The organism is Klebsiella sp. 64, from assembly GCF_018223915.1.
Lineage (GTDB): Bacteria > Pseudomonadota > Gammaproteobacteria > Enterobacterales > Enterobacteriaceae > Klebsiella > Klebsiella pneumoniae.
On the sequence record NZ_JAGRQZ010000018.1, the window covers coordinates 114,829 to 171,200 of the forward strand.

Annotated in this window: 56 protein-coding genes and 1 pseudogene (2 of these 57 only partly in view); 41 read left to right on the plus strand and 16 right to left on the minus strand. The window is 59.6% G+C overall.

The annotated features are described in order from the left end of the window. The 6 genes from dapA to ypfH all read left to right on the plus strand — a co-directional run. A protein-coding gene (dapA, locus tag KHQ23_RS13895; protein ID WP_002913803.1) for a 4-hydroxy-tetrahydrodipicolinate synthase crosses the window boundary here: on the plus strand, positions 1–392 show its 3' portion. The gene continues 487 nt to the left of window position 1, outside the view; only the last 392 of its 879 coding nucleotides appear in the window; its start codon lies off the left edge, out of view; its stop codon occupies positions 390–392. 16 nt (positions 393–408) lie between these two features. Beyond that, complete coding sequence (bamC, locus tag KHQ23_RS13900) at positions 409–1,443, plus strand: outer membrane protein assembly factor BamC (protein WP_004149279.1); 1,035 nt, start codon at positions 409–411, stop codon at positions 1,441–1,443. Positions 1,444–1,659: 216 nt separating this feature from the next. Then, positions 1,660–2,373, plus strand: coding sequence for a phosphoribosylaminoimidazolesuccinocarboxamide synthase (gene purC / locus KHQ23_RS13905; protein WP_002913801.1), 714 nt, complete (start codon positions 1,660–1,662; stop codon positions 2,371–2,373). 119 nt (positions 2,374–2,492) lie between these two features. Then, entirely contained in the window at positions 2,493–3,368 is an 876-nt protein-coding gene (locus tag KHQ23_RS13910) for a neutral zinc metallopeptidase (RefSeq protein ID WP_002913800.1), read from the plus strand. 9 nt (positions 3,369–3,377) lie between these two features. After that, positions 3,378–5,381 carry a tRNA(Met) cytidine acetyltransferase TmcA gene (locus tag KHQ23_RS13915; protein WP_047693809.1) on the plus strand — a complete coding sequence of 668 codons (2,004 nt, stop codon included), beginning with the start codon at positions 3,378–3,380 and terminating at the stop codon, positions 5,379–5,381. A 76-nt stretch (positions 5,382–5,457) separates the two neighbouring features. Continuing rightward, entirely contained in the window at positions 5,458–6,153 is a 696-nt protein-coding gene (gene ypfH, locus KHQ23_RS13920) for an esterase (RefSeq protein ID WP_002913770.1), read from the plus strand. Between the two features lie 48 nt (positions 6,154–6,201). Here ypfH and KHQ23_RS13925 read toward each other — a convergent pair whose 3' ends face one another. From KHQ23_RS13925 to KHQ23_RS13935, 3 genes are read right to left on the minus strand one after another with little or no spacing between them, the layout of a single operon-like run. Beyond that, positions 6,202–6,405 (minus strand): YpfN family protein, encoded by a 204-nt coding sequence (locus KHQ23_RS13925; protein ID WP_002913768.1) that lies wholly within the window; start codon positions 6,403–6,405, stop codon positions 6,202–6,204. 26 nt (positions 6,406–6,431) lie between these two features. Continuing rightward, on the minus strand, positions 6,432–7,559 hold the full coding sequence (dapE, locus tag KHQ23_RS13930) for a succinyl-diaminopimelate desuccinylase (RefSeq protein ID WP_002913766.1): 1,128 nt from the start codon (positions 7,557–7,559) through the stop codon (positions 6,432–6,434). A gap of 3 nt (positions 7,560–7,562) precedes the next feature. After that, positions 7,563–7,916 (minus strand): ArsC family reductase, encoded by a 354-nt coding sequence (locus tag KHQ23_RS13935; RefSeq protein WP_002913764.1) that lies wholly within the window; start codon positions 7,914–7,916, stop codon positions 7,563–7,565. Positions 7,917–8,281: 365 nt separating this feature from the next. Between KHQ23_RS13935 and ypfM the strand changes: the two genes are divergently transcribed. Then, complete coding sequence (gene ypfM, locus KHQ23_RS13940; protein ID WP_100181659.1) at positions 8,282–8,341, plus strand: protein YpfM; 60 nt, start codon at positions 8,282–8,284, stop codon at positions 8,339–8,341. A gap of 127 nt (positions 8,342–8,468) precedes the next feature. On the opposite strand, the gene acrD is transcribed toward ypfM, so the two are convergent. Then, the gene (gene acrD / locus KHQ23_RS13945) at positions 8,469–11,582 is read right to left on the minus strand and encodes a multidrug efflux RND transporter permease AcrD (RefSeq protein WP_004185072.1); all 3,114 of its coding nucleotides are present in this window, start codon (positions 11,580–11,582) and stop codon (positions 8,469–8,471) included. Between the two features lie 372 nt (positions 11,583–11,954). Here acrD and aegA point away from each other — a divergent pair, with 372 nt between their 5' ends. The 3 genes from aegA (at position 11,955) to KHQ23_RS13960 (ending at position 15,702) form a co-directional block, all read left to right on the plus strand. Further along, positions 11,955–13,937, plus strand: coding sequence for a formate-dependent uric acid utilization protein AegA (gene aegA / locus KHQ23_RS13950; protein ID WP_023301623.1), 1,983 nt, complete (start codon positions 11,955–11,957; stop codon positions 13,935–13,937). Between the two features lie 58 nt (positions 13,938–13,995). Beyond that, positions 13,996–14,592 carry a GDP-mannose pyrophosphatase NudK gene (gene nudK, locus KHQ23_RS13955; protein WP_002913754.1) on the plus strand — a complete coding sequence of 199 codons (597 nt, stop codon included), beginning with the start codon at positions 13,996–13,998 and terminating at the stop codon, positions 14,590–14,592. Between the two features lie 63 nt (positions 14,593–14,655). Then, on the plus strand, positions 14,656–15,702 hold the full coding sequence (locus tag KHQ23_RS13960; protein WP_038989830.1) for a DUF1176 domain-containing protein: 1,047 nt from the start codon (positions 14,656–14,658) through the stop codon (positions 15,700–15,702). Here KHQ23_RS13960 and tkt read toward each other — a convergent pair. Beyond that, complete coding sequence (tkt, locus tag KHQ23_RS13965; RefSeq protein WP_004213197.1) at positions 15,692–17,686, minus strand: transketolase; 1,995 nt, start codon at positions 17,684–17,686, stop codon at positions 15,692–15,694. The two genes, KHQ23_RS13960 and tkt, sit on opposite strands and share 11 nt — an antisense overlap. A 16-nt stretch (positions 17,687–17,702) precedes the next feature. Further along, on the minus strand, positions 17,703–18,659 hold the full coding sequence (gene tal / locus KHQ23_RS13970; protein ID WP_004174884.1) for a transaldolase: 957 nt from the start codon (positions 18,657–18,659) through the stop codon (positions 17,703–17,705). A 294-nt stretch (positions 18,660–18,953) separates the two neighbouring features. Here tal and maeB point away from each other — a divergent pair, with 294 nt between their 5' ends. The 18 genes and pseudogenes from maeB to eutR all read left to right on the plus strand — a co-directional run bounded on the left by maeB (position 18,954) and on the right by eutR (position 36,338). Continuing rightward, the gene (gene maeB / locus KHQ23_RS13975) at positions 18,954–21,233 is read left to right on the plus strand and encodes an NADP-dependent oxaloacetate-decarboxylating malate dehydrogenase (protein WP_004185057.1); all 2,280 of its coding nucleotides are present in this window, start codon (positions 18,954–18,956) and stop codon (positions 21,231–21,233) included. A gap of 218 nt (positions 21,234–21,451) precedes the next feature. Further along, the gene (gene eutS / locus KHQ23_RS13980; RefSeq protein WP_002913729.1) at positions 21,452–21,787 is read left to right on the plus strand and encodes an ethanolamine utilization microcompartment protein EutS; all 336 of its coding nucleotides are present in this window, start codon (positions 21,452–21,454) and stop codon (positions 21,785–21,787) included. Positions 21,788–21,799: 12 nt separating this feature from the next. After that, complete coding sequence (gene eutP, locus KHQ23_RS13985; RefSeq protein ID WP_032434895.1) at positions 21,800–22,279, plus strand: ethanolamine utilization acetate kinase EutP; 480 nt, start codon at positions 21,800–21,802, stop codon at positions 22,277–22,279. Further along, the gene (gene eutQ, locus KHQ23_RS13990) at positions 22,257–22,946 is read left to right on the plus strand and encodes an ethanolamine utilization acetate kinase EutQ (RefSeq protein WP_004185056.1); all 690 of its coding nucleotides are present in this window, start codon (positions 22,257–22,259) and stop codon (positions 22,944–22,946) included. The genes eutP and eutQ overlap by 23 nt, the downstream gene beginning before the upstream one ends. Beyond that, entirely contained in the window at positions 22,943–23,749 is an 807-nt protein-coding gene (gene eutT, locus KHQ23_RS13995; RefSeq protein ID WP_002913723.1) for an ethanolamine utilization cob(I)yrinic acid a,c-diamide adenosyltransferase EutT, read from the plus strand. The genes eutQ and eutT overlap by 4 nt, the downstream gene beginning before the upstream one ends. Beyond that, positions 23,739–24,755, plus strand: a complete 1,017-nt coding sequence (gene pta / locus KHQ23_RS14000) for a phosphate acetyltransferase (protein WP_032434893.1) — start codon at positions 23,739–23,741, stop codon at positions 24,753–24,755. Before eutT ends, pta begins: the two co-directional genes overlap by 11 nt. A gap of 38 nt (positions 24,756–24,793) precedes the next feature. Further along, positions 24,794–25,084, plus strand: coding sequence for an ethanolamine utilization microcompartment protein EutM (eutM, locus tag KHQ23_RS14005; protein WP_000387720.1), 291 nt, complete (start codon positions 24,794–24,796; stop codon positions 25,082–25,084). A 128-nt stretch (positions 25,085–25,212) separates the two neighbouring features. Continuing rightward, a complete protein-coding gene (eutN, locus tag KHQ23_RS14010) occupies positions 25,213–25,500 on the plus strand; it encodes an ethanolamine utilization microcompartment protein EutN (protein WP_002913719.1) in 288 nt (95 codons plus the stop codon). Positions 25,501–25,511: 11 nt separating this feature from the next. Then, a complete protein-coding gene (locus KHQ23_RS14015) occupies positions 25,512–26,915 on the plus strand; it encodes an aldehyde dehydrogenase family protein (RefSeq protein ID WP_004152003.1) in 1,404 nt (467 codons plus the stop codon). Positions 26,916–26,924: 9 nt separating this feature from the next. Further along, complete coding sequence (gene eutJ / locus KHQ23_RS14020; protein ID WP_009309531.1) at positions 26,925–27,764, plus strand: ethanolamine utilization protein EutJ; 840 nt, start codon at positions 26,925–26,927, stop codon at positions 27,762–27,764. Then, the gene (eutG, locus tag KHQ23_RS14025; RefSeq protein WP_004213207.1) at positions 27,754–28,941 is read left to right on the plus strand and encodes an ethanolamine utilization ethanol dehydrogenase EutG; all 1,188 of its coding nucleotides are present in this window, start codon (positions 27,754–27,756) and stop codon (positions 28,939–28,941) included. The genes eutJ and eutG overlap by 11 nt, the downstream gene beginning before the upstream one ends. Positions 28,942–29,140: 199 nt before the next feature. Continuing rightward, the gene (gene eutH / locus KHQ23_RS14030; protein WP_004149260.1) at positions 29,141–30,373 is read left to right on the plus strand and encodes an ethanolamine utilization protein EutH; all 1,233 of its coding nucleotides are present in this window, start codon (positions 29,141–29,143) and stop codon (positions 30,371–30,373) included. After that, a pseudogene (gene eutA, locus KHQ23_RS14035) lies at positions 30,370–31,781 on the plus strand (ethanolamine ammonia-lyase reactivating factor EutA). The gene eutH and the pseudogene eutA overlap by 4 nt, the downstream one beginning before the upstream one ends. 11 nt (positions 31,782–31,792) lie before the next feature. After that, complete coding sequence (gene eutB / locus KHQ23_RS14045) at positions 31,793–33,154, plus strand: ethanolamine ammonia-lyase subunit alpha (protein ID WP_004152001.1); 1,362 nt, start codon at positions 31,793–31,795, stop codon at positions 33,152–33,154. Positions 33,155–33,174: 20 nt separating this feature from the next. After that, complete coding sequence (gene eutC / locus KHQ23_RS14050) at positions 33,175–34,074, plus strand: ethanolamine ammonia-lyase subunit EutC (protein ID WP_004174901.1); 900 nt, start codon at positions 33,175–33,177, stop codon at positions 34,072–34,074. Between the two features lie 9 nt (positions 34,075–34,083). Next, the gene (eutL, locus tag KHQ23_RS14055; protein ID WP_004174905.1) at positions 34,084–34,743 is read left to right on the plus strand and encodes an ethanolamine utilization microcompartment protein EutL; all 660 of its coding nucleotides are present in this window, start codon (positions 34,084–34,086) and stop codon (positions 34,741–34,743) included. A gap of 11 nt (positions 34,744–34,754) precedes the next feature. Beyond that, the gene (gene eutK, locus KHQ23_RS14060) at positions 34,755–35,240 is read left to right on the plus strand and encodes an ethanolamine utilization microcompartment protein EutK (protein ID WP_029602651.1); all 486 of its coding nucleotides are present in this window, start codon (positions 34,755–34,757) and stop codon (positions 35,238–35,240) included. 45 nt (positions 35,241–35,285) lie between these two features. Continuing rightward, entirely contained in the window at positions 35,286–36,338 is a 1,053-nt protein-coding gene (gene eutR / locus KHQ23_RS14065; RefSeq protein ID WP_002913642.1) for an HTH-type transcriptional regulator EutR, read from the plus strand. Between the two features lie 43 nt (positions 36,339–36,381). On the opposite strand, the gene hemF is transcribed toward eutR, so the two are convergent. Then, positions 36,382–37,281, minus strand: coding sequence for an oxygen-dependent coproporphyrinogen oxidase (gene hemF / locus KHQ23_RS14070; RefSeq protein WP_002913641.1), 900 nt, complete (start codon positions 37,279–37,281; stop codon positions 36,382–36,384). After that, positions 37,281–38,153, minus strand: a complete 873-nt coding sequence (gene amiA, locus KHQ23_RS14075) for an N-acetylmuramoyl-L-alanine amidase AmiA (protein WP_002913639.1) — start codon at positions 38,151–38,153, stop codon at positions 37,281–37,283. Before amiA ends, hemF begins: the two co-directional genes overlap by 1 nt. 211 nt (positions 38,154–38,364) lie before the next feature. On the opposite strand from amiA, the gene KHQ23_RS14080 reads away from it, so the two are divergent. The 4 genes from KHQ23_RS14080 to KHQ23_RS14095 all read left to right on the plus strand — a co-directional run bounded on the left by KHQ23_RS14080 (position 38,365) and on the right by KHQ23_RS14095 (position 40,857). Then, positions 38,365–38,790, plus strand: coding sequence for a GNAT family acetyltransferase (locus tag KHQ23_RS14080; RefSeq protein WP_002913637.1), 426 nt, complete (start codon positions 38,365–38,367; stop codon positions 38,788–38,790). Then, a complete protein-coding gene (locus tag KHQ23_RS14085) occupies positions 38,777–39,226 on the plus strand; it encodes a DUF2919 domain-containing protein (RefSeq protein ID WP_002913635.1) in 450 nt (149 codons plus the stop codon). Before KHQ23_RS14080 ends, KHQ23_RS14085 begins: the two co-directional genes overlap by 14 nt. A gap of 61 nt (positions 39,227–39,287) precedes the next feature. After that, entirely contained in the window at positions 39,288–39,863 is a 576-nt protein-coding gene (locus KHQ23_RS14090; RefSeq protein ID WP_002913630.1) for an RpoE-regulated lipoprotein, read from the plus strand. Positions 39,864–39,957: 94 nt separating this feature from the next. Beyond that, positions 39,958–40,857: a Dyp-type peroxidase gene (locus tag KHQ23_RS14095; protein ID WP_004145614.1), complete on the plus strand. Its 900-nt coding sequence runs from the start codon at positions 39,958–39,960 to the stop codon at positions 40,855–40,857. Between the two features lie 154 nt (positions 40,858–41,011). Here the strand turns inward: KHQ23_RS14095 and KHQ23_RS26630 are convergent, their stop codons facing one another. Next, entirely contained in the window at positions 41,012–41,221 is a 210-nt protein-coding gene (locus KHQ23_RS26630) for a DUF559 domain-containing protein (RefSeq protein WP_349816781.1), read from the minus strand. A gap of 275 nt (positions 41,222–41,496) precedes the next feature. On the opposite strand from KHQ23_RS26630, the gene cysP reads away from it, so the two are divergent. The 5 genes from cysP (at position 41,497) to cysM (ending at position 46,335) form a co-directional block, all read left to right on the plus strand. Beyond that, positions 41,497–42,513: a thiosulfate/sulfate ABC transporter substrate-binding protein CysP gene (gene cysP, locus KHQ23_RS14105; RefSeq protein WP_002913628.1), complete on the plus strand. Its 1,017-nt coding sequence runs from the start codon at positions 41,497–41,499 to the stop codon at positions 42,511–42,513. Then, a complete protein-coding gene (gene cysT, locus KHQ23_RS14110) occupies positions 42,513–43,346 on the plus strand; it encodes a sulfate/thiosulfate ABC transporter permease CysT (protein WP_002913626.1) in 834 nt (277 codons plus the stop codon). Before cysP ends, cysT begins: the two co-directional genes overlap by 1 nt. Further along, complete coding sequence (cysW, locus tag KHQ23_RS14115; protein ID WP_002913625.1) at positions 43,346–44,221, plus strand: sulfate/thiosulfate ABC transporter permease CysW; 876 nt, start codon at positions 43,346–43,348, stop codon at positions 44,219–44,221. The genes cysT and cysW overlap by 1 nt, the downstream gene beginning before the upstream one ends. Next, on the plus strand, positions 44,211–45,305 hold the full coding sequence (gene cysA / locus KHQ23_RS14120; protein ID WP_002913623.1) for a sulfate/thiosulfate ABC transporter ATP-binding protein CysA: 1,095 nt from the start codon (positions 44,211–44,213) through the stop codon (positions 45,303–45,305). The genes cysW and cysA overlap by 11 nt, the downstream gene beginning before the upstream one ends. A gap of 118 nt (positions 45,306–45,423) precedes the next feature. Next, a complete protein-coding gene (gene cysM, locus KHQ23_RS14125) occupies positions 45,424–46,335 on the plus strand; it encodes a cysteine synthase CysM (protein WP_004145610.1) in 912 nt (303 codons plus the stop codon). Here the strand turns inward: cysM and KHQ23_RS14130 are convergent. Next, entirely contained in the window at positions 46,332–46,727 is a 396-nt protein-coding gene (locus tag KHQ23_RS14130) for an SgcJ/EcaC family oxidoreductase (protein ID WP_023280394.1), read from the minus strand. The genes cysM and KHQ23_RS14130 overlap by 4 nt on opposite strands. A 140-nt stretch (positions 46,728–46,867) precedes the next feature. Further along, positions 46,868–48,166, minus strand: a complete 1,299-nt coding sequence (ptsJ, locus tag KHQ23_RS14135; RefSeq protein ID WP_002913617.1) for a transcriptional regulator PtsJ — start codon at positions 48,164–48,166, stop codon at positions 46,868–46,870. An 82-nt stretch (positions 48,167–48,248) separates the two neighbouring features. Here ptsJ and pdxK point away from each other — a divergent pair, with 82 nt between their 5' ends. After that, positions 48,249–49,115, plus strand: coding sequence for a pyridoxine/pyridoxal/pyridoxamine kinase (gene pdxK / locus KHQ23_RS14140; protein ID WP_004174917.1), 867 nt, complete (start codon positions 48,249–48,251; stop codon positions 49,113–49,115). Further along, positions 49,112–49,351 (plus strand): hypothetical protein, encoded by a 240-nt coding sequence (locus KHQ23_RS14145; RefSeq protein WP_002913605.1) that lies wholly within the window; start codon positions 49,112–49,114, stop codon positions 49,349–49,351. Before pdxK ends, KHQ23_RS14145 begins: the two co-directional genes overlap by 4 nt. 40 nt (positions 49,352–49,391) lie before the next feature. Here KHQ23_RS14145 and crr read toward each other — a convergent pair whose 3' ends face one another. The 5 genes from crr to cysZ form a co-directional block, all read right to left on the minus strand. Then, entirely contained in the window at positions 49,392–49,901 is a 510-nt protein-coding gene (gene crr / locus KHQ23_RS14150; RefSeq protein WP_000522253.1) for a PTS glucose transporter subunit IIA, read from the minus strand. Positions 49,902–49,943: 42 nt separating this feature from the next. Beyond that, the gene (gene ptsI, locus KHQ23_RS14155; protein WP_002913506.1) at positions 49,944–51,671 is read right to left on the minus strand and encodes a phosphoenolpyruvate-protein phosphotransferase PtsI; all 1,728 of its coding nucleotides are present in this window, start codon (positions 51,669–51,671) and stop codon (positions 49,944–49,946) included. A 44-nt stretch (positions 51,672–51,715) separates the two neighbouring features. Next, the gene (gene ptsH, locus KHQ23_RS14160; protein ID WP_002913505.1) at positions 51,716–51,973 is read right to left on the minus strand and encodes a phosphocarrier protein Hpr; all 258 of its coding nucleotides are present in this window, start codon (positions 51,971–51,973) and stop codon (positions 51,716–51,718) included. Positions 51,974–52,353: 380 nt separating this feature from the next. Beyond that, the gene (gene cysK, locus KHQ23_RS14165) at positions 52,354–53,325 is read right to left on the minus strand and encodes a cysteine synthase A (protein ID WP_002913498.1); all 972 of its coding nucleotides are present in this window, start codon (positions 53,323–53,325) and stop codon (positions 52,354–52,356) included. A gap of 176 nt (positions 53,326–53,501) precedes the next feature. Next, positions 53,502–54,263: a sulfate transporter CysZ gene (gene cysZ, locus KHQ23_RS14170; RefSeq protein WP_004174922.1), complete on the minus strand. Its 762-nt coding sequence runs from the start codon at positions 54,261–54,263 to the stop codon at positions 53,502–53,504. Positions 54,264–54,493: 230 nt separating this feature from the next. On the opposite strand from cysZ, the gene zipA reads away from it, so the two are divergent. Continuing rightward, on the plus strand, positions 54,494–55,555 hold the full coding sequence (gene zipA / locus KHQ23_RS14175) for a cell division protein ZipA (RefSeq protein WP_020317234.1): 1,062 nt from the start codon (positions 54,494–54,496) through the stop codon (positions 55,553–55,555). Positions 55,556–55,624: 69 nt separating this feature from the next. Then, positions 55,625–56,372 carry the 5' portion of an NAD-dependent DNA ligase LigA gene (gene ligA, locus KHQ23_RS14180; RefSeq protein WP_004180820.1) on the plus strand. 1,268 nt of this gene lie beyond the right edge of the window, so only the first 748 of its 2,016 coding nucleotides appear in the window; the start codon lies at positions 55,625–55,627; the stop codon falls past the right edge of the window.

The window sequence follows — 56,372 nt, forward strand, 5'->3', positions numbered from 1 at the left end:
CAACAGGGAACTTAAGTCGCGTTCACCAGATCAAAGAGCTGGTTTCAGACGACTTTATTCTGCTGAGCGGTGACGATGCGACCGGTATGGACTTCATGCAGCTCGGCGGCGTAGGCGTGATTTCTGTTACGGCCAACGTGGCGGCGCGCGAAATGGCCGACATGTGCCGTCTGGCGCTGGCGGGTCAATTTGCCGAAGCTCGTGCGATTAACCAGCGTCTGATGCCACTGCATACAAAATTATTTGTCGAACCCAATCCTATCCCGGTGAAATGGGGATGCAAGGCGTTGGGTCTTGTGGCGACCGATACGCTGCGCTTGCCGATGACGCCTATCACCGATCATGGTCGTGAAGCCGTCACTGCCGCGCTGAAGCATGCCGGTTTGCTGTAAAGTTTAGGGAGATTTGATGGCTTACTCAGTACAGAAGTCGCGCCTGGCGAAGGTTGCGGGTGTTTCGCTGGTTCTACTCCTCGCGGCCTGTAGTTCCGACTCGCGCTATAAGCGTCAGGTGAGCGGTGATGAGGCCTATTTACAGGCATCACCGTTGAGCGAACTTCACGCGCCGGCGGGGATGATCCTGCCGATTCAGGTGGGTGATTACAATATTCCGGTGGCTAACAGCACCGGCGCGGTCGGTAAAGCGCTGGACATTCGTCCGCCAGCGCAGCCGCTGGCGCTGGTGAGCGGTGCGCGGACCCAGTTTAACGGCGATACCGCGACGCTGATGGTCGAGAACGGCCGCAGCGGTTCGCTGTGGGCACAGGTCACCAGTATTCTTCAGGCGAAGAACTACGTTATCGCCAAGCGCGATGATGCGAGCCAGACGCTGAACACCGACTGGGTTGAGTGGAACCGTCTTGATGAAGATCAGCAGTATCGCGGTCGTTATCAAATCTCCGTCAAACCGCAGGGTTATCAGCAAGCGGTGGTCGTTAAGCTGGTGAATCTGGAGCAGGCGGGTAAACCTGTTGCCGATCCGGCGTCTCTGCAGCGCTACAGCACCGCTATGCTGAACGTCATTTCGGAAGGCCTTGACATGAATGCCACCAGCGCCCAGAACGCCGCACAGCGCAGCGCGGGGGCCACCTTCGACGTGCAGAGCGCCGCCGACGATACCGGCCTGCCGATGCTCGTTGTTCGCGCGCCGTTTAACCTGGTGTGGCAGCGTCTGCCGGGCGCCCTCGAGAAAGTGGGGATGAAAGTGACCGACAGCACGCGCTCTCAGGGCAGCATGGCGCTGACCTATAAGCCGCTGTCTGACAGCAGCTGGCAGGAGCTGGGCGCACGTGACCCGCAGCTGGTCTCCGGCGACTACAAACTGCAGGTCGGCGACCTCGATAACCGCAGTAGCCTGCAGTTTATCGACCCGAAAGGCCACACCCTGACGCAGTCGCAAAATGACGCCCTGGTAGCCGTATTCCAGGCCGCATTTAACAAGTAATCAAAAGGGCTGGAGCAATCCGGCCCTTTTTCATGTATAGTGACGCAAACGTGTGCGTGGCCATATAATCCTGTAAATCGCCGCGTTAAGGCTGCTCCAGTCGCCTGACTGCAGTTCGCCCCGCAAGCGTACAGCATCCGCTCCAACGCCCGTTGCAGGATGTTATGTAAGACCGACACGTCATTTTTTGGCTCAATATCACTGGAGTAGTGAAAGATGAAAAAGCAAGCTGAGTTGTATCGTGGTAAGGCGAAGACAGTATACAGCACCGATAATCCGGACCTGCTGGTACTGGAATTCCGTAACGATACGTCAGCAGGTGATGGCGCGCGCATCGAGCAGTTCGATCGTAAAGGCATGGTGAACAACAAATTCAACCATTTCATTATGAGTAAACTGGCAGAAGCGGGCATCCCTACCCAGATGGAAGCGCTGCTTTCCGATACCGAATGTCTGGTGAAAAAACTGGATATGGTGCCGGTAGAGTGCGTGGTGCGTAACCGTGCGGCAGGCTCGCTGGTAAAACGTTTAGGCATTGAAGAAGGTATCGAGCTGAATCCGCCGCTGTTCGACCTGTTCCTGAAAAACGATGCTATGCACGATCCGATGGTCAACGACTCCTACTGCGAAACCTTCGGCTGGGTGAGTAAAGAGAATCTGGCGCGGATGCGCGAGCTGACCTACAAAGCCAACGACGTGCTGAAAAAACTGTTCGATGACGCCGGTCTGATTCTGGTGGACTTTAAGCTGGAGTTTGGTCTGTTCAAAGGCGAAGTGGTGCTGGGCGACGAGTTTTCGCCGGACGGCAGCCGCCTGTGGGATAAAAACACCCTCGATAAAATGGACAAAGACCGCTTCCGCCAGAGCCTTGGCGGCCTGATCGAAGCCTACGAAGAAGTGGCTCACCGCCTGGGCGTTAAGCTCGACTAACCCGCCCGCCGCCAGAAGATGGCCTCATCTTCTGGCGTCTCTTGCTGTTTCCTGTGGTAATCCTGCGCTGAACCGCCTACGATCTCTGCTATTGATACATAACAGGGAATGAGGTGCTTATGCGCTGGCAAGGGCGTCGCGAAAGCGACAATGTTGAAGATCGACGTGGACAATCAGGCTCGCCGTTTGGCGGCGGCGGGGGCGGCGGCTTCCGTCTGCCGAGCGGGAAGGGCGGCATTGTATTGCTGATTATTGTGCTGGTGGCGGGCTACTACGGCGTGGATTTGACCGGCATGTTGACCGGCGAACCGATGCCGCAGCAGCAGACCTCCACGCAGCGCTCCATCAGTCCGAAAGACGATGAAGCGGCGAAGTTTACTTCCGTCATTCTGGCTACCACCGAAGATACCTGGGGGCCGATCTTTGAAAAAATGGGCCGCCAGTACCCGCAGCCAAAGCTGGTGCTCTACCGCGGCGCGACCCGTACCGGCTGCGGCACCGGTCAGTCGGTGATGGGCCCCTTCTATTGTCCTGCCGACAGTACGGTCTATATTGACCTGTCATTCTACGATGAGATGAAAAATAAACTGGGCGCCGACGGCGACTTTGCCCAGGGGTACGTCATTGCTCATGAAGTGGGTCATCACGTACAAAAACTGCTGGGCATTGAGCCGAAGGTCCGCCAGCAACAGCAGCATGCCACGCAGGCCGAAGCCAACCGCCTGTCGGTTAAGATGGAGCTGCAGGCAGACTGCTTCGCCGGCGTCTGGGGTCATAATATGCAGCAGCAGGATATTCTGGAAACTGGCGATCTGCAGGAGGCGCTGAACGCCGCCGAGGCCATCGGCGACGATCGTCTACAGCAGCAGAGCCAGGGACGCGTGGTGCCGGACAGTTTTACCCACGGCACCTCGAAACAGCGCTACACCTGGTTCAAACGCGGTTTCGATAGCGGCGATCCGGCGCAGTGCAATACCTTCGGCAGCGCGCTGTAATCGTCCCCCATGATGGACGCGCTGCTTAACCTCACCGCGCAAATGGCGCGGGAGGGGATCCGTCGCCTGCTGGTGCTCAGCGGCGATGAGAGCTGGACGCTGCAGCAGGCGCAGGCGCTACGGGAGAGGCTCGGCGGCGATGGCCTGTGGGTTGGCCCCGAGCCGGTTTCTGCGCCCTGCGTGGCGCCCGGCGCGCTGAAAACGCTGCTGGGGCGGGAAGTGATGCACGCCTTTTTCGATGCCCGGCGCGGGTTTGATGTGGCCGCCATGGCGGCCCTGAGCGGCACGCTGCGTGCGGGAAGCTGGCTGGTGCTGCTGACGCCCCCTTTCGCCGACTGGCCGACCCGGGCGGATGAGGACTCTCTGCGCTGGAGCGATACGCCTGACCCTATCGTTACCCCTAACTTTGTTCACCGCTGCTGTCGGCAGTTTATCGCCGATCCGGAGGTGTTGCTCTGGCGGCAGTCGGACCGGCCACGTTTCCCGCTGGCCGCCCCGCGTCCCGACTGGCATCCCGCCGATGGCCGCCCGCAGGCCGAGCAGGCGGCAATCCTTGAGCAACTGATACGCCTGCCGCCCGGTATCGCGGCGGTGACGGCGGAGCGTGGACGGGGGAAGTCCGCGCTGGCGGGCATGCTCCTGCGCCAGCTTGGGGGCGAGGCCATCGTCACCGCCCCAACGCGTAGCGCTGTCGAGGTGCTGGCCAGCTTTGCCGGGGAGACGTTGCGCTTTATGGCGCCCGATGCGCTGCTGGCGTCGAAAGAAAAGGCGGCGTGGCTGATAGTCGATGAGGCCGCGGCTATCCCGGCTCCGCTTCTCCGGCAGCTGGTGAGCCGTTTTCCCCGCACGCTACTCACCACGACGGTGCAAGGGTACGAGGGCACCGGTCGCGGGTTCCTGCTGAAATTTTGCGCCAGTCTGCCCCATCTGCAATCCTTCACCCTGAGCGCCCCGATCCGCTGGGCGGCGGGCTGTCCGCTGGAGTCAGCCATCAGTCAGTTGCTTATCTTTAACGATGAGGCATTTCGCGACGCGCCGATGGGGGAGATAGCCCTGGAGGCGGTCAATCAGTCCTGCTGGCAAACGCAGCCAGCGCTACCGGAGGCGATGTACCAGCTATTGTCCGGGGCGCATTACCGAACTTCCCCGCTCGATCTGCGGCGCATGATGGATGCTCCGGGCCAGGCTTTCCGCTGCGCTCGCACCGGCGGCGCGGTGGCGGGCGCCCTGTGGCTGGTGGCCGAGGGGGGACTTTCTCCCGAACTGAGCCGGGCGGTATGGGCGGGTTTTCGCCGGCCGCGCGGGAATCTGGTCGCCCAGTCGCTGGCGGCGCACGGCGGCAGTCCCCTGTCGGCGACGCTGCGCGGGCTGCGGGTCAGTCGGATCGCTGTCCATCCCACCCGCCAGCGGGAAGGCCTGGGGCGGAAGATGATCGCCGATATCGCCGCCGATGCCGCTGGCTATGACTATCTCTCCGTCAGCTTCGGCTATACCGCTGAGCTGTGGCGCTTCTGGCAACGCTGCGGGTTTACCCTCGTACGGCTGGGTACCCATCGCGAGGCCAGCAGCGGCTGCTATACGGCGATGGCCCTCTATCCGTTGACCGCGGCAGGGCGCCAGCTGGCGCAGCGGGAGGCGCAGCGGCTGCAGCGCGATGAATACTGGCTTCGCCCGTGGCGAGAGGAATCCGCGCCGCTGCCGGCCGTCGCAGACGCTATGCTTAGTGATGAGGACTGGCTGGAAGCGGCGAGCTTTGCCTTCGCCCACCGCCCGCTGGCCGCGGCGCTGGGCTGCCTCAACCGCCTGCTGATGCAGGCCGACATGCCGTTGCCGGCCCTGCGGGGACGACTGCAGGGCAAAGAGGAGGCCGCACTCTGCGCCGTGCTGCAGCTGACGGGGCGTAAAGCCTTGCAGGCGAGATGGCGTCGGGAGGCCGCTGACGCCTTGCGCTTCCTTGATGCAGCGCGCGCTGATGCGCTGCGTCAGCAGGTGGCGCATCTGCAATTTTTTTAACTAACTCATTCAGTTAAATGGCATGGTCATATCTGGCGAGCGGCGTACACTGCCCGCAAACACTAAGGAGACAGCCATGAAACACGATCATTTTATTGTTCAAAGTCCTGCGACACCTGCGCAACAGCTGTTGCTGCTGTTTCATGGCGTAGGGGATAACCCGGTCTCCATGGGGCAAATCGGCAGCTGGTTCGCACCGCAGTTTCCTGATGCGCTGATCGTCAGCATTGGCGGGGTGGAACCTTGCGGCCCCAACGGTCGGCAGTGGTTTTCGCTGCAGGGGGTGACGGAAGAGAATCGTCAGCAGCGCATCGACGCCATTATGCCGACCTTTATTGAAATTGTACGCTACTGGCAGGAAAAGAGCGGCGTCAGTCCACTGGCCACCGCGCTGATCGGTTTCTCTCAGGGGGCGATTATGTCGCTGGAGAGTATCAAAGCGGCGCCGGATCTGGCTTCGCGGGTCATCGCCTTTAATGGCCGCTATGCGACGCTGCCGGAGACGGCAACGACGGCCACTACCATTCACCTGATCCACGGGGGTGAAGATCGGGTTATCGACCTGGCGTGGGCGGTGTCGGCCGAGGAGGCGTTACAGCAGGCGGGCGGCGACGTGACCTTAGATATTGTCGACGATCTCGGGCATGCCATTGACGATCGCAGTATGCAGTTGGCGATCGAGCGTCTGCGTTATACCGTGCCAAAGCACTATTTTGATGAGGCGCTGAGCGGCAGTACGCCAAAAGGGGATGATATCATCGAAATGCTGTAACCCCGGAGAGCGGGGTTACAGGCGGGCGGTACCGCGATAAAGGCAAACTTACGGTTTCTTCGACTGGTCGTGCTTCGGCCAGTCGTCGTCGTCGTCCCATTTATCGTTAAAATCACGGTGCGGCGGCAGATCGGGTTTGTTGTTGAGGAATTTTTTGTGGTCAACGCGATTTAGATCTTTAATCACGTTGATAATTACCCCCACCAAAAAGACCAGCACCAGAATCCACCAGTGTTTAATAAGCCATTCCATGCGCGCTTCCTCTTTACGTCAATTCGTCAGGCGACCAGCTGTTCCATGACGCGTTGATACATCCGCGCCAGCAGCTGCAGGTCGGCGGCGTTCACACATTCATTAATTTTGTGAATCGTTGCGTTTACGGGGCCCAGCTCAACCACCTGCGCCCCCATGCGCGCGATAAACCGTCCGTCTGAGGTGCCGCCGTTGGTTAACAGCTGCGGTTTGATCTCATTATAGTGCTCAATCGCGTTGACGACCGCATCCACCAGCTTGCCCCGTCCGGTGAGGAACGGCTGGCCGGAGAGCCACCACTCCACGCTGTAACGCAGCTGGTATTTTTCCAGCAGGGCGATCACCCGGGATTTGATCATCTCGTCCGTCAGCTCCGTACTGAAGCGGAAGTTGAACTGGACGAACATATCGCCGGGGATCACGTTATTGCTGCCGGTGCCGGACTGCACGTTGGCGATCTGCATGCTGGTCGGCGGGAAGAACTCATTGCCTTTATCCCACTCGATATTGACCAGTTCCGCCAGCATCGGCGCCGCGCGGTGGACAGGGTTATCGGCAAGGTGCGGATAGGCGACATGGCCCTGCACGCCGTGAATAGTCAGGTTGCAGGTCAGCGAGCCGCGGCGGCCGTTTTTCACCACATCGCCGACCACTTCGGTACTGGAAGGTTCGCCGACCAGACAATAGTCCAGACGCTCGTTACGCGCCATCAGCGTCTCCACCACTTTGACGGTGCCGTTTTTGGCGCTGGCCTCTTCATCAGAGGTGATCAAAAACGCCAGTCGGCCCCTGTGGTTCGGGTACTGCGCGACAAAACGCTCTGCGGCAACCACCATCGCCGCCAGCGAGCCTTTCATATCCGCCGCTCCGCGGCCAAACAGCATCCCGTCGCGGATGGTCGGTTCGAACGGGGGATTGATCCAGCGATCGGCGTCGCCTGCCGGGACTACGTCGGTGTGGCCGGCGAAGGCCAGCGTCTCGCCGTGGCCGCGCCAGGCCCAGAAATTCTGCGTATCGCCGAAATCCATCGGTTCAACGGTAAAGCCGATCGCACGCAGGCGTTCAATCATTAACGCCTGGCATCCCGCATCATCGGGGCTAAGGGAAGGGCGGCGAATAAGCTGCTGAGCCAGCTCAATGACCGGGCAAGACATAGACTATACCTCGTTAAACTGCTGATAACTTGCTTCACTAAAACCCAGCAGCATAGGACGACCGGGCGCGCAGAGCAATGGGCGTTTGATAATTGCCGGCATTTCCAGCATCAATGCGGCTGCGGCGTCGGCATTATCGATGCTGTTGCGCAGCGACTCGTCGAGTTTGCGCCAGGTGGTGCCACGGGTGTTCAGCAGCGCCTGCCAGCCCAGCTCGGCAATAAAGGTATCCAGTTGCGCGCGCTCAAGGCCATCGGCGCGGTAATCATGGAAGCGATACTCAATCTGATGCGCTTCCAGCCAGCGGCGGGCTTTTTTAATGGTATCGCAGTTTTTAATTCCGTACATGGTGAGCATAGATAAACCTTTTACATTCAATTAAGCGGTTAACTCAGATATTTCCGAATATATAAGTCTTACTGAAATAATACGTGATTCAGATGAATAAATATAACTTTTTACCGGGGATCTCATTCGATATATCGGGTGGTTAAATGTTGGCCACCTGTGGGCATGATGTGAGGGCTTTAACATTATTGCAAAAATGTTGTCTGAGGTTGCTCTACGTCACATTATGTTTACATACGAAGCGGCATAGTAGCGACAACCAGAGGTTTTATCTCTGTCAGCGGTCCATAAGACAATCAGAGCAATAGGGGAGCACAACTTCCCATCGGTAATGAAGTTATATAGAATCGACCATAATAATAAGAGAGGCTATTATGATTGAACATGAACTGGGGAACTGGAAAGACTTTATTGAAGGCATGCTTCGTAAATAAATTTCCGCAATGTGAGCAGGGGAATAACGCGAAGTAAATAAGCGCGCTAGGGTTCTGAACACATAAAGAAGGCGACCACCGTGGTCGCCTTTTCTGTTATTACGCCTCGCCGCCGAAGCTCGTCGGTTTATTGCGGACGCTCCTTTAGCGGAAAACGGCGACGCACCAGCACAAAGAACAGCGGCACGAAAAAGATCGCCAGCACGGTGGCGGAGATCATCCCGCCCATCACTCCGGTGCCGACCGCATGCTGGCTGCCGGAACCGGCGCCGGTGCTGGTCGCCATCGGCAGCACGCCGAAGATGAACGCCAGCGAGGTCATCAGGATGGGGCGCAGGCGCTGACGGCAAGCCGACAGCGTGGCGCTGAGCAGATCCTGGCCCTTCTCGTTGAGCTCATTGGCGAACTCGACGATCAGAATGGCGTTTTTCGCCGACAGGCCGATCACCGTCAACAGACCCACCTGGAAGTACACGTCATTCTCCAGCCCGCGCATCCAGGTCGCCAGCAGGGCGCCAATCACCCCCAGCGGCACCACCAGCATCACCGAGAACGGCACCGACCAGCTCTCGTACAGCGCCGCCAGGCACAGGAACACCACCAGCAGAGAAATCGCGTACAGGGCCGGCGCCTGAGCGCCAGAGAGGCGTTCCTGGTAGGACATGGCGGTCCATTCGAGGCCAAAGCCGGTGGGTAACTGCGCGGCCAGCTTCTCCATCATGTCCATCGCGGTACCGGTACTGATACCCGGCGCCGCCTCACCGACGATCTCGACCGCTGAGTAGCCATTGTAGCGTTCCAGCCGCGGCGAGCCGGTCTCCCAGCGCGAGGTGGCGAAGGCCGAGAATGGCACCATCGTGCCGCTGCTGTTGCGCACGTACCAAAGATTGATATCGTCAGGCAGCATCCGGTATTTCGCCGCCGCCTGGACGTAGACTTTCTTTACCCGGCCGCGATCCATAAAGTCGTTGACGTAGCTCGACCCCCACGCGGTTTGCAGCGTATCGTTGATGTCGTCAATGGAGACGCCAAGCGCCTGCGCTTTACGCTGATCGATATCGACCTGCAGCTGCGGACTGTCATCGAGCCCGTTATGCCGGACGCGGGTCAACAGCGGATTTTTCCCGGCCAGCTCAAGTAGCGTATCGCGCGCCGCCATCAGCGCATCGTGCCCCTTCCCGGCATGATCCTCCAGCTCCATATCGAAGCCTGCCGAACTGCCGAGGCCGCTGATCGCCGGCGGGCTGCTGGCGATAACCCGCGCTTCGTTAATCTGATTAAACGCTTTGGTGGCGCGTTCAATAATGGCAAAGGAGGTGCCGGTTTGCGGGTCGCGCTGGTCCCAGTCTTTGAGACGAACGAACATACGGGCCACGTTCTGCCCATTGCCGCCGGGGCCGGAGCCAACGGTAGCGAACACCGACTCGACGTTCTGCTTCTCGTTATTGAGGAAGTAATCTTCCGCCTTCTGCACCACCTTCAGCGTCTGCTGCTGGGTGCTGCCGCTCGGCAACTGGACCGAGGTGGTGAACATCCCGCGATCCTCCAGCGGCAGGAACGAGGTCGGCAAATGCAGAAACAGGAACACCATCCCGCCGAGCAGGACGACGTAGATCAGCATCCAGCGCAGCGAGCGGTGCAGTATTTTGCCGACGAAGGTTTCGTAGCGGCTGGCGCTGCGGTTGAAGGTGCGGTTGAACCAGCCGAAGAAGCCTTTTCTTTCATGGGATTCACCTGGCTTAACCGGCTTAAGCAGCGTGGCGCAAAGGGCAGGGGTGAGGATCATGGCCACCAGCACCGAGAGGACCATCGCCGCGACGATAGTGATTGAGAACTGGCGATAGATGGCGCCGGTGGTGCCGCCGAAGAAGGCCATCGGCACGAATACCGCCGACAGCACCATCGCGATCCCCACCAGCGCGCCCTGAATTTGTCCCATCGATTTGCGGGTCGCCTCGCGTGGCGACAGGCCCTCCTCGCTCATGATGCGCTCGACGTTCTCCACCACCACGATGGCGTCATCCACCAGCAGGCCGATCGCCAACACCATCGCGAACATCGTCAGGGTGTTGATGCTGTAGCCACAGGCATACAGCACCGCGAAAGTGCCCATCAGCACCACCGGCACGGCGATGGTCGGGATCAGGGTGGCGCGGAAGTTCTGCAGGAACAGATACATCACGAGGAAGACCAGCAGGATCGCCTCCAGCAGGGTTTTCACCACGTCGGTGATGGAAGCCTTCACGAAGGAGGTGGTCTCGTAGGCGACCTTATATTCCAGACCGTGGGGGAAAAACTGCGCCAGCTCATTGAGGCGATTGATCACGCGCTCCGCGGTGGCCATTTCGTTGGCGCCGGAAGCCAGCTTGATCCCGAGGCCTGAGGCCGGCTGGCGGTTGTAGCGGCTAAGATAGTCGTACTTCTCCGCCCCCATCTCGACGGTGGCGACATCGCCCAGCGTCACCTCTGAACCATCCTGATTGACGCGCAGAGTGATATTGCGGAACTGCTCCGGGGTTTGCAGCAGAGATTGCGAGTTGATGGTGGCGTTCAGCGCTTGCTTATCGACCGAAGGCGTCCCGCCAAGCTGGCCGACGGCAATCTGGGCGTTCTGCGAACTGATGGCGTCGGTAACATCCTTGGTGGTCATCTGGTAGCTGTTGAGCTTCGCCGGGTCGAGCCAGATGCGCATTGAGTATTGCGAACCGTAGGCGTCGATATCCCCCACGCCGTTGACGCGGCTGAGCGGGTCCTGGATGTTACTGGCGACGTAGTCGGCGATATCTTGTTTATCCATACTGCCGTCAGTGGAGACGAAGGCGAGCGTCAGGATATTGGTATCACCGGTCTTGCGTACCGTCACCCCCTGGTTTTGCACCGCCTGCGGCAGCTTACGCATCGCCGACTGTAGCTGGTTCTGAACCTGCTGCACGGCTTCATCCGGGTCGGTACCGGCGGTAAAGCTGAGGGTGATCGTCGCCTGGCCGGTGGCGCTGCTCTGGGAGGACATATACATCAGGTTATCGAGGCCGGTCATATTCTGTTCGATAACCTGAGTGACGGTATTCTCCAGGGTTTGCGCGGAAGCGCCGGGATAGTTGGCGGTGATCCGCACATTCGGCGGGGCGAGGTCGGGATACTGTTCAACCGGCAGCGACAAAATGGCAAGGGTGCCCGTCAGGCATAACAGGATTGCCAGCACCCATGCAAAAATGGGGCGATCGATAAAGAAATTCGCCATCAGAATAAAAACCTCATATGCACATTTTCTTGTTATTGCACAGCCTGTGCCACTTTAGCGCCAGCCTCTCCGGCAATCGTGGAGAAATTAAGGAGATAGTGTAATTTATCATGTTGCTTTTGCCGTATCGTAAAGAAACCTCGAGCTTTCCTGCCAGCAGGTAGCGAGTCTGCTTCGTCACCGCAGACCGGCGCATTATCCCTTGCCGGTGTGAAACCTCATTTCATTTAAGTCAAAAAAATTGATCCAAAACGGATTCTCTCCAGAAAAAGTTTATCCTGGGCAATTGGACATTGTTCCGGCGTCATCTTGTCGGGTAATAAATAGGCATGCGCATTGAGGGGTTATTCACCAAGAAGACAAAAGGAAGCCATGAACCACTTTATTTTGAGCGATAGCCGAAAGTGCATCGGCTGCCAGGCCTGCGAAGTGGCCTGCGTGATGGCGCATAACGAGGAGCAACACGTGCTGACCCCGCAGCGCTTTTTGCCACGTATCACCGTGATCAAAGCGGAGGGCCAGCGTAACGCCATCACCTGCCGCCACTGCGAGGACGCCCCCTGCGTCCGCAGTTGTCCCAACGACGCCATCGCCCAGTCCGGCGACAGCGTTCAGGTCCGTCAGGAGAAATGCATTGGCTGTAAATCCTGCATGGTGGCCTGCCCGTTCGGGGTGATGCAGGTGGTGGTGACGCCGCAGGCCGCAGGCCTGGTGAAAGCCAGCGCGCACAAGTGCGATCTATGCCAGGGCCGCGAGGCGGGGCCGGCCTGTGTGGAAAACTGTCCCGCGCAGGCGCTGACCCTCGCCGACGATGAGACGTTGATCACCCTGGCGAAGCAGCGGCGACTGCGCTCGGCATGCCAGGAGGTGCAGCCGTGGCAGCGCGCTACGCCGCTCTGCAGCCAGCCCAATGCTGGCGCGAAGGTCAGGCAAATGGCGATGACGCCCCCGCGCGGGGAGCCGGATAAGCTGGCGGCGGAGGTGCGTAAGAGCCACTTTGAGGAGATCTATCAGCCGTTCACCCCGGAGCAGGCGCAGCAGCAGGCCGCCCGCTGTCTCACGTGTGGGGAGCACAGTATTTGCGAATGGACCTGCCCGCTGCATAACCATATCCCGCAGTGGATTGAGCTGGTTAAAGCGGGGAATATCGCCGCTGCGGTCGCGCTTTCCCATCAGACCAACTGCCTGCCGGAGATCACTGGCCGCGTCTGTCCCCAGGACCGGCTGTGTGAAGGCGCCTGCACCCTGCGCGATGAAAGCGGGGCAGTCACCATCGGCAATATTGAGCGCTATATTTCCGACCAGGCGCTGGCCAGCGGCTGGCGTCCGGACCTTTCGCAGGTTAAGCCGAGCGGCAAGCGGGTGGCGATTATCGGCGCCGGGCCTGCCGGGCTGGCCTGCGCCGATATGCTGGTGCGCCACGGCGTCCAGCCGGTGGTCTTCGACCGTCATCCGGAGATTGGCGGTCTGCTGACCTTCGGCATTCCGGCGTTCAAGCTGGATAAATCGCTATTGGCCCGGCGGCGGGCGATCTTCAGCGAGATGGGTATCCGCTTTGAGCTCAATTGCGAGGTGGGGAAAGATATCTCCATGGCGACACTGCTGGCCGATTATGACGCGGTGTTCGTCGGCGCCGGAACCTATCGCTCCATGAAGGCGGGGCTGCCGAACGAAGAGGCCCCCGGGGTCTACGATGCGCTGCCGTTCCTCATCGCCAACACCAAACAGGTGATGGGGCTGGCGGCATCGGCGCAAGAGCCTTATGTCAACACCGCCGGGCTGAACGTGGTGGTGCTGGGCGGCGGCGATACGGCGATGGACTGCGTGCGCACCGCGCTGCGCCACGGCGCCCGCCAGGTGACCTGCGCCTATCGGCGAGATGAAGCCAACATGCCGGGCTCGAAAAAAGAGGTCAAAAACGCCCGCGAAGAGGGGGCGCTCTTTGAGTTTAACGTCCAGCCGGTGACGCTTGAGCTGGACGAGAACGGGCGGGTTAACGGGGTACGCTTTTTGCGCACCGAGCTGGGCGCTCCGGACGCCGGGGGAAGACGCCGTCCGACGCCGATCCCCGGCAGCGAGTTTGTTATGCCGGCAGATGCGGTGATCATGGCCTTTGGCTTCCACCCGCACCGCATGCCCTGGCTGGAGGCGGCGGGGGTGGCGCTGGACAGCCAGGGGCGTATTAAAGCCGGAGTGGAGAGCCGTTACCGTTATCAGACCAGTCAGGAGAAGATCTTTGCCGGCGGCGATGCCGTGCGCGGCGCAGACCTTGTAGTGACGGCGATGGCGGAAGGCCGTCACGCGGCGCAGGGGATCCTGGACTATCTGGCGCGGAAAACGACGCCGCTTCACTGACGACAAACCCGGCTCCGCAGCGTAGTATGAGGGCGTCCTTTTACGCTGTGGGGTCGGTATGTCACTCAATATTCACGTCATTAAAGATAAAATCCTCTCTGAGAACTGGTTCGTACTACGCAACATGACCTATGAGCTGACGCGGGCGGACGGCAGCGTCGTGCGCCACAAGCGCGAGGTCTACGATCGCGGCAATGGCGCCACCGTGCTGCTGTATAACCGCCATAAGCAGACGGTGGTCCTGGTGCGTCAGTTCCGTGTCGCCACCTGGGTCAATGGCAATCATGACGGCATGCTGATTGAAACCTGCGCCGGGCTGCTGGACAACGACGAGCCGGAAGCCTGCATTCGTAAAGAGGCGGTGGAAGAGACCGGCTACGAAGTGGGCGAGGTGAGAAAGCTGTTTGAGCTGTTTATGTCGCCAGGGGGCGTCACCGAGGTAGTGCATTTCTTTATCGCCGAGTACAGCGACGCGCAGCGAACCACCAGCGGCGGCGGGGTAGATGATGAAGCCATCGAGGTGCTGGAGCTGCCTTTTAGCCAGGCGCTGCAGATGGTCGCTGACGGGGAGATCCGCGACGGTAAGGCGGTCATTCTGCTGCAATATCTGCAAACCTCCGGCCTGATGTCGGGGAACTCTGACAAATCCGATTGAGTAACCCGCTGCCGTTGTCCAGGATAGGCGCCGTGGTCGGGTTTATCTGGGGTCGGGCGGTTCATGCTTTTTCGCGTCATCTTTTTCCTTTTTATGGCGGTGCTGCCTTGCTCGCAGGCATGGTCGGCACCGACGCAGCAGCGCTTCAACGACTGGCTGGTCACCTGTAACAACCAAAATTTCTGCGTCACCCGTAACGTGGGGCTGCATCATGGCCTGGTGATGACCCTCAGCCGCAGCGCTGGGGCAGTCACTGACGCCAGTCTGCGTATCGAGCTGGGCGGCACCGGCAATCCAGTGGCGACGCTCGCGCCGATAGCGCCGCGCCTGCTGCTGGATGGTAAACCGCTGTCCCTGACCGACAAGCGCTGGCACATTGAAGATAAGCTCATTAAAACCGCCGACAGCATGACGATCGATGCGTTTCTCCAGCAGGTTCAGGAGGGTAAAGCGCTCTCGCTGGCCAATGGCCTGCAGACCATCTCCCTGCAGGGGTTGAAAGCGGCTCTGTTTTTTATCGACGATCGGCAAAAGCGGGTAGGTAGCGAAACGGCCTGGGTCGGCAAAGGGGAAGAGCCGCCGCTCAGCGTACCGCCGGCGCCGGCGCTGCGCGCGGTGGCGAGCGCGGAAACGGCGCAGTCGCCGCTGGGGCGTGAGGAGCTCAACGATCTGATGGACTACGGTAATGAGCGGATGACCAACAGCCACTGTTCCCTCGATCCCTTCCGCCGTGAAATTCGCGTTACTGCGCTGACGGATGACAAAGTGCTGCTGATGACCAGCTGCGAATCCGGCGCCTACAACACCGTCTGGCTGGCCTGGCTGGTCTCCCGCCAGCGCCCCTATGTCGCCCGTCAGGTGCGGCTAACGTTGCCATTTCAGCCGCCGGGCGAGGCGCCGCGGGAGATTGAGCTGATCAACGCCAGCTATGATGACCGCCGCCATGAGCTGGTGACCCTGGATAAAGGCCGCGGGGCCGGCGATTGCGGGATCCAAACCCGCTGGCGTTTTGACGGCCAGCGGTTCAGCCTCTCCCGCTACGCGCAGCAGCCGACGTGCGACAACTGGCAGGGGCCAGATGCCTGGCCCACGCTGTGGATCACCCGTTAAGCACCTGTTCGGCGGTGGCGACGATATGGTCGACCGTAAAGCCAAAGAACGGGAACAACTGCTCTGCCGGGGCGGATTCGCCATAGCCGGTCATGCCGACGATCTTGCCTTTTAAGCCGACATATTTATACCAGTAGTCCGCTATCCCGGCTTCGACCGCCACCCGGGCGCTGACGTCCGACGGCAGCACCGATTCGCGCCAGGCCTCATCCTGGGCGTCAAACACATCAGTGGAAGGGAGCGAGACGACCCGCACATTTACCCCTTTGGCCAACAGTTTTTCCGCGGCCAGGACGGTGATCTCCACTTCCGAGCCGGTGGCGATGAGGATCAGGTCGGGCTTGCCGCCGGCATCCTTAAGCACGTAGCCACCCCGGGCGATATCCTGCACCTGTTCCGGGGTACGCGGCATCTGCGCCAGGTTTTGTCGCGACAGGATCAGCGCCGTCGGCCCGCCCTGTCGCGCGATAGCCGCCTGCCAGGCGACGGCGGTCTCCACCTGGTCGCAGGGGCGCCAGGTGCTGAAGTTGGGCGTCAGCCGCAGACTGGCCAGCTGTTCCACCGCCTGGTGCGTCGGCCCGTCTTCCCCAAGACCGATCGAGTCATGGGTATAGACCATGATCTGCCGGGCCTTCATCAGGGCTGCCATGCGCGCGGCGTTGCGGGCGTACTCCACAAACATCAGGAAGGTCGAGGTATAAGGAATAAAGCCCCCGTGCAGGGCAATGCCGTTGGCCACCGCGGTCATGCCAAACTCGCGCACCCCGTAGTGGATATAATTGCCCGCAGGATCTTCTTTAATCGATGTCGATCCAGACCAGATGGTCAGGTTACTCGGCGCAAGATCCGCAGAACCGCCCAGCAGTTCCGGGAGGTGCGGGCCGTAGGCGTTCAGCGCGTTTTGCGAAGCCTTGCGACTGGCGATTTTCGCCGGCTCGGCCTGCAGTTTCGCCACGTAGTCGCGGGCGGTCGCGGCAAAGTCTTCCGGCAGGGCGCCATTCATACGTCGGGTCAGCTCAGAGGCCAACTCCGGGAACTGCTGCTGGTAGGCGGCGAATTTCTCGTTCCAGGCGTGCTCCGCTTTTTCCCCGCGCGGACGCGCATCCCAGCCCGCATAGATCTCTTTCGGGATCTCGAACGGAGGATATTTCCAGCCAAGCTGCTGGCGGGCCAGCGCTACCTCTTTTTCGCCCAGCGCCGCCCCGTGAGACTCCTCTGAGCCGGCTTTGTTGGGCGAACCGAAGCCGATGATGGTCCGGCAGATAATCAGTGACGGTTTATCTTTCACCGCCTGCGCTTCCGTTATCGCCTGTTTGATAGCCTGCGGATCGTGGCCGTCGATATCGCCTATGACGTGCCAGTGATAGGCGCGGAAGCGTTCCGCCGTATCATCGGAAAACCAGCCTTCGGTTTTGCCGTCGATGGAGATGCCGTTGTGATCGTAAAAACCGATCAGCTTGCCCAGTCCGAGCGTGCCGGCCAGCGAACAGGCCTCATGGGAGATCCCCTCCATCAAACAGCCATCGCCCATGAACACCCAGGTGTGATGGTCAATGATCTCATGGCCGGGGCGATTAAATTGCGCCGCCAGCGTCCGTTCGGCGATGGCCATCCCAACGGCGTTCGCCAGCCCCTGGCCCAGCGGGCCGGTGGTGGTTTCCACCCCAGGGGTATAGCCATGCTCCGGGTGGCCGGGCGTTTTAGAGTGCAGCTGACGGAACTGCTTCAGTTCAGACAGCGGCAGATCGTAGCCGGTCAGGTGCAGCAGACTGTAGAGCAGCATCGACGCGTGGCCGTTGGACAAGATGAAACGGTCGCGGTCCACCCAGTCAGGGTTCTGCGGATTGTGCTTGAGAAAATCGTTCCACAGCACTTCGGCAATATCAGCCATCCCCATCGGCGCACCGGGATGGCCGGAGTTGGCTTTCTGCACGGCGTCCATACTCAGGGCGCGGATGGCGTTGGCAAGCTCTCTTCGGGACATATTTTTCTCCGTGAGACTAAAGTGACAGTTTGGCGGCAAGCAGATCTTCCAGTTTGCGCTGATCGACGGCGAACAGGCGGATCCCCTCCGCTAGCTTTTCGACCGCCATCGGATCCTGATTATGTTCCCAGCGGAACTCCGCTTCACTGAGCGGCACCGGACGCGGCAGGATCTGGCTGGCAGGGATCAGTTTGCGCACCACCGGGGTATCGCTGGCCTGCAGCTCTTTTAATAAAGGCGGGGCGATGGTCAACCGGTCGCAACCGACCAGCGCCAGGATCTGCTCGGTGCGGCGGAAGCTGGCGCCCATCACGATGGTGTTGTATTTATGCTGTTTGAAATAGTCATAGATATTGCGCACCGATTTCACCCCCGGATCTTCCTCCACCACGTAAGGCTCCAGCGGTTTGCGCGCCTGATACCAGTCATAAATACGCCCAACGAACGGGGAGATGAGATAAACCCCGGCCTCGGCGCAGGCCCGGGCCTGGGCGAAGGAAAACAGCAGCGTCAGGTTGCAGTGGATCCCCTCTTTCTCCAGCACCTCCGCGGCGCGGATCCCCTCCCAGGTGGATGCCAGCTTGATCAGGATCCGCGATTTATCAATGCCCATCTCCTGATACAGCGCCACCAGGTGGCGAGCCTTCTCGATACTTTTCTCGCGGTTGAAGGAGAGCCGGGCGTCCACCTCGGTGGAGACCCGTCCGGGAATGCTTTTGAGGATCTCCGCGCCAAAATTGACCGCCAGCTTATCGCAGGCGTGAGCCACCTGCGCTTCGCGGCCGCCACCCTGTTTTTTGGCCCAGGCGATAGCGTCGTCGATGAGGCCGCTATAGGACGCCAGGCCGGCGGCCTTCAGCAGCAGAGAGGGGTTGGTGGTGGCGTCTTCCGGATGGTAGTGGCGGATGGATTCGATGTCTCCGCTGTCGGCGACTACCGTGGTGAACTGCTTGATGCTGTCTAACTGATTCATGGATAAGTCCTCCTGGAACAAGGTGTTACATGAGTGCTTGCCGGTATACGGTATAAACATTGATGAGGTACATAACCAAAAAGCATAGCAGACAGGGCTATTATTGGCGGCGAATCCGGGTAACATAACCGCTATAAATTGATAACAACAAAATCATAACGATGGCCAGAGTTTGGCGGTGTTCAAAGTTTATCGCCCCGCCAGGAGGGATACTGTCTGCCACTGAAAGGTGAACGACAGGATGGTCATCACGCTTTTCCCCTACGAACGATACGTGAAAGAAAGGAATAGAAAATGGATGAGCAGTTAAAACAGAGCGCCCTCGACTTCCACGAATTTCCGGTTCCCGGAAAAATCCAGGTCTCGCCGACCAAACCTCTCGCCACCCAGCGCGATCTGGCGCTGGCCTACTCGCCGGGCGTCGCAGCCCCCTGCCTGGAAATCGAAAAAGATCCGCTGGCCGCCTACAAATACACTGCCCGCGGCAACCTGGTGGCGGTCGTCTCCAACGGCACCGCGGTGCTGGGGCTCGGCAACATCGGCGCGCTGGCCGGTAAGCCGGTAATGGAGGGCAAAGGCGTCCTGTTTAAGAAATTTGCCGGTATCGATGTGTTTGATATCGAAGTCGATGAGCTGGATCCGGACAAATTCATTAACGTCGTCGCCGCCCTCGAACCAACCTTCGGCGGTATCAACCTGGAAGATATTAAAGCGCCGGAGTGTTTCTACATCGAGCAGCAGCTGCGCGAGCGGATGAATATCCCGGTCTTCCATGACGATCAGCACGGCACGGCGATCATCAGCACCGCGGCGATCCTCAACGGTCTGCGCGTCGTCGAGAAGAATCTGTCCGACGTGCGGATGGTGGTCTCCGGCGCGGGCGCGGCGGCGATCGCCTGTATGAATCTGCTGGTGGCGCTGGGGATGCAAAAGCACAACATCGTGGTCTGCGATTCGAAAGGCGTTATCTATAAAGACCGTGAGCCGAACATGGCGGAAACCAAAGCGGCCTATGCAGTGGAAGACGACGGCAAACGCACCCTCGATGACGTGATCGACGGCGCCGACATTTTCCTCGGCTGCTCTGGCCCGAAAGTGCTGACTCAGGAGATGGTGAAGAAGATGGCGCGGGCGCCGCTGATCCTCGCCCTGGCCAACCCGGAGCCGGAAATTCTGCCGCCGCTGGCGAAGCAGGTCCGCGATGACGCCATCATCTGTACCGGCCGCTCCGACTACCCTAACCAGGTCAACAACGTACTTTGCTTCCCGTTCATCTTCCGCGGCGCGCTGGACGTCGGCGCGACGGCGATCAACGAAGAGATGAAGCTGGCGGCGGTGCATGCGATTGCCGAGCTGGCCCATGCCGAGCAGAGCGAAGTGGTGGCCTCCGCCTACGGCGATCAGGATTTAAGCTTTGGTCCGGACTACATCATTCCGAAACCGTTCGACCCGCGGCTGATCGTCAAGATAGCCCCTGCGGTGGCGAAGGCGGCGATGGACTCCGGTGTGGCGACGCGCCCGATCGCCGATTTTGACGCCTATATCGAGAAGCTGAGCGAGTTCGTCTATAAAACCAACCTGTTTATGAAGCCTATCTTCTCTCAGGCGCGCAAAGAGCCGAAGCGCGTGGTGCTGGCGGAAGGGGAGGAGACCCGGGTGCTGCACGCCACCCAGGAGCTGGTGTCTCTGGGACTGGCCAAACCGATTCTGGTGGGGCGCCCGAGCGTGATTGAAATGCGCATCCAGAAGCTGGGCCTGCAGATCAAGGCCGGCGTTGACTTTGAGATCGTCAATAATGAATCCGACCCGCGGTTTAAAGAGTACTGGAGCGAGTACTACCAGCTGATGAAGCGCCGCGGCATTACCCAGGAGCAGGCGCAGCGGGCGGTGATTAGCAACACCACGGTGATTGGCGCCATCATGGTTCATCGCGGTGAAGCGGATGCGATGATCTGCGGGACTATTGGCGAGTACCACGATCACTACCGCGTGGTGCAGCCGCTGTTTGGCTATCGCGACGGCGTCAGCACCGCCGGGGCGATGAATGCGCTGCTGCTGCCGAGCGGCAACACCTTTATCGCCGATACCTATGTCAATCACGATCCGTCGCCGGAAGAGCTGGCGGAGATCACCCTGATGGCGGCGGAAAGCGTGCGACGCTTTGGTATTGAACCGCGCGTGGCGTTGCTGTCGCACTCCAACTTTGGCTCTGCCGACTGTCCGTCAGCCAGCAAAATGCGTAAAACCCTGGAGCTGGTGAAGGCCCGCGCCCCGGAGCTGATGATCGATGGCGAAATGCATGGCGATGCCGCGCTGGTGGAAAGCATCCGCAACGATCGCATGCCGGACAGCCCGCTGAAGGGGGCGGCCAATATTCTGGTGATGCCGAATATGGAAGCCGCCCGGATCAGCTATAACCTGCTGCGCGTCTCCAGTTCGGAAGGGGTGACCGTCGGGCCGGTGCTGATGGGGGTGGCGAAGCCGGTGCATATTCTGACGCCGATCGCCTCCGTACGCCGGATCGTTAATATGGTGGCGCTGGCGGTTGTTGAAGCGCAAACCGAACCGCTGTAATTTTCTATTTCCCCCGTTAACGCGCGGATCCGTTTCCGCGCGCAATATCAGGCAGGCCGGTGAGTAAAAAACGCTGAGCCTGCCTTTTTAATTCCGCCGCAATATTATTTTCTCTCCTGAGTGATCCACTTCACCTTTTAACCCCACTTGCCGAAATTTGTTATTTGCCGCGCTGAAATGTCGTCACCATGAGGACAGATTTCAGGGGGCAATCAGTCATGGATAAAGAACGCATTATTCAGGAATTCGTACCAGGCAAACAGGTCACGCTGGCGCATCTGATTGCCCACCCGGGAGCGGAGCTGGCGAAAAAGATCGGCGTACCCGAATCCGGCGCGATCGGCATTATGACGCTGACGCCGGGAGAAACAGCGATGATCGCCGGCGATCTGGCGATGAAGGCCGCCGACGTGCACATCGGTTTTCTCGACCGGTTTAGCGGCGCGCTGGTGATCTACGGCTCGGTCGGCGCGGTGGAGGAGGCGCTCCTGCAGACCATCGGCGGATTAGGCCGCTTATTAAATTATACCTTGTGCGAATTAACGAAAAGTTAATTGAGAGCGACCATGAAGCGTATTGCGATTGTCGGCGCCGTCGGTGCAGGAAAAACCACGTTATTTAATGCCCTGCAGGGGAATTATTACCTCGCCAGAAAAACGCAGGCGCTGGAATTTAACGATCGTGGCGACATCGATACACCCGGGGAATATTTCAGCCATCCGCGCTGGTATCACGCCTTAATTACCACCTTGCAGGATGTGGACACCCTGATTTATGTCCATGCGGCCAATGATACCGAAAGTCGCCTGCCACCCGGGTTGCTGGATATTGGCAGCCGAAAGCACCTTATCGTGGCGATCAGCAAAACGGATCTGCCGGATGCCAACGTCGCCGCGGTGCGGCAGCTGCTGGACGGGATGGGGTTTCAGGCGCCGGTTTTCGCCCTCAACGGTTGCGATCCGCAAAGCGTCGCGCCGCTGGAAAATTACTTGAGTGAGCTCAGCCAAAAGGAGGAAGGGCCAGGTGAAGAAACTCATTACCGCTAACGATATTCGTGCCGCCCACGCGCGCGGCGAACAGGCGATGTCAGTAGTTCTGCGCGCCAGCATTATCACCCCGGAAGCGCGCGAAGTCGCCGAGCTGCTGGGATTCACTATCACCGAAGACGATGGCGCCGCGCCGGCGGCGACAGCGGCGGACAGCGACAAAACGGAAAGCCAGCGGATCCGGGAAACCATCCTGGCGCAGTTGCCGGAAGGCCAGTTTACCGAAAGCCTGGTGGCGCAGCTGATGGAAAAGGTGATGAAGGAGAAGCAGTCCCTGGAGCAGGAGGCGATGCAGCCGGGATTTGAGGCAGTGACCGGCAAAGGCGGCATCAAAGTGATCGACGGCAGCAGCGTGAAGTTTGGCCGCTTCGACGGCGCCCAGCCGCACTGCGTCGGCTTAACGGACCTGGTGACTGACCAGGATGGCAGCAGCATGGCGGCCGGATTTATGCAGTGGGAGAACGCCTTCTTCCCGTGGACGCTGAACTACGACGAAATCGATATGGTGCTGGAGGGCGAGCTGCATGTGCGCCATCAGGGGGAAACGCTGGTCGCCAAAGCGGGGGACGTCATGTTCATCCCGAAAGGCTCCAGCATCGAATTCGGTACCCCGTCGACGGTGCGCTTCCTGTACGTCGCCTGGCCGGCAAACTGGCAATCGCTATGAACGATTTCATTACCGAAGCGTGGCTCAGAGCGAATCATACGCTCAGCGAAGGCGGTGAAATCCATCTTCCTGCCGATGCTCGCCTGACGCCCTCGGCGAGGGAACTGCTGGAAAGTCGGCATCTGCGGGTCAAATTTCTCGACCGCCAGGGGCGCCTGTTTGTCGAGGATGACGAACAGACGCCGCAGCCGGTGCATGTCCTGACCAGCAGCGACCATCCGCCCCAGGCCTGCTGCGAGCTTTGTCACCAGCCGGTGGGCAAAAAGCCGGACACCTTAACTCATCTGACGGCCGATACCCTGGTGGCGAAAAACGATCCGCGGCTGGCCTTCCGCGCGGTGCTGGACAGCACCATCGCCCTGACGGTGTGGCTGCAAATTGAACTGGCGGAGCCCTGGCAGCCGTGGCTGACGGATATCCGTTCGCGGCTGGGCAACATCATGCGCGCCGATGCGCTGGAGGAACCGCTGGCGGCGCAGTCGATAGCCGGATTCAGCGAGGCGCAGCTGCATCGTCTGTCCCATCAGCCGCTGCGTTACCTGGGTCACGATCACCTGGTGCCGGAGGCCCGCCATGGGCGCGATGTCGCGCTGCTTAATTTGCTGCGCGGCAAAGTGCGCGAGGCGGAGGTGACCGCGGCGCAGGTGTTTATTACGCCGCAATTTGCGGTCCAGCGTGCCGATATTCTACAGGCGCTCAACCGCCTTTCCAGCGCGGTCTACGTGATGATGATCCTGGGCGTGACGGACGCGCCGCCGGCGCTCAGCCAACTGCAGCAGCTGGGAGGTGAAGATGATCATTGACCAGTGTCGCAAACTGGCGCTGCGCGCCCCCGCCAGGGTGGTGTTCCCGGATGCGCTGGACGTCCGCGTGTTGAAGGCGGCGCATTATCTGCAGCAGCAGGGCCTGGCGCATCCGATCCTCGTCGCCAGCCCCTTCGCGCTGCGGCAGTTCGCCCTTGGCGAACGTCTGCCGCTGACCGGGGTGCAGGTCATCGATCCGCACAGCAACCTGGCGATGCGCGAGGCGTTTGCCGCCGCCTGGCAGGCGCGCGCCGGCGATAAAGCGCCCGCTGACGCGGTCGACAAGCTGGCCGACCCGCTGATGTTCGCCGCGGCGATGGTCAACGCCGGGCAGGCCGAGGTGTGTATCGCCGGAAATCTCTCGTCAACCGCCAGCGTGCTGCGCGCTGGTCTGCGCCTTATCGGCCTGCAGCCGGGGTGTAAAACGCTCTCTTCGCTGTTTCTGATGCTGCCGCAGTATACCGGACAGCCGCTGGGGTTTGCCGACTGCAGCGTGGTGCCGCAGCCGACCGCGGCGCAGCTGGCGGATATCGCGATTGCCAGCGCCGAGACCTGGCAAGCGATCGCTGGCGAAGCGCCGCGGGTGGCAATGCTGTCCTTCTCGACACACGGCAGCGCCCGGCATCCCTGTGTGGCTAACGTCCAGCAGGCCACGGAGATCGTGCGTCAGCGGGCGCCGCAGCTGATGGTCGATGGCGAGCTGCAGTTTGACGCCGCCTTTGTACCGGACGTCGCTGCGCACAAAGCGCCCGGCAGCCCGCTGCAGGGCCGGGCCAATGTGCTGGTCTTCCCGTCGCTGGAGGCGGGCAACATCGGCTACAAAATCGCCCAGCGGCTGGGCGGATATCGCGCCATCGGGCCGCTGATCCAGGGCCTGGCCGCCCCGCTTCACGACCTCTCGCGAGGCTGTAGCGTAGAGGAAATTATCGAACTGGCGCTGGTGGCGTCGGTACCGCGCCAGACGGACGCAAGCCGGATCCCCGACTCGTCCACGCTGGTTGAATGAATGGTCCCCTTCAGGACCCCTTATGAGAGGAAAACACAATGGAAGCATTAGGAATGATTGAAACCCGGGGCCTGGTTGCACTGATTGAGGCCTCCGACGCCATGGTCAAAGCGGCCCGCGTCAAGCTGGTGGGAGTGAAACAGATCGGCGGGGGCCTGGTGACCGCCATGGTGCGCGGCGATGTCGCGGCGTGCAAAGCCGCGACGGATGCCGGGGCGGCGGCGGCTCAGCGTATCGGTGAGCTGGTCTCTGTACATGTCATCCCGCGCCCGCATGGCGATCTGGAAGAGGTCTTCCCGATTAGCTTCAAGGGCGACAGCAACATCTAACGGGGGAGGGGGTGCCGGAAAATTCTGGCCGGATAAGACGCCAGCGCGTCGCTATCCGACCATGAAAAGGCATGAATGCCGGATGGCGTTGCGCTTTTCCGGCCTGCACATCACACGCGGAGACGGACATGAAGCTGGCTGTGGTAACCGGATATGTGGTCTGCACCGTACGCCATGAAGGTCTGGCCCACGACAAACTGCTGATGGTGGAGATGCTCAATGCCCGCGGCGAGCCCGACGGGCAATGTGCGGTCGCCATCGACAGCATCGGCGCGGGATGCGGCGAGTGGGTACTGCTGGTCAGCGGCAGCTCGGCGCGACAGGCGCACGCACACGGCGCCTCTCCGGTCGATCTGTGCGTGATTGGTATCGTGGATGAGGCTGCGGCCGATGGTCAGGTGCTCTTCCATAAGTAGGGTGAAAAATCATGAATCAACAGGACATTGAACAGGTAGTGAAAGCGGTACTGCTGAAAATGAAAGACAGCAGCCAGCCTGCCGGCACCGTTCATGATATGGGCGTTTTTGCCTCACTGGATGACGCTGTCGCGGCGGCAACGGTGGCCCAGCAGGGATTAAAGCGGGTGGCGATGCGTCAGCAGGTGATTCAGGCCATTCGTGAGGCGGGTGAAAAGTATGCCCGTGAACTGGCGGAGCTTGCGGTGACGGAGACCGGCATGGGACGCGTTGAAGATAAGTTTGCCAAAAACGTGGCGCAGGCGCGCGGCACGCCGGGCGTGGAGTGTCTGACTCCGCAGGTGCTCACCGGCGATAATGGCCTGACGCTGATTGAAAATGCGCCCTGGGGCGTGGTGGCCTCGGTGACGCCGTCCACCAATCCGGCGGCGACGGTGATCAACAACGCCATTAGCCTGATTGCCGCCGGCAACAGCGTGGTCTTCGCCCCCCATCCGGCGGCGAAAAAGGTCTCGCAAAGGGCAATTACCCTGCTTAACCAGGCGGTAGTGGCCGCCGGCGGCCCGGCCAACCTGCTGGTGACCGTGGCGAACCCGGATATCGACACCGCCCAGCGGCTGTTTAAGTACCCTGGCATCGGCCTGCTGGTGGTTACCGGCGGCGAAGCGGTGGTCGAGGCGGCGCGCAAACATACCAACAAACGCCTGATCGCCGCCGGGGCTGGCAACCCGCCGGTGGTGGTGGATGAGACTGCCGATCTACCGCGCGCCGCGCAGGCGATCGTCAAAGGCGCCTCTTTTGATAACAACATTATCTGCGCCGACGAGAAGGTGCTGATCGTGGTCGATAGCGTTGCCGACGAACTGATGCGCCTGATGGAAGGCCAGCAGGCGGTGAAACTCACGGCGGCGCAGGCCGAACAGCTCCAGCCGCTGCTGCTGAAAAATATTGACGAGCGCGGCAAAGGCACGGTCAGCCGCGACTGGGTCGGCCGCGATGCGGGCAAAATCGCCGCGGCGATTGGCCTGCAGGTGCCGGCGCAAACCCGTCTGCTGTTCGTGGAAACCCCCGCCAGCCATCCGTTTGCGGTGACTGAACTGATGATGCCGGTGCTGCCGGTGGTGCGGGTGGCGAACGTCGAGGAGGCCATCGCCCTGGCGGTGCAACTGGAAGGCGGCTGCCACCATACGGCGGCGATGCACTCGCGCAATATCGACAACATGAACCAGATGGCGAACGCCATCGACACCAGCATCTTCGTCAAAAACGGGCCGTGCATCGCCGGGCTTGGGCTGGGCGGCGAGGGCTGGACCACCATGACCATCACCACCCCAACCGGGGAAGGGGTGACCAGCGCGCGGACCTTCGTTCGTCTGCGCCGCTGCGTGCTGGTGGATGCGTTTCGAATCGTATAAGGGATGAACATGGCGCACGACGAACAACGCTGGCTTTCGCCGAGACTACAAAAAGCCGCTGCCCTGTGTAACCAGGCGCCCGCCGCCAGCGAGTCGCCGCTGTGGCTGGGCATCGATTTGGGCACCTGCGACGTGGTGTCGATGGTGGTTGACCGTGACGGCCAGCCGGTTGCGGTATGCCTTGACTGGGCCGACGTGGTGCGCGACGGCATCGTCTGGGATTTTTTTGGCGCCGTCACCCTCGTGCGCCGACATCTTGCGACTCTCGAGCAGCAGCTGGGCTGCCGCTTCACCCATGCGGCGACCTCGTTTCCGCCCGGCACCGATCCGCGCATTTCGATCAATGTCCTGGAGTCCGCCGGGCTGGAGATCAGTCATGTGCTGGATGAGCCTACCGCGGTGGCCGATCTGCTGCAGCTCGATAACGCCGGGGTGGTGGATATCGGCGGCGGCACCACCGGGATCGCCATCGTTAAACAGGGCAGGGTGACATATTCGGCGGATGAAGCCACCGGCGGCCACCATATCTCCCTGACTCTGGCCGGGAATCGCGGCATCGGGCTTGAGGAGGCGGAGCAGTACAAGCGCAGCCACGCCGGGGAGATCTGGCCGGTGGTTAAGCCGGTGTACGAGAAGATGGCCGAAATTGTCGCCCGACATATTGCCGGACAAGGGATTGTCGATTTGTGGCTGGCAGGCGGCGCCTGTATGCAGCCGGGCGTGCATGAGCTGTTTCGTCAGCGCTTCCCGGCATTACCGGTGCATTTGCCGCAGTACAGCCTGTTTATGACCCCGCTGGCAATCGCCAACAGCGGGAGGGAAAAAGCGGAGGGGATGTATGCAAGCTGAACTGCAGACGGCGCTGTTCCATGCCTTTGATACGCTGAATCTTCAGCAAATGAAAAGCTTCAACGTTCCGCCGGTGACGCTGCACGGCGTCGGCGCGCTGGCAGCCTGCGGTCCGCAAGCGCAGTCCCGGGGCCTTAGGCATCTGTTTGTCATGGTTGACAGTTTTCTCCATCAGGCGGGAATGACCGCCGGGCTGGAGCGTAGCCTGGCGATGAAAGGGATTGCTATGACTCTCTGGCCCTGTCCCGCCGGCGAACCCTGCGTCACCGATGTCTGCGCCGCCGTCGCCCAGCTGCGGGACGCGCGCTGCGACGGCGTGGTGGCCTTTGGTGGTGGATCGGTATTGGATGCGGCGAAGGCGGTGGCGCTGCTGGTCGCCAATCCTGAGCAGACGCTGGGGGAGATGACGGAGCACAGCGAGTTGCGTCCACGTCTGCCGCTGATCGCGGTGCCGACCACCGCTGGCACCGGGTCTGAAACCACCAATGTGACGGTGATTATCGATGCGGTGAGTGGACGCAAACAGGTGCTGGCGCATGCCTCGCTGATGCCGGATGTGGCGATTCTCGACGCCGCGCTGACCGAGGGCGTCCCGCCGCATATCACGGCAATGACCGGGATTGATGCGCTGACCCACGCCGTCGAGGCCTACAGCGCCCGCCACGCCACGCCGTTTACCGACAGTCTGGCGATGGGGGCGATAGCCATGATCGGCGAGGCGCTGCCGAAAGCGGTGGGCTGCGGTCAGGATCTGGCGGCGCGGGAGAACATGCTGCTGGCTTCCTGCATGGCGGGGATGGCGTTTTCCAGCGCCGGGCTGGGGCTATGCCATGCCATGGCGCATCAGCCGGGGGCGGCGCTGCATATTCCGCACGGTCTGGCCAACGCCATGCTGCTGCCAACGGTGATGGAGTTTAACCGCATGGTGCGCCGGGCGCGCTTCAGCCAGATCGGCCGGGCGTTAACCGGCAAGAAAACCGATGACCGCGAGGCTATCGCCGCCGTGCGCGAGCTGATCGCCGAGGTCGGTCTGACGATGCGGCTGACGGAGGCTGGCGCGACGTCCGCGCACTACGACGCCTGGGCGCAAGCGGCGCAGGAGGACATCTGTTTGCGCACCAATCCACGCACCGCCAGCCGGGAGCAGATTATCGAGCTGTACGCGGCGGCGCAATAAATGCCGATTTTCCCGGAGGCGTGTGGCTGTGGCTTTCCCGGCTCGTGCTGCGCTTAGCCGGGCTACAGGATCACAGCCGTCTGCTATGCCGTAGCCCGGGTAAGGCGTTCACGCCGCGGCCCGGGAAAGTCGCCTGAGTGCGGCTAATGTCCCGGTATTCACAGTATCTACAAATCATAAATGACAGGGAGTAAAGGCTATGGGAATTAACGAAATCATCATGTACATCATGATGTTCTTTATGCTGATTGCCGCCGTGGACAGGATCCTGTCGCAGTTCGGCGGCTCGGCGCGCTTTCTCGGCAAACTGGGGAAAAGCATTGAGGGATCCGGCGGTCAGTTTGAAGAAGGGTTTATGGCGATGGGCGCGCTGGGCCTGGCGATGGTCGGGATGACCGCCCTGGCGCCAGTGCTGGCTCATCTGCTTGGTCCGGTGATTATTCCGCTGTATGAGATGCTCGGCGCCAACCCGTCGATGTTCGCCGGCACGCTGCTGGCGTGCGACATGGGCGGTTTCTTCCTCGCTAAAGAACTCGCGGGCGGCGACGTGGCGGCCTGGATGTACTCAGGCCTGATCCTCGGCTCTATGATGGGTCCGACCATTGTGTTCTCCATTCCGGTGGCGCTCGGCATTATCGAACCAACCGATCGCCGCTGGCTGGCGCTCGGCGTGCTGGCGGGCATTGTCACCATTCCCATCGGCTGTATCGCCGGCGGTCTGGTGGCGATGTATTCCGGGGTGGAGATCAACGGCCAGCCGGTAGAGTTTACCTTCGCGCTGATCCTGATGAATATGATCCCGGTGATCATCGTCGCCGTGCTGGTGGCGCTGGGGCTGAAGTTTATTCCGGAAAAAATGATCAACGGCTTCCAGATCTTCGCCAAATTCCTCGTGGCGCTGATCACCATCGGCCTGGCGGCGGCGGTGATCAAGTTCCTGCTCGGCTGGGAGCTGATCCCGGGACTCGATCCGATCTTTATGGCGCCTGGCGACCAGCCCGGCGAGGTGATGCGCGCCATCGAAGTCATTGGCTCTATCTCCTGCGTGCTGCTCGGCGCTTACCCGATGGTGCTCCTGCTGACCCGCTGGTTTGAAAAACCGCTGATGCGCGTTGGTAATCTTCTAAAAATCAACAATATGGCTGCCGGCGGCATGGTCGCTACCCTGGCGAACAATATCCCGATGTTCGGCATGATGAAGCAGATGGATACCCGCGGAAAAGTGATCAACTGCGCCTTCTCGGTGTCAGCGGCGTTCGCCCTCGGCGACCATCTCGGTTTTGCGGCGGCCAATATGAACGCCATGATCTTTCCGATGATTGTCGGCAAGCTGGTCGGCGGCGTTACCGCGATTGGCGTGGCGATGCTGCTGGTGCCAAAAGATGAAAACGTACCGGCGCCTGCCAACAACGAAGCGGAGGCGCACTCGTGAACACGCGCCAGCTGTTGAGCGTCGGTATTGATATCGGCACCACCACCACGCAGGTGATCTTCTCGCGCCTCGAGCTGGTGAACCGCGCGGCGGTTTCCCAGGTGCCGCGTTATGAATTCATCAAACGCGACATTAGCTGGCAAAGCCCGGTCTTCTTTACGCCGGTTGATAAGCAGGGAGAACTGAAAGAGGCCGAGCTTGAGGCGCTGATTCTGGCTCAGTACCGGGCCGCAGGGATCGCTCCACAAGCGGTGGATTCCGGGGCGATCATCATCACCGGCGAAAGCGCGAAAACCCGCAATGCCCGCCCGGCGGTGATGGCGCTCTCGCAGTCGCTGGGCGATTTTGTCGTCGCCAGCGCCGGGCCGCACCTGGAGTCGGTCATTGCCGGACACGGCGCCGGGGCGCAGACCCTGTCCCGGCAGCGGATGTGCCGGGTGCTTAATATCGATATTGGCGGCGGTACCTCGAACTATGCCCTGTTTGACGCCGGAAACGTCAGCGCCACCGCCTGCCTCAACGTCGGCGGCCGCCTGCTGGAAACCGACGCTCAGGGGCGCGTGGTCCACGCGCACCCGCCGGGGCAGCGGATTGTCGATGCGCTGTTTGGCGCCGGCACTAACGCCCTGGCGCTGACCGCCGGGCAGCTGGCGCAGGTGGCGCGCCGGATGGCGGCGCTGATCGTCGAGGTGATCGACGGCACCCTCTCACCGCTGGCGCAGGGGCTGATGCAAACCGAAGTACTGCCTGCGGGTATTCAGCCGGAGGTGATTACCCTTTCCGGCGGAGTGGGGGAGTGCTACCGCCATCAGCCCGCCGATCCTTTCTGTTTTTCCGATATCGGGCCGCTGCTGGCCACGGCCCTGCACGAGCATCCGCGCCTGCGTGAGATGAACGTGCAGTTCCCGGCGCAAACCGTGCGCGCCACGGTGATTGGCGCCGGGGCGCATACGCTGTCCCTGTCCGGGAGCACCATCTGGCTGGAGGGGGTTCCATTGCCGCTGCGCAATCTGCCGGTGGCTATCCCGCAGTATGCCGCCGATCTGCCGATCTGCCGAACGCCTGGCTCCAGGCGCTGACGCAGCTCGATCTGGCTCCCGAGGCGGACGCTTACGTGCTGGCGCTTCCCGCTTCACTTCCGGTGCGCTACGCCACCTTACTGACCGTAATTGACGCCCTGCTGGCGTTTGTCGCCCGCTTTCCCAATCCCCGTCCGCTGCTGCTGGTGGCCGAGCAGGATTTTGGCAAAGCGCTGGGCATGCTGCTGCGGCCACAGCTTCCACACCTTCCGCTGGCGGTCATCGATGAGGTGAGCATCCGGGCGGGAGACTATATCGACATTGGTACGCCTCTTTTTGGCGGATCGGTTGTGCCGGTGACGGTGAAATCACTCGCATTTCCTTCCTGAGGGAACGACTTATGAAACTAAAGACCACATTGTTCGGCAATGTTTATCAGTTTAAGGATGTAAAAGAGGTGCTGGCGAAAGCCAACGAACTGCGTTCGGGGGATGTGCTGGCGGGGGTAGCGGCGGAGAGTTCGCAGCAGCGCGTGGCCGCCAAGCAGGTGCTCTCCGATATGACGGTGGCCGATATCCGTAATAACCCGGTGATCCCGTATGAGGAGGACTGCGTTACGCGCCTGATCCAGGATGACGTGAACGAAACCGCCTATCAGCGGATTAAACACTGGACCATCAGCGACCTGCGGGAATACGTGCTCAACGACGAGGTCACCAGCGACGATATCGCCTTTGTCCGCAAAGGGCTGACCTCCGAGGTGGTGGCTGCGGTGGCCAAGATCTGCTCCAACGCCGATCTGATCTACGGCGGTAAAAAAATGCCGGTGATCAAAAAAGCCAATACCACCATCGGTCTGCCGGGGACCTTTAGCTGCCGCCTGCAGCCGAACGATACCCGCGACGACGTGCAGAGTATTGCCGCGCAAATCTATGAAGGGCTCTCCTTCGGCGCGGGCGACGCGGTGATTGGCGTCAACCCGGTCACTGACGACGTGGAGAACCTGAGCCGGGTGCTGGATACGGTGTACGGGGTGATCGACAAGTTTAACATCCCGACCCAGGGCTGCGTGCTGGCGCACGTCACTACCCAGATTGAAGCCATCCGCCGCGGCGCGCCGGGGGGGCTTATCTTCCAGAGCATCTGCGGCAGTGAAAAAGGGCTTAAAGAGTTCGGCGTCGAGCTGGCGATGCTCGATGAAGCGCGGGCGGTGGGGGCGGAGTTTAACCGCATCGCCGGGGAGAACTGTCTTTACTTTGAAACCGGGCAGGGCTCGGCGCTTTCCGCTGGCGCTAACTTCGGCGCCGACCAGGTGACCATGGAAGCGCGTAACTATGGCCTGGCGCGGCACTACGATCCGTTCCTCGTCAACACCGTGGTGGGCTTTATCGGGCCGGAGTATCTCTATAACGACCGGCAAATCATTCGCGCCGGACTGGAAGACCACTTTATGGGCAAGCTGAGCGGCATCTCAATGGGCTGCGACTGCTGCTATACCAACCATGCCGATGCCGACCAGAACCTCAACGAAAACCTGATGATCCTGCTGGCGACCGCAGGCTGCAACTACATCATGGGCATGCCGCTCGGCGACGACATCATGCTCAACTACCAGACCACCGCCTTCCACGATACCGCGACCGTGCGCCAGCTGCTGGGCCTGCGGCCGTCGCCGGAGTTTGAACGCTGGCTGGAAACGATGGGCATTATGGCAAATGGTCGCCTGACCAAACGGGCGGGCGATCCGTCACTGTTCTTCTGATGACGCGGGGATGACACATCATGGATCAAAAACAGATTGAAGACATTGTACGCAGCGTAATGGCGTCAATGGGACAACCACAGTCGCAGCCGCAGGCCCCCGCAGCGTCGACGCCGGCCTGCCATGCCGCCTGCGCCAGCGAAGCGGTGGTGGAAAGCTGCGCGCTGGACCTGGGCTCAGCGGAAGCGAAAGCCTGGATTGGGGTACAACATCCGCACCGCGCCGAAGTACTGACTGAACTGAAACGCAGTACCGCGGCGCGCGTTTGCACCGGCCGCGCCGGCCCGCGTCCGCGCACTCAGGCGCTGCTGCGCTTCCTGGCCGATCACTCGCGCTCGAAAGACACGGTGCTCAAAGAGGTGCCGGAAGCGTGGGTGAAAGCGCAGGGGCTGCTGGAAGTGCGTTCCGAGATTAGCGATAAGAACCTCTACCTCACGCGTCCGGATATGGGCCGTCGCCTCAGTCCGGAAGCGATTGATGCGCTGAAGGCGCAGTGCGTGATGGATCCGGATGTGCAGGTGGTGGTGTCCGATGGCCTGTCGACGGATGCCATCACCGCCAACTACGAAGAGATCCTGCCGCCGCTGCTTGCCGGCCTGAAACAGGCGGGTCTGAAGGTCGGGACGCCGTTCTTCGTGCGCTATGGCCGCGTCAAGATTGAAGATCAGATCGGCGAGATCCTCGGCGCGAAGGTGGTGATCCTGCTGGTTGGCGAGCGCCCGGGGCTCGGCCAGTCGGAGAGCCTCTCCTGCTACGCGGTGTACTCCCCGCGGGTGGCGACCACCGTCGAGGCCGACCGAACCTGTATCTCCAATATCCACCAGGGCGGCACCCCGCCGGTAGAAGCCGCCGCGGTGATCGTGGATTTAGCCAAACGCATGCTGGAGCAGAAAGCCTCCGGCATCAACATGAGCCGTTAAGGAGGCATCATGCCAGCATTAGATTTGATTCGACCCTCGGTCACCGCGATGCGCGTGATTGCCTCGGTGAATGACGGTTTCGCGCGCGAGCTTAAATTACCGTCGCATATACGTAGCCTCGGACTCATCACGGCAGATTCTGACGATGTGACGTATATTGCCGCCGACGAAGCGACAAAGCAGGCGATGGTGGAGGTGGTCTATGGCCGCTCCCTCTACGCCGGTGCGGCCCATGGTCCGTCGCCTACCGCCGGCGAAGTACTGATCATGCTTGGCGGCCCGAACCCGGCGGAAGTTCGCGCCGGGCTGGATGCCATGATGGCGCATATTGAAGGTGGGGCGGCATTCCAGTGGGCTAACGACGCGCAAGATACCGCCTTTCTGGCGCACGTGGTGTCGCGTACCGGCTCTTATCTTTCATCGGCCGCTGGCATCGCGTTGGGCGATCCGATCGCTTATCTGGTGGCGCCGCCGCTGGAGGCGACGTTTGGTATCGATGCGGCGATGAAGTCGGCCGACGTTCAGCTGGTGACCTACGTCCCGCCGCCATCGGAAACCAACTATTCGGCCGCCTTTTTGACGGGAAGCCAGGCCGCCTGTAAAGCCGCCTGCAATGCCTTTACCGATGCCGTTCTCGATATTGCCCGTCATCCTGTACAGCGTGCGTAATGGAGGGAGCGATGATCAATGCGCTGGGATTGCTCGAAGTGGAGGGCATGGTCGCGGCTGTAGACGCTGCGGATGCCATGCTTAAGGCGGCCAATGTGCGCCTGCTCAGTCATGAAGTGCTCGACCCGGGCAGGTTAACGCTGGTGGTGGAGGGCGACCTGGCGGCCTGCCGCGCCGCGCTGGATGCCGGGTCCGCCGCTGCCCGGCGGACCGGCTGCGTGATCAGCCGTCGGGAAATTGGTCGCCCGGAAGAGGATACCCAGCGGCTGATCGGCGGTTTTCAGCCACCGCCGCCAGCGCCCATGCCGCCTGCTGACCCGGCTTCATCGGAAGCCTTACTGACGCTGCTGGCTTCAGTTCGTCAGGGCATGACGGCCGGCGAGGTCGCCGCGCATTTTGCCTGGCCGCTGGATAAGGCCCGCCAGGCGCTGGAGCAGCTCTTTTCCGCAGGGACGCTACGAAAACGCAGTAGCCGCTATCGTCTCAAAAATCCATAACCTGTCGGAGGTGCCGGGAGCGGCTTGCCCCCGGCTTTAACGATTATGAAAAAGCGTCGTTCTGCAAATTTGCACCATCTCTGTTGCGAGGCGTTGCCGGAAGACACCAGGCTGACGCCTCAGGTTGAAATTGACAATATTCATCAACGACACACAACCGATGTGTATGAGCACGCCCTGACCATTACCGCCTGGCAACAGATCTACGATCAACTGCATCCGGGGCAGTTTCGCGGCGAGTTTACCGAAATCCTGCTCGATGAGATCCAGGTCTTCCGCGAATATACCGGGCTGGCGCTGCGCCAGTCCTGCCTGGTCTGGCCGAACTCCTTCTGGTTTGGCATTCCGGCGACCCGGGGTGAACAGGGGTTTATCGGCTCGCAGTGTCTGGGCCGGGCAGAAATCGCCACCCGTCCCGGCGGTACGGAGTTCGAGCTCAGCACGCCGGATGATTACACCATTCTCGGGGTAGTGATTTCGCAGGAGGTGATTGCGCGTCACGCCAGTTTCCTGCACCACCCGGAACGGGTGCTACATATGCTACGCAACCAGTCAGCGCTGGCGGTCCGCGAGCCGCATAAGGCCGCGCTGTGGGGGTTTGTCCAACAGGCGCTGGCCACCTTTAGCGAGCATCCGGATACCCTTCATCAGCCGGCCGTGCGTAAGGTCCTGCGGGATAATCTGTTGCTGGCGATGGGCACGATGCTGGAAGAAGCGCAGCCGATGGTAAGTGCAGAGAGCGTCAGCCACCAGAGCTACCGCCGCCTGCTGGCGCAGGCGCGCGAATATGTGCTGGAAAACAGCGCGGAGCCGTTAACCGTTCTCGATCTGTGCCAGCAGCTGTACGTCAGCCGTCGCACTTTGCAAAACGCCTTCCATGCGATTCTGGGGATTGGTCCTAACGCCTGGCTCAAACGGATCCGCCTGAACGCCGTGCGTCGGGAGCTGATAAGCCCCTGGTCAGAGCGCGAGACGGTCAAGGAGGCGGCCATGCAGTGGGGATTCTGGCATTTGGGGCAGTTCGCCACCGACTATCAGCAGCTGTTTGCTGAGAAACCGTCGATGACGCTGCACCATCGCCTGCGCCAGTGGGTGTGAGGGAAGAGACTCCGCTACCGGGTGGCCAGCCGCCATCCGGCCGTTACAGCCAGTCGCGCACCTGAATAAACTCGCTCAGCGCCGCCTCGGGGCTGCCGGGCTCGGGCTGATAATCATATTCCCAGCGCACCAGCGGCGGCATCGACATCAGAATCGACTCCGTACGCCCGCCGGTCTGCAGGCCGAACAGGGTGCCGCGGTCCCAGACCAGATTGAACTCGACATAGCGGCCGCGACGGTAGAGTTGAAAGTGGCGCTCGCGTTCGCCGTACGGCGTGGCTTTCCGGCGTTCGACGATAGGTAAATAGGCGTCAGCATAGCCGTTCCCGACCGCCTGCATAAAGGCGAAGCAGTGGTCAAAATCCGGGGTGTTCAGGTCGTCAAAGAACAGACCGCCGATGCCGCGCTGCTCCTGGCGGTGCTTGAGATAGAAGTAATCATCGCACCATTTTTTATAGCGCGGATAGACTTCCTCGCCGAACGGCAGACACAGATCGCGGGCGGTACGATGCCAGTGGACGGCATCCTCTTCGAAGCCGTAGTAAGGGGTTAAATCAAAGCCGCCGCCGAACCACCACACCGGGTCGGCGCCAGGCTTTTCGGCAATAAAGAACCGCACGTTGGCATGGCTGGTGGGCACGTAGGGGTTCAGCGGATGAACCACCAGCGAGACGCCCATGGCTTCAAAACTGCGTCCGGCCAGCTCCGGGCGGTGCGCGGTGGCGGAGGCAGGCATGGCGTCGCCATGGACGTGGGAAAAGTTGACCCCCGCCTGCTCGAACACCCGGCCTTCGCGCAGCACCCGGCTGCGTCCGCCGCCACCGCCTTCCCGCTGCCAGGCATCTTCAATAAACGGCGCGCCATCCACGGCGCTCAGCTGCTGACAGAGGTTGTCCTGGAGCTGGAGCAGAAAAGTTTTTACCTGCGCGGCATCGGGTTTCATTAACGTCTCTTCGAATGGGCTTTCTGGTTATCGAACCAGTGGAAATAGCTGATAATGCCGTTGGCAATCGCGGTGGCGATTTTCTGCCGGAAGGCGGTGGTGCCGAGCAGTTTCTCCTCGTTCGGGTTGGTGATAAACGAGGTTTCCACCAGCACGGACGGTATGGATGGTGACTTCAGCACCACGAACGCCGCCTGCTCGGTATTGCGGCTGTGCAGCTTATGTACCGGCTTGATCTTTTTCAGGATATGCGAGCCCAGCGTCAGGCTGTTTTTGATGGTGTCGGTCTGCACCAGATCGAACAGTACCTGCTGCAGCAGATGGTCTTTATCCGTCGCTTTCTTACCGGCGACCTCATCGGCGCGGTTTTCGCGATCGGAGAGGTATTTCGCCATGGCGCTACTGGCGCCGCGGTTTGACAGGGCGAACACCGAGGCGCCGGCGGCGCTCGGGTTGGTAAAACCATCGGCGTGGATTGACATAAACAGATCGGCGCCGTGCTGATGGGCGATCTCCACGCGGTCGTACAGCGGGATAAAGGTATCCCCGGTGCGGGTCAGGCGGGCGTCGATGCCGTTGCTGCGCAAAATGCTGCGCACGTTCTTAGCGATCGCCAACACCACATGCTTCTCTTTCGAGCCGTTATGGCCGATAGCGCCGGTATCGATGCCGCCGTGGCCCGGATCTAACATTACAATCCGGCGACCCCCGGCCTTTTTGGCGGCGGGTTTGCTATGTCCATTTGACGTTTTCAGTGGCTGTTCTTTTGCGCTGACCTGTGAGGCGACGCCGCTCAGCGTCATCGCAGCCAGCCCGGCTTTCAGCACCTGACGGCGCGAAGCAAGTATTTTTAAGGGTTTAAAAGTGCTCATTCGGCCTGAATTGTAAACAAGTGATGTCCAATGTTATATCGTATCGCGTTTGCCGTTACGACCATTCAAAATAAGAATTGTTTTACTTTTCATTTCAATACATGACAAAGTCATATTATGCCATTTTTTGTCGCTGATTTCGCCTGATATTGGCTATCAGTTATATTCGCGCCATAATCACTGTTTTTAACCGTCAATGGTGGGGAATACCATGGAGATTCGCGTTTTTCGCCAGCAGGATTTCGAAGAGGTTGTGACGCTGTGGGAGCGCTGCGATCTGCTGCGCCCGTGGAACGATCCGGAGATGGATATTGAGCGCAAGCTGAATCACGACGTCAGCCTGTTTCTGGTGGCGGAAGTGAATGGCGAAGTGGTCGGCACGGTGATGGGCGGATATGACGGTCATCGCGGATCGGCCTATTATCTCGGCGTCCATCCGGAATATCGCGGCCGGGGTATCGCGAACGCGCTGCTCAACCGTCTGGAGAAAAAGCTGATTGCCCGCGGCTGCCCGAAAATCAACATTATGGTCCGTGAAGACAATGATGTGGTGCAGGGAATGTACGAGCGGTTGGGCTATGAGTACGCCGATGTCCTGACCCTGGGCAAGCGCCTGATCGAAGATGAAGAATACTGAGTTTATCCCCGCCGATTTTGATGCCCATGGCCGTCTGCGCCTGCCTTTGCTTTTCTGGTGCGTGCTGTTGTTGCAGGCCCGCACGTGGGTGCTGTTTTTGATGGCCGGCGCATCGCGCCAGCAGGGCGACGCGATTCTTAATCTGTTCTATCCCGATCACGAGCGCTTCTGGCTTGGTTTACTGCCAGGCGTGCCGGCGGTGCTGGCCTTTCTGCTTAGCGGCTATCGTCAGCGCCTGCCGCGCCTGTGGCGGGCGATGCGCTGGCTGCTGGTGCTATCGCAAGTGCTGCTGTTGCTGTGGCAGCCGATGCTATGGCTGAGCGGCGAATCTCCCTCCTCGTTGACCATTGCGCTGCTGGTCGCGGATGGCTATGCCCTGTGGTGGCTGTTAACCAGCCGTCGCCTGGGCGCCTGTTTTCACCAGACCACCTTTTAATGGCACTTTTTGCCGATCGTGAACTCCAACATGCGTTGAATGACTCAGAAAGGATTGAGATATGAAATCGCTACGTGTAATGCTCTGTGCACTTCCGCTGGCGCTGACCGGCTGCTCCACGATGAGCGCAGTCAACTGGTCGGCGGCCTATCCGTGGAACTGGTTTGGCGCTTCCACCGAGGTGACCGAGCAGGGAGTGGGTAAACTGACGGCTTCCACGCCGCTCAATGAACAGGCGATTAGCGATGCGCTGGGCAGCGACTACCGTTTACGCAGCGGAATGAAGACCGATAAGGGCAATATCGTCCACTACTTTGAAGCGCTGAAAAACAACAGCGTGGCGCTGACCATCAATGGCGACAACGGTGCTATCAGCCGGATTGACGTGCGTGATGCGGATATCAAAACCGCCAGCGGCGTGAAAATCGGCACACCGTTTAGCGACCTGTACAGCAAAGCCTTCGGCAACTGCCAGAAAGGCAGCCATGACAACGGGGCGGTCGTCGAGTGTCAGGCCGAGGGGAGCCAGCATATCAGCTATGCCTTCACTGGCCACTGGAGCGGTCCGGACGAGCTGATGCCCTCCGACGATACGCTGAAAAACTGGAAGGTCAGCAAGATTATCTGGCGTCGCTAAATTGATCTGAAGAGACACGACAGCTCTGAAAAACGGTTACAATGGCGCGTTAGCAACGCGACAGCGTTGTGGTTGCATCATTTCAGGAGGAGCGATGTCTCAGGTTCAGAGCGGCATTTTGCCGGAACATTGCCGCGCGGCGATTTGGATTGAAGCCAATCTCAAAGGGGACGTTAACGCCCTGCGCGAAGCGAGCAAAATTTTTGTCGATAACGTGGCCACCTTCCAGGCTAAATTCCCCGACGCCAAACTCGGTGCGGTGGTGGCGTTCGGCAATAACGTCTGGCGTCAGCTGAGCGGCGGCGAAGGGGCGGATGAGTTAAAAGATTTCCCGGTCTATGGCAAAGGGCTGGCGCCGTCCACCCAGTATGACCTGCTGATTCATATTTTATCCGCCCGTCATGAAGTTAACTTCTCGGTGGCGCAGGCCGCGCTGGCCGCCTTTGGCGACGCTATCGACGTGAAAGAAGAGATTCACGGCTTCCGCTGGGTGGAAGAGCGTGACCTCAGCGGCTTCGTCGATGGCACCGAAAACCCGGCGGGGGAAGAAACCCGCCGCGAAGTGGCGGTCATTAAAGACGGCGTGGATGCGGGCGGCAGCTACGTGTTCGTCCAGCGCTGGGAGCATAATCTCAAACAGCTGAACCGCATGAGCGTGCCGGATCAGGAGATGATGATCGGCCGTACTAAAGACGCTAACGAAGAGATCGATGGCGATGAACGTCCGGTCACGTCGCACCTGAGCCGCGTGGACTTAAAAGAAGATGGCAAAGGGCTGAAAATCGTCCGTCAGAGCCTGCCGTACGGCACCGCCAGCGGCACCCATGGCCTCTATTTCTGCGCCTACTGCGCGCGCCTGTATAACATCGAGCAGCAGCTGCTGAGCATGTTTGGCGATACCGACGGTAAACGCGACGCGATGCTGCGCTTCACCAAACCGGTGACCGGCGGGTATTACTTCGCGCCGTCGCTGGAGCGTATCCAGGCGCTGTAATTTTTCCCCTCACCCTAACCCTCTCCCCAAAGGGGGGAGGGAACTGTTCGGTGCGGTTATGGGATCTGCGTGCGGATTCTTTTACTCCCTCTCCCTCAGTCAGAGGGGAGGGGTGAGGGCATCGGCGACTCAGGCGCTTCAAGTATCCCCGCCATCACCGCATCACCATGCTCTTCAAACTCAATATTCCAGAAGCGTAAAACTCGCCATCCCTCGCTCTGTTGCCAGCGGGTGCGGCGTCATCGTGTTGGCCGCCGTCCAGTTCAATCGCCAGCCGTATTGCGCAGCAGGCGAAATCGAGAATATAGGGGCCAACGGGGTGCTGACGGCGAAACGTATCGCTAGCAAAACGGCGGTTGCCCAGTCAGTACCCTGGTCGACGTTCTGCGGGCGTTAAGCTACGTCTGAGCTGACGAGCAAATATCTGTGTGTTTTTCATATAAACACAGTGCACGCCTGGCTGCCGTTTGTCACAATGACCCGTCTAATCTGCGAGCCGCTTTCAGCTAAGCTTTGCCAGTTGCTTATTCCCTTTTCGACTTCCAAATCGCCAAACGGTATATAAAACCGTTACTCCTTTCGTACCCGTTATAAATATGATGATCATCAGAAAATGTTCAACGTTGATAAGGGTGCGCAATGGCCGTTAAATCACTGAAAAAAGGATATCTGGCGCTGGCGGCTTCCATGCTGCTGGTGGCGCAGGCGCAGGCGACGGAGCTGCTGAACAGCTCCTATGATGTCTCCCGCGAGCTGTTTGCCGCCCTTAACCCGCCTTTTGAGCAGCAGTGGGCGAAAGACAATGGTGGGGACAAGCTGACCATCAAGCAGTCGCATGCCGGTTCATCCAAGCAGGCGCTGGCTATTTTGCAGGGCCTGAAGGCGGACGTGGTCACCTACAACCAGGTGACGGACGTGCAGATCCTGCATGACAAAGGCAACCTGATCCCGGCCGACTGGCAAAGCCGTCTGCCGAACAACAGCTCACCGTTCTATTCGACGATGGGTTTCCTGGTGCGTAAAGGCAATCCGAAAAACATTCATGACTGGAACGACCTGGTTCGCTCTGACGTTAAGCTGATCTTCCCGAATCCGAAAACCTCGGGTAACGCCCGATACACCTACCTGGCGGCATGGGGCGCGGCGGATAAAGCTGATGGCGGCGATAAAGCTAAAACCGAACAGTTTATGACTCAGTTTCTCAAGAACGTCGAAGTCTTTGACACCGGCGGGCGCGGAGCGACCACCACCTTCGCCGAGCGCGGCCTCGGCGATGTGCTGATTAGCTTCGAATCGGAAGTGAATAATATTCGCAAGCAGTATGAGGCGCAGGGATTTGAAGTGGTTATCCCGAAAACCAACATTCTGGCGGAGTTCCCGGTAGCCTGGGTCGATAAAAACGTCAAAGCCAATGGCACGGAAAAGGCGGCGAAAGCCTACCTGAACTGGCTCTATACGCCACAGGCGCAAACTATCATTACCGACTACTACTATCGGGTAAACAACCCGAAAGTGATGGATGCTCTGAAGGATAAATTCCCGCAGACCGAGCTGTTCCGCGTGGAAGATAAGTTTGGCTCCTGGCCTGAGGTGATGAAAACCCACTTCGCCAGCGGCGGCGAACTGGACAAACTGCTGGCGGCGGGGCGTAAGTAATGTTTGCTGTGTCGTCCAAGCGCGTGCTGCCGGGCTTTACCCTGAGCCTTGGCACCAGCCTGCTGTTTGTCTGTCTGATTTTGTTATTACCGCTCAGCGCGCTGGTGATGCAGCTGGCGCAGATGAGTTGGGCGCAGTACTGGGATGTGATCACCAACCCGCAGGTGGTGGCCGCCTATAAGGTGACGCTGCTGTCGGCGTTTGTGGCCTCGATTTTTAACGGCGTCTTTGGTCTGCTGATGGCCTGGATCCTGACCCGCTATCGTTTTCCGGGCCGCACGCTGCTGGATGCCTTAATGGACCTGCCGTTTGCGCTGCCGACGGCGGTAGCCGGTCTGACCCTGGCCTCGCTGTTTTCGGTGAACGGTATTTACGGGGAATGGCTGGCGAAGTTCGATATTAAAGTCACCTATACCTGGCTCGGTATCGCCGTGGCGATGGCCTTCACCAGCATCCCGTTTGTGGTACGCACCGTGCAGCCGGTGCTGGAAGAGTTGGGGCCCGAGTATGAGGAAGCGGCGGAAACGCTGGGCGCTACGCGCTGGCAGAGTTTCCGCAAGGTGGTGCTGCCGGAGCTGTCGCCGGCGCTGCTGGCGGGCATTGCTCTGTCGTTTACCCGCAGCCTCGGCGAATTCGGCGCGGTGATTTTTATCGCCGGCAACATCGCGTGGAAGACGGAAGTGACGTCGCTGATGATCTTTATTCGTCTGCAGGAGTTTGACTATCCGGCGGCGAGCGCCATCGCCTCGGTGATCCTGGCCGCCTCACTGCTGCTGCTGTTTTCCATCAATACCCTGCAGAGTCGCTTTGGTCGACGCGTGGTAGGTCACTAATGGCGGAAGTTACTCAATTGAAACGCTACGACGCGCCCCGTATCAACTGGGGAAAATGGTTTCTGATTGGCGTCGGGATGCTGGTCTCCGCCTTCATCCTTGTGGTGCCGATGCTCTACATCTTTATCCAGGCCTTCAGCAAAGGATTGATGCCGGTGCTGGAAAACCTGGCGAACCCGGACATGCTGCATGCTATCTGGCTGACGGTGATGATTGCGTTGATTACCGTACCGGTGAACCTGGTGTTCGGTACCTTGCTGGCCTGGCTGGTGACACGTTTTACCTTTCCGGGGCGCCAACTGCTGCTGACGTTGCTGGATATCCCGTTCGCCGTCTCGCCGGTGGTGGCCGGTCTGGTGTATCTGCTGTTTTACGGCTCTAACGGTCCGCTGGGCGGCTGGCTTGACGCGCATAATCTGCAAATCATGTTCGCCTGGCCGGGCATGGTGCTGGCGACCATCTTTGTTACCTGTCCGTTTGTGGTGCGTGAGCTGGTGCCGGTGATGATGAGTCAGGGCAGTCATGAAGATGAGGCCGCGGTGCTGCTGGGCGCGTCCGGCTGGCAGATGTTCCGCCGGGTGACGTTGCCCAATATTCGCTGGGCGCTGCTGTACGGCGTGGTGCTGACCAACGCCCGCGCCATCGGCGAATTTGGCGCGGTGTCGGTGGTTTCCGGCTCGATCCGCGGCGAAACGCTGTCGCTGCCGCTGCAAATTGAACTACTGGAGCAGGATTACAACACCGTCGGCTCGTTTACCGCCGCTGCCCTGCTGACGTTAATGGCTATTCTGACCCTGTTTTTAAAGAGTATGTTGCAATGGCGTCTGGCCAATCAGAAAGAACGCGCGCAACAGGAGGGAAATCATGAGCATTGAGATTGCCAATATTAAGAAATCGTTTGGTCGCACCCAGGTGCTGAATGATATCTCGTTGGATATCCCTTCCGGACAAATGGTTGCGCTGCTGGGGCCCTCGGGCTCCGGAAAAACCACCCTGCTGCGAATTATCGCCGGTCTGGAGCATCAGACCAGCGGTCATATCCGCTTCCACGGTACCGACGTCAGTCGGATGCACGCTCGCGACCGTAAAGTGGGCTTCGTTTTCCAGCACTATGCGCTGTTCCGCCATATGACGGTGTTCGATAACATCGCCTTTGGCCTGACCGTGCTGCCGCGCCGCGAACGCCCCAATGCGGCGGCGATTAAAGCCAAGGTGACCAAACTGCTGGAGATGGTGCAGCTGGCCCATCTGGCGGATCGCTATCCGGCGCAGCTGTCCGGAGGCCAGAAGCAGCGCGTGGCGCTGGCGCGCGCCCTGGCGGTGGAGCCGCAAATTTTGCTGCTGGATGAACCTTTCGGTGCGCTGGATGCGCAGGTGCGTAAAGAGCTGCGCCGCTGGCTGCGTCAGCTGCATGAAGAGCTGAAATTCACCAGCGTGTTCGTCACCCACGATCAGGAAGAGGCGATGGAAGTTGCCGACCGGGTGGTGGTCATGAGCCAGGGCAACATCGAACAGGCCGATGCCCCGGAGCGCGTATGGCGTGAGCCGTCTACCCGTTTCGTGCTGGAGTTTATGGGGGAAGTGAACCGCCTGCAGGGGGTCATCCGCGGTGGACAGTTCCACGTCGGCGCCCACCGCTGGCCGTTAGGCTATACCCCGGCATACCAGGGGCCAGTGGACCTGTTCCTGCGCCCATGGGAAGTGGACATCAGCCGGCGGACCAGCCTGGATTCGCCGCTGCCGGTGCAGGTCCTGGAGGCCAGTCCGAAAGGGCACTACACCCAATTAGTCGTCCAGCCTCTGGGGTGGTATGACGAACCGCTGAGCGTGGTGTTAACGGGCGATGAGGCGCCGTCCCGCGGCGAACGGCTGTTCGTCGGGCTGCAAAACGCGCGTTTGTACAACGGTACCGAGCGTATCGAGCCGCGCGGCGAGCTTGCTCTGGCGGAGTCGGCCTGATAGCTTAAATCCATGTGCTTTTGCCGGGTGAGGCTCTGCTTACCCGGTCTGGAATTATCACGCGTCTGCCAGGCCGGGTAAGCGAAGCGCCGCCCGGCTTTTTTATTGAGTAAAAATCGTGAATACACTCGAACAAACCATCGGCAATACCCCTCTGGTCAAACTTCAGCGTCTGGGACCGGACAACGGCAGCGAAGTGTGGGTCAAACTCGAAGGCAATAATCCGGCCGGCTCGGTGAAAGATCGCGCCGCGCTGTCGATGATCGTCGAAGCGGAAAAGCGCGGCGAAATTCAGCCCGGCGACGTGCTGATCGAAGCGACCAGCGGCAACACCGGTATTGCGCTGGCGATGATCGCCGCGCTGAAAGGCTACCGGATGAAGCTGCTGATGCCCGACAACATGAGCCAGGAGCGTCGGGCCGCGATGCGCGCTTACGGCGCCGAGCTTATCCTGGTCAGCAAAGAGCAAGGGATGGAGGGGGCCCGCGACCTGGCTCTGGAAATGGCCCAGCGCGGAGAAGGCAAACTGCTCGATCAGTTTAACAACCCGGATAACCCCTACGCCCACTACACCACCACCGGCCCGGAAATCTGGCAGCAGACCGCGGGGCGTATCACCCACTTTGTCTCCAGTATGGGGACCACCGGCACCATTACCGGCGTGTCACGTTTTCTGCGTGAACAGAGTAAACCGGTGACCATTGTTGGCCTGCAGCCGGAGGAGGGGAGCAGTATTCCCGGGATCCGCCGCTGGCCGGCAGAGTATATGCCGGGGATCTTTAACGCTTCGCTGGTGGATACGGTGCTGGATATTCATCAGCAGGATGCCGAGAACACCATGCGTCAGCTGGCGGTGCGGGAAGGCATTTTCTGCGGCGTCAGTTCGGGCGGCGCGGTAGCGGGCGCGTTACGCATAGCCCGCGAAAATCCTGGCGCGGTGGTGGTGGCGATTGTCTGCGATCGCGGCGATCGTTACCTTTCCACCGGCGTGTTCGGCGAAGAACACTTTAGCCAGGGGGCGGGCATTTAATCATCAAGCAGGTCGGTGCCGTAGGAGTTATCGACGGTGCACAGCCAGCGTTCGCCCTGCTTCTGAAAGACATAGGTGGCGCGTCGCGTAACCTGGGATATCCCGTCCGCCGTCGGGATATCCAGCCAGGTCTCCATAATCACCAGCGCATTGCCGCCGCCTTCAATAACCTCCATTTTCCCCTGAGTCACCACCAGTCGGTGCTGGAAATAGTCGGCAATGGCGATAAAGGCTTTGCGGATATTCTCTTTCCCTCTGACCACCATGCCCGGTTTGACGACCAGCGCGGCGTCTTCTGCGTAATAACTCATCAGGGTATCGTAATCTTCCTGCGAGATAGCGCGATCGCAGGCTTCAATGACCGCTTTCAGTGCCGGGTCAGGGTGATGCATCTCTGGTGCTCCTTGTTGTGAGCGATTTGTCCGCCTCGGCGATCAGGGCATGCAGGAAAGACTAGCCTGTTGTCGTTTATTTTTCATTAATTTGTCGGCAGCTGCCATCACTCCCCGATACGTTCGGTGGACTGCCTGCGTCAGGGGGCGTCTAAGGCCTGCGCAATATCGGCCGCCAGGCGGGAAATCTCAGCGTCACTCAGACGGCCCAGCGACAGGCGTAGCCCGTGGGAGGGCGTACGGATGCCAAACACCTCTCCCTCCCGGACCAGCCAGCCGGCGCGGGCCAGGCGTAAGGCGTAGGGCTGGCTCGCCGCTGGCAGCGGCAGCCAGAAATTGAGGCCATCCCCTGGCGTAGCATGGCTGAAGCCGTGCCGGGCCAGCGCCGCCGCCAGTTTCTCATTCTGCTGGCGATAGTGACGACGAGTCTCCGTCATCGAGGCGATAAACGCCTCGTCGGTCAGGCAGGCCAGCGTCAGGTCCTGCAGCAGATGGCTGACCCACTGGCTGCCGGCGTTAAGCCGCAGGCGCAGCGCCGCTGAAGTAGCGGCATCGCTGGCGATAAAGGCCAGCCGCAGGTCTGGTCCGAGGGTTTTTGACATCGAGCGCACCAGCGCCCAGCGTTGGGTGCTTGCAGGAAGAGGGGAGTGCCATGGCGTGGCCGACAGCAGGGCAAAATGGTCATCAACAATCGCCAGTACCTGCGGATAGCGGGCTAGCACCTCCCGCAGGGCATGCGCCCGGGTTTCCGTCAGGCTACAGCCGGTAGGATTATGCGCGCGCGGGGTTAAGATCACCGCCCGTGCGCCGTTGCGTAACGCCTCCTCCAGGCCGTCAGGATCCATCCCTTCGGCATCCACCGCCACCGGGCAGGGGGTAAAACCGGCGTAACGCACCATATTGATGCTGCTGAGAAAACAGGGATCTTCCACCACAACGCCGTCGCCGGGGAGCAGCAGAGCGCACAGCAGGCGCTCCAGGGCGTCTATCGCCCCGCTGGCGAGATTCACCGCAAAGGGAACGGCTATCTCTCTGGCAAACCACGCCTCGGCCCATTGGCCAAGCCGCGGCTCGATGGGCGCATCGCCATACAGGCGGGGCGTGCGGGCAATCTGGCCCAGATAGCGGGGTAAATCAGGCAGTCTGGCTGGATCCGGATTGCCGCTGGAGATATCGTTCAGCGGGGTCGTTGGGTCACCTCCCTCCAGCGCCGGCAGTGTGTCCCGCGCTTTAATGGCTGTACCGTTGCGTCCCTGACTGACGGCCAGCCCGGAGGTCACCAGCCGTTTATAGGCGGCGGCGACAGTGTTGCGATTCACTGCAAGCTGGCTGGCGAGTTCACGTACCGGCGGCAGAACCTCTCCGGGCTGCAACCCGCCGCTCTGCACCAGATGGCGGATGTTATCGAAGATTTCGCTGGCGGTTTTTCCGGCTAACATTATTGACCTATGACAAAATGGAATTTAGCATAGGACGAATCATAATCAGTGCGTGACCCGCTGTCCAGCGGGGGGAGAAAAGATGGGCCAGCAGGATGATATACAATCAGTGCTCTTTCACGACAAAAGCCGGGCGTCGGAAGTGGATATCGTCGCCGTGCAGTCGCAGGTAGTCTATGGCAGCGTCGGCAACAGCATCGCGGTTCCGGCGATTAAACAGCATGGTCTGCGCGTGCTGGCGGTGCCGACGGTGCTGTTCAGTAATACGCCCCATTATGAGACGTTCTATGGCGGCATTATTCCGGAAGAGTGGTTTGTCGGGTATCTGCAGGCGCTGGAGGAGCGCGACGCGCTGCGCGAACTGCGTGCGGTCACCACCGGCTATATGGGCAGCGCAGTGCAAATCGAACGCCTGGCGCAGTGGCTGACGCGCGTACGGGCCCGCCATCCCGGGTTGTGCATTCTCGTGGATCCGGTCATCGGCGATGTCGACAGCGGCATCTATGTCAAGGCTGAGATCCCGGACGCCTATCGTCAGCACCTGCTGCCGCTGGCGCAAGGGATCACCCCCAATCTGTTCGAACTGGAGACGCTGAGCGGCCAGCGCTGTCGCGATCGGCAGGAGGCGGTCGCCGCGGCGCGAAGCCTGCTGTCGGACACCCTCAAATGGGTGGTGATCACCAGCGCGCCGGGAGAGGCCGATTCGACGATCAATGTGCTGGTGGTGACGGCCGATGCAGTGGAAGTGGTGGTTCACCCGCGGGTGGAGACAGACTTAAAAGGAACCGGCGATCTGTTCTGCGCGGAGCTGGTGAGCGGGTTGCTTTCCGGCCTGGCGCTGGGGGCAGCGACGCAGGCTGCTGCCCAGCGCGTGCTGGAGGTGATGAACTGGACTGCCGCCCAGGGGTGTGACGAATTGATCCTACCGCCGCTGGAGCAAAGCAGATGAAAAGCTATCGGTTAGTGATCCGCCAGCAGGGACGCATTGTTGGTCATTTTGATACGACAGGTGAGGCGGCGCTGGAGGATGCCTGCGTGGCGCGGTCGCTGTTCGGCCTGGCCGGTGGATATCAGTGCGAACTGCTGGTCGCTGACAGCGAGCGGCGAATTCTGGAGAGCACCCCGGAGGGATTGCGCGTCTTGTCCCGCGAGAAGTGCTATCGACCGGTAACTTGCGCGGTATAAAAAAATGGCGCCTTTCGGCGCCATTTTTATGCAGCAAGCATTACTTCTTGATGCGGATTACCGGGGTTTCACCCACGGTCACGCTACCGGACAGTTTGATCAGCTCTTTGATCTCGTCCATGTTGGAGATAACCACCGGCGTCAGAGTCGACTTGGCTTTCTCTTCCAGCAGCGGCAGATCAAATTCGATAACCGGATCGCCGACTTTCACGCGCTGACCTTCTTCCGCGATACGCTTGAAGCCTTCGCCTTTCAGTTCAACGGTATCAATACCGAAGTGAACGAACAACTCGATGCCGCTATCAGATTCAATAGAGAACGCGTGGTTGGTTTCGAAAATTTTACCAATGGTACCGTCTACCGGCGCGACCATTTTGTTGCCAGTCGGTTTGATGGCAATCCCATCGCCCACAATTTTTTCCGCAAAAACCACATCCGGCACGTCTTCAATGTTGACGATCTCACCGGAGAGGGGAGCAACAATCTCAATAGTTCCGGTGTCTTTCTTGTCATCAGAAACCAGAGATTTCAATTTATCAAACAAACCCATGATCTTCTCCTAAGCAGTAATTTGGGCCGCGCATCTCGTGGATTAGCAGATTGTTTTTTCTTCAATGAACTTGTTAACCAGCGTCATTAACTCGTCCGTTGTCGGTTGAGCAAGAGCCTGCTCTGCTAATACTTTCGCATCTTCGAAGTTCGTATTACGAATAATCTTCTTGATGCGCGGGATGGAAATGGCGCTCATAGAGAATTCGTCCAGCCCCATACCCAGCAACAGAAGTGTAGCACGTTCATCGCCCGCAAGCTCACCGCACATGCCAGTCCATTTACCTTCAGCGTGAGAAGCATCAATAACTTGCTTAATCAGATTCAGTACAGACGGTGACATCGGCTGGTAAAGATGTGAAATCATATCATTACCACGGTCAACTGCCAGAGTATATTGCGTTAAATCATTGGTGCCGATACTAAAGAAATCAACTTCTTTGGCAAGATGACGAGCAATAGTCGCCGCAGCCGGTGTTTCCACCATCACGCCGATCTCAATGGATTCGTCAAATGCTTTACCTTCGTCACGCAGTTCCTGTTTGTAGATTTCGATCTCTTTCTTCAGCGCACGCACTTCTTCAACAGAGATGATCATCGGGAACATAATGCGCAGCTTACCGAAAGCGGAGGCACGCAGGATGGCGCGAACCTGGTCGCGCAGGATCTCTTTACGATCCATCGCAATACGCACGGCACGCCAGCCGAGGAACGGGTTCTCTTCTTTCGGGAAGTTCATGTACGGCAGCTCTTTGTCGCCGCCGATATCCATGGTACGGACGATAACGGCCTGAGAGCCACAGGCCTCAGCCACCGCTTTATAAGCCGCAAACTGTTCTTCTTCAGTTGGCAGCGCGTCACGGTCCATGAACAGGAATTCGGTACGATACAGGCCTACGCCTTCGGCGCCGTTGCGCTCAGCACCTTCGACATCGCGAACGGTACCAATGTTGGCGCAGACTTCAACCTGATGGCCGTCGAGGGTAATCGCCGGCAGATCTTTCAGTTTCGCCAGTTCGGCTTTTTCTTCCGCAACCTGAGCCTGCAGACTACGCAGCGCTTCAATTTGCTCGTTAGACGGGTTGATCAGAACCTGGTTGTTCACCGCGTCGAGAATCAGATAGTCGCCGTTCTTCACCTGCGCCGTGATGCTGCCGGTGCCCACGATGGCCGGCAATTCCAGGGAACGCGCCATGATAGAGGTGTGGGAGGTACGACCGCCCGCATCGGTGATGAAACCCAGCACTTTTTTCAGGTTCAGCTGTGCGGTTTCAGACGGGGTCAGATCGGCGGCGACGAGGATGACTTCATCCTGAATCGCACTCAGATCGATGATTGCCAGACCAAGGATGTTGCGCAGCAGGCGCTTACCGATATCACGTACGTCAGCCGCACGTTCTTTCAGGTATTCATCATCCAGCTCTTCCAGGGCAGTGGCCTGACCGTCGATAACTTCATTGGCTGCCGCGTCGGCAGTCATGTGCTTATCTTTAATCAGGGCTATGATTTCCTGCTCAAGCTCCTCATCTTCCAGCAGCATAATATGCCCTTCGAAGATGGCTTCTTTTTCTTCACCGAAAGTTTCACCAGCTTTGGTTTTGATGACCTCCAGCTGGGCGGAGGCCTTGGCGCGGCCGCTCAGGAAACGTTCGACTTCCTGATCAACCTTATCGGCAGAAATTTTCTTCCGGTCGATGACAATTTCATCTTCCTTCAGCAGCAATGCTTTGCCGAAGGCGATACCCGGGGATGCTAAAATGCCTGAAATCATAACCCTACCTTACTTGTGACTGATATGAAAAAGAACCCGTGAACTTACTCGAGTTCAGCCATCAGTTTAACCAGATGCTCAACAGCTTTCTGCTCATCTTCGCCTTCAGCGGAGAGGGTCACTACGGTGCCCTGGGTCAGGCCCAGAGTCTGCAGTTTGAACAGGCTTTTGGCGCTGGCGCTTTTGCCGTTGGAGGTTACAGTGATCTCAGAAGTGAAGCCTTTAGCTTCTTTAACAAACTGAGCAGCAGGGCGGGTGTGCAGACCGTTCGGAGCGGTAATGGTAACTTCTTGCTGGAACATTATATTTCCCCAACTTATAGGTTTAGTGTTGTGGACCTAAAGTCTAGTCTAACGACTCGACTTTAGCCTGTATTGTTAGCGCCGGCGTTACGTTTCCGGCCTTGGCGTCGGCAGCGCCTGGCGCTGCGAAGACCTGCGGGCCATTGACGTCTAGCACGTCATTAAACATTATGCCGCGAAAGGAAGACTTGAACCAAATCATAAAATCGATTCAGCTGGCGGAAATCCTCTTCTGAATAATTTCGCGCATCAAAATAAATGTGCTGGTTAAATACCAGACCCTACGAGGTGAATCAATGCCAGGAGGGGTAAAACTTTGACGTGTGCCACAAAAAAGCACCTGAAAAGGTGCTTTTTTACACATTATTTACAAGCTGGCACTACTGTTGCAGCTCTTTCTCAGTGAAGAGATCGGCGAACAGCGCGGTGCTTAAATAACGCTCACCTGAGGAAGGCAGGATAACCACAATATTCTTATTGGTAAAGGCCTCATCTTCCTGCAGCTTCAGCGCGGCGGCAACGGCGGCCCCGGAAGAGATACCCGCCAGGATGCCTTCTTCTTCCATCAGGCGGCGCGCCGTGGAGATAGCTTCCTCGTTGGTAATGCCGATCACTTTGTCGACCAGCTTCAGATCCAGGTTGCCAGGAATGAAGCCGGCGCCGATACCCTGAATTTTGTGCGGACCCGGCTTGAGCTCTTCCCCCGCCAGCGCCTGGGCGATCACCGGGGAATCGGTCGGTTCAACGGCGACGGTGATCAGATCTTTTTTACCTTTGGTGTTTTTGATATAGCGGCTGACGCCGGTCAGCGTTCCGCCGGTACCTACGCCGGAGATAAACACATCCACCTGACCATCGGTATCTTCCCAGATTTCCGGGCCGGTAGTCTTCTCGTGGATTTCCGGGTTAGCCGGGTTGCTGAACTGCTGCAGCAGCAGGAATTGTTCCGGGTTGCTGGCGACAATCTCTTCCGCTTTCTGGATAGCGCCTTTCATGCCTTTGGCGCCTTCGGTCAGCACCAGGTTGGCGCCCAGGGCTTTCAGCAGCTTACGACGCTCGATGCTCATGGTTTCCGGCATGGTTAGCGTCAGTTTGTAGCCGCGGGCCGCCGCCACGTAGGCGAGGGCGATACCGGTGTTGCCGCTGGTCGGCTCGACCAGTTCCACGCCAGGTTTCAGAACGCCGCGCTTTTCAGCATCCCAGATCATATTGGCGCCGATACGGCATTTTACGCTAAAGCTCGGGTTACGAGATTCTACCTTTGCCAGGATACGGCCATTACCGATGCGGTTCAGTCGTACCAGCGGCGTATGACCGATAGTCAGGGAGTTGTCTTCAAAAATCTTACTCATGGCCCGTCCTTAACTGTATGAAATTTGGGGGTACGGCATCAGCATACCCGCTTAAAGAATATGCGGAAGTAAGGATTTAGCATATCTATATGCGGAAGGGAAATAATGATAAGCAAGAAGGAATAAGCGCGATATAAGGGAGCGGCCTTTGCCGCCCCCAAGTGAAGGTGTTACCGCTATTTCCAGCTGGCGTGTCTATCGCGATAGCAATCGACCCACATGGCGGTGGCGCCGCAGATAGCCACCGGAAGGATCACCAGGTTTAACACCGGGATCATTGTGAACAGGCTGGTGAGCGCCCCAAACTGCATATTCATCACTTTGCGACTGCGCAGCGCTTCGCGCATGGTTTTGAAGGGAACCTTGTGATTATCAAAGGGATAATCACAGTATTGAATCGCCAGCATCCATGCGCTGAACAGGAACCAGAGTACTGGGGCTACCGTCTGGCCAACGCCGGGAATAAAGTAGAGCAGCAACAGCACGATGGCGCGCGGCAGATACCAGGCCAGCTTCTGCCACTCACGCTTCATAATCCGCGGAATATCTTTCATGATGCCAAAGACGCCGACGTCCGGCGGGGTAGCGCCGGTCAGGCGCGCTTCCAGCTGTTCCGCCAGCAGGCCGCTGAACGGCGCGGCTATCCAGTTGGCGATCGTCGAAAAGAAGTAGCCAAACACCAGCAGGATTGAGAGCACTACCACCGGCCACAGCAGGTAGTTTAGCCACTGCAGCCAGTCCGGCACATGGCTCATCAGCGAGGGGATCCAGCTGCCGAGACGGGTAAACAGCCACCAGAAGGCAGCGCCCATCAGCAGCACGTTAACCAGTAAAGGCAGGAAGACATAACGCCGTATGCCCGGCAGCCCGATGAGTTTCCAGCCCTGCGAAAAATAATAAACGCCGCTGCGCGGGGTCGGTGCGGATGATGAAACCATAGCCAGGCATTGCTCCTTTTTTAACATCCGGTGTGAATGCTCGCTTATTTTATCGGGTCGTCAGACAATAACCAGTTAGGAAATGTTCGAAAAAACAGCAAAAAGCACGATTTAGTTCATCTTTATGTGGTGAAAGCGACCGACGCACTTGCACTTGAGGTAATCGGCAAATACTCTTAGTGAGTAAATGTTTGCCGTGGTGGCAAGGTGTTAGAACAACAGAGAATATAATGATGCAGGATTTGCGTCTGATATTAATCATTGTTGGCGCGATCGCCATAATCGCTTTACTGGTACATGGTTTCTGGACCAGCCGTAAAGAACGTTCTTCGATGTTTCGCGATCGCCCACTGAAACGTATGAAGTCGCGCGACGATGAGTCGGAAAACGACGACTTTGATGATAATGTTGAAGGCGTAGGAGAAGTCCGCGTTCATCCGGTGACTCACGCCCCGCACGGCGCGCATGGGGAGCATGAAGCCCCTCGTCAGGCGCCGCAGCACCAGTACCAGCCGCCTTACGAGCGCCAGATGCAGCAGCCTGCGCGTCCTGAAGAACCGGTTCGCCAGCCGCCGCAGCCGCCGCGCCAGGCCCCGGTTCCACCGCAGCAACAGCCTGCGCCGCATGCGGCTCCGCAGCCTGGCTGGCAACAGCCGCAACCTGCGCAGCCGCCCGTACAACCGCAACACCAGCCGCAGCCTGTTGTGCAGCAGCCTGTCGCGCCGCAACCGGTGACGCCGACCGTCGCTCAGCCGCAGCCAGCCGCCCCGCAGCAGCCTGCGCCACAGCCTGTTGCCGCATCGCAGCCCGCCGTCGCGGAACCGCAGCCGGTAGAGCCGCAGCAGCCCGCCGCGCCGCAGCCGAAAGAGCGCAAAGAGACGGTCATTGTGATGAACGTCGCCGCGCATCATGGCGCCCAGCTTAACGGTGAAGTGCTGATCAACAGTATCCAGCAGGCCGGCTTTAAGTTTGGTGAAATGAATATTTTCCACCGCCACCTAAGTCCGGACGGCAGCGGTCCGGTGTTGTTCAGTCTGGCCAACATGGTGAAACCGGGAACCTTCAATCCGGACAGCATGGCGGATATGATGACCCCTGGGGTGACTATCTTTATGCAGGTCCCTTCCTACGGCGATGAACTGCAGAACTTCAAGCTGATGCTGCAGTCTGCGCAGTATATCGCTGACGAAGTGGGCGGCGTGGTGCTTGACGATCAGCGTCGCATGATGACGCCGCAAAAACTGCGTGAATACCAGGATCGTATTCGCGAAGTGAAAGACGCGAACGCCTGACGTTCCGCGTTAACTCAATCCTTTCTCAACCCCCGCCTGTCGGGGGTTTTTTATCATTGATGGTGTGATATGGAACCAATCGAACAACAACTGACTGAACTGCGAACCACGCTTCGCCATCATGAATATCTGTACCACGTTATGGACGCGCCGGAAGTGCCGGATGCGGAATATGACCGCCTGATGCGCAAGCTGCGCGAGCTGGAGAGCCAGCACCCGGAGCTGATTACCCCGGATTCGCCAACACAGAGGGTGGGGGCGGCGCCACTCACCGCCTTTAGCCAGATCCGCCATGAAGTGCCGATGCTGTCGCTGGATAACGTGTTTGACGAAGAGAGCTTTCTCGCCTTCAACAAGCGGGTACAGGATCGCCTGAAAAGCACAGATCATCTTACCTACTGCTGCGAGCTTAAGCTCGACGGCCTCGCGGTGAGCATTCTCTACGAAAACGGCGTGTTGGTGCAGGCGGCAACCCGCGGCGACGGCACCACCGGCGAAGATATTACCTCTAACGTGCGAACTATTCGCGCCATCCCCCTCAAGCTGCATGGCGAGAATATTCCTGCACGCCTTGAGGTACGTGGGGAAGTGTTCCTCCCGCAGGCCGGGTTTGAAAAAATCAATGAGGAAGCTCGCCGCACCGGCGGGAAAGTGTTTGCTAACCCGCGTAATGCGGCAGCGGGTTCGCTGCGCCAGCTCGATCCGCGCATCACTGCGAAGCGACCGCTTACTTTCTTCTGCTACGGCGTGGGCGTGCTGGAGGGCGGCGAGCTGCCGGCCAGCCACTCGGCTCGGTTGCTGCAGTTCAAAGCATGGG

Bases quoted from the DNA above. Each gene is read 5' to 3' on its own strand.
- bamC (WP_004149279.1), top strand. From the start codon at position 409: ATGGCTTACTCAGTACAGAAGTCGCGCCTGGCGAAGGTTGCGGGTGTT.
- purC (WP_002913801.1), top strand. From the start codon at position 1,660: ATGAAAAAGCAAGCTGAGTTGTATCGTGGTAAGGCGAAGACAGTATAC.
- KHQ23_RS13910 (WP_002913800.1), top strand. From the start codon at position 2,493: ATGCGCTGGCAAGGGCGTCGCGAAAGCGACAATGTTGAAGATCGACGT.
- KHQ23_RS13915 (WP_047693809.1), top strand. From the start codon at position 3,378: ATGATGGACGCGCTGCTTAACCTCACCGCGCAAATGGCGCGGGAGGGG.
- ypfH (WP_002913770.1), top strand. From the start codon at position 5,458: ATGAAACACGATCATTTTATTGTTCAAAGTCCTGCGACACCTGCGCAA.
- KHQ23_RS13925 (WP_002913768.1), bottom strand. From the start codon at position 6,405: ATGGAATGGCTTATTAAACACTGGTGGATTCTGGTGCTGGTCTTTTTG.
- dapE (WP_002913766.1), bottom strand. From the start codon at position 7,559: ATGTCTTGCCCGGTCATTGAGCTGGCTCAGCAGCTTATTCGCCGCCCT.
- KHQ23_RS13935 (WP_002913764.1), bottom strand. From the start codon at position 7,916: ATGCTCACCATGTACGGAATTAAAAACTGCGATACCATTAAAAAAGCC.
- acrD (WP_004185072.1), bottom strand. From the start codon at position 11,582: ATGGCGAATTTCTTTATCGATCGCCCCATTTTTGCATGGGTGCTGGCA.
- aegA (WP_023301623.1), top strand. From the start codon at position 11,955: ATGAACCACTTTATTTTGAGCGATAGCCGAAAGTGCATCGGCTGCCAG.
- nudK (WP_002913754.1), top strand. From the start codon at position 13,996: ATGTCACTCAATATTCACGTCATTAAAGATAAAATCCTCTCTGAGAAC.
- KHQ23_RS13960 (WP_038989830.1), top strand. From the start codon at position 14,656: ATGCTTTTTCGCGTCATCTTTTTCCTTTTTATGGCGGTGCTGCCTTGC.
- tkt (WP_004213197.1), bottom strand. From the start codon at position 17,686: ATGTCCCGAAGAGAGCTTGCCAACGCCATCCGCGCCCTGAGTATGGAC.
- tal (WP_004174884.1), bottom strand. From the start codon at position 18,659: ATGAATCAGTTAGACAGCATCAAGCAGTTCACCACGGTAGTCGCCGAC.
- maeB (WP_004185057.1), top strand. From the start codon at position 18,954: ATGGATGAGCAGTTAAAACAGAGCGCCCTCGACTTCCACGAATTTCCG.
- eutS (WP_002913729.1), top strand. From the start codon at position 21,452: ATGGATAAAGAACGCATTATTCAGGAATTCGTACCAGGCAAACAGGTC.
- eutP (WP_032434895.1), top strand. From the start codon at position 21,800: ATGAAGCGTATTGCGATTGTCGGCGCCGTCGGTGCAGGAAAAACCACG.
- eutT (WP_002913723.1), top strand. From the start codon at position 22,943: ATGAACGATTTCATTACCGAAGCGTGGCTCAGAGCGAATCATACGCTC.
- pta (WP_032434893.1), top strand. From the start codon at position 23,739: ATGATCATTGACCAGTGTCGCAAACTGGCGCTGCGCGCCCCCGCCAGG.
- eutM (WP_000387720.1), top strand. From the start codon at position 24,794: ATGGAAGCATTAGGAATGATTGAAACCCGGGGCCTGGTTGCACTGATT.
- eutN (WP_002913719.1), top strand. From the start codon at position 25,213: ATGAAGCTGGCTGTGGTAACCGGATATGTGGTCTGCACCGTACGCCAT.
- KHQ23_RS14015 (WP_004152003.1), top strand. From the start codon at position 25,512: ATGAATCAACAGGACATTGAACAGGTAGTGAAAGCGGTACTGCTGAAA.
- eutJ (WP_009309531.1), top strand. From the start codon at position 26,925: ATGGCGCACGACGAACAACGCTGGCTTTCGCCGAGACTACAAAAAGCC.
- eutG (WP_004213207.1), top strand. From the start codon at position 27,754: ATGCAAGCTGAACTGCAGACGGCGCTGTTCCATGCCTTTGATACGCTG.
- eutH (WP_004149260.1), top strand. From the start codon at position 29,141: ATGGGAATTAACGAAATCATCATGTACATCATGATGTTCTTTATGCTG.
- eutB (WP_004152001.1), top strand. From the start codon at position 31,793: ATGAAACTAAAGACCACATTGTTCGGCAATGTTTATCAGTTTAAGGAT.
- eutC (WP_004174901.1), top strand. From the start codon at position 33,175: ATGGATCAAAAACAGATTGAAGACATTGTACGCAGCGTAATGGCGTCA.
- eutL (WP_004174905.1), top strand. From the start codon at position 34,084: ATGCCAGCATTAGATTTGATTCGACCCTCGGTCACCGCGATGCGCGTG.
- eutK (WP_029602651.1), top strand. From the start codon at position 34,755: ATGATCAATGCGCTGGGATTGCTCGAAGTGGAGGGCATGGTCGCGGCT.
- eutR (WP_002913642.1), top strand. From the start codon at position 35,286: ATGAAAAAGCGTCGTTCTGCAAATTTGCACCATCTCTGTTGCGAGGCG.
- hemF (WP_002913641.1), bottom strand. From the start codon at position 37,281: ATGAAACCCGATGCCGCGCAGGTAAAAACTTTTCTGCTCCAGCTCCAG.
- amiA (WP_002913639.1), bottom strand. From the start codon at position 38,153: ATGAGCACTTTTAAACCCTTAAAAATACTTGCTTCGCGCCGTCAGGTG.
- KHQ23_RS14080 (WP_002913637.1), top strand. From the start codon at position 38,365: ATGGAGATTCGCGTTTTTCGCCAGCAGGATTTCGAAGAGGTTGTGACG.
- KHQ23_RS14085 (WP_002913635.1), top strand. From the start codon at position 38,777: ATGAAGAATACTGAGTTTATCCCCGCCGATTTTGATGCCCATGGCCGT.
- KHQ23_RS14090 (WP_002913630.1), top strand. From the start codon at position 39,288: ATGAAATCGCTACGTGTAATGCTCTGTGCACTTCCGCTGGCGCTGACC.
- KHQ23_RS14095 (WP_004145614.1), top strand. From the start codon at position 39,958: ATGTCTCAGGTTCAGAGCGGCATTTTGCCGGAACATTGCCGCGCGGCG.
- cysP (WP_002913628.1), top strand. From the start codon at position 41,497: ATGGCCGTTAAATCACTGAAAAAAGGATATCTGGCGCTGGCGGCTTCC.
- cysT (WP_002913626.1), top strand. From the start codon at position 42,513: ATGTTTGCTGTGTCGTCCAAGCGCGTGCTGCCGGGCTTTACCCTGAGC.
- cysW (WP_002913625.1), top strand. From the start codon at position 43,346: ATGGCGGAAGTTACTCAATTGAAACGCTACGACGCGCCCCGTATCAAC.
- cysA (WP_002913623.1), top strand. From the start codon at position 44,211: ATGAGCATTGAGATTGCCAATATTAAGAAATCGTTTGGTCGCACCCAG.
- KHQ23_RS14130 (WP_023280394.1), bottom strand. From the start codon at position 46,727: ATGCATCACCCTGACCCGGCACTGAAAGCGGTCATTGAAGCCTGCGAT.
- ptsJ (WP_002913617.1), bottom strand. From the start codon at position 48,166: ATGTTAGCCGGAAAAACCGCCAGCGAAATCTTCGATAACATCCGCCAT.
- pdxK (WP_004174917.1), top strand. From the start codon at position 48,249: ATGGGCCAGCAGGATGATATACAATCAGTGCTCTTTCACGACAAAAGC.
- KHQ23_RS14145 (WP_002913605.1), top strand. From the start codon at position 49,112: ATGAAAAGCTATCGGTTAGTGATCCGCCAGCAGGGACGCATTGTTGGT.
- crr (WP_000522253.1), bottom strand. From the start codon at position 49,901: ATGGGTTTGTTTGATAAATTGAAATCTCTGGTTTCTGATGACAAGAAA.
- ptsI (WP_002913506.1), bottom strand. From the start codon at position 51,671: ATGATTTCAGGCATTTTAGCATCCCCGGGTATCGCCTTCGGCAAAGCA.
- ptsH (WP_002913505.1), bottom strand. From the start codon at position 51,973: ATGTTCCAGCAAGAAGTTACCATTACCGCTCCGAACGGTCTGCACACC.
- cysK (WP_002913498.1), bottom strand. From the start codon at position 53,325: ATGAGTAAGATTTTTGAAGACAACTCCCTGACTATCGGTCATACGCCG.
- cysZ (WP_004174922.1), bottom strand. From the start codon at position 54,263: ATGGTTTCATCATCCGCACCGACCCCGCGCAGCGGCGTTTATTATTTT.
- zipA (WP_020317234.1), top strand. From the start codon at position 54,494: ATGATGCAGGATTTGCGTCTGATATTAATCATTGTTGGCGCGATCGCC.